Raw genomic sequence first — 54,423 nt, 5'->3', positions numbered from 1 at the left:
AACCCGCACCAGAAGGGGGCTTGGGCAGGATCAAGGTGAGTGCATGACCAACAAGGTGCACGAAAATGGGTGGAAACTCACCCACTCAAGTTGGGGGTTGGGCGGATTCCCACCCATTGGTGAGAGAAAAAGTGATGCCCGGTCCTGTCATGCCCGTGCAGACGGGCATTCAGAGCATGGTGCGCTTGGCTGGATAACGGCGACAGAGCTGAAGGTACGCTTGGACTCCCGCGAAGCCAGGAGTGACAAAAAGAATGGGTGGAACTCCACCCATTGAAGGGTTAACGGCCCTGGTGGCTGACCGGGGTGGCGCGCAGCAGGTTGTCGTGCACCGGGCAACGGGCGCACACCAGCTCGAGAAAGGCCTGCTTGGCGGCCTCGTCGAGATCGGCGTCGATGTCGGCCTGAATGTCGATGTGCTTGAAGCCCACCGGGTCTTCGCTCGGCTTGCCGGCCAGCCCTGCCGGATTGAGTTCACCGCTGACGTCCACGCGAATGCCGCGCAGTTCAAAACCCTGCTCCCGGGCGGTCATTTTGGCGATGGTGGACACACAGCCGGCCAAGGCAAACAGAAAGGTATCGAGGGGGTTGGGGCCGGTATCGCCGGCGGATGCCTGGTCGATGATCATTCGATGCTGGCCCACTTCGGCCCGTACCTGCCAGCCGCTGGTCATTTCGGAAGTAACCCGGTAAGTCTTGGTTGCCATAAATACCTCTAATTTAGTTTTTCCTTATATTAAGGCCGACGGCGTTAAAAGCAATAGGGCACTCACCCCTTGTAGTCGTTCTTATCGAGGCCGTGTTTTTTCATCTTGTCGTACAGGGTCTTGCGCGGCAGTTGCAGGCTCTCCTGGGTGTGCTTGATGGAGCCGCCATGGCGGGCCAGTTCGGTCTGGATCAGGGTTTTCTCGAACTGATCCACCCGGGCGGCCAGCCCCTGGCCGGTGGCGGGGTTGGCGAGATTGGTTTCATCTCCCAGATCAAAGGAGCAGGCTTCGCCCAGCAACACGTAACGCTCCGCCAGGTTGCGCAACTCGCGCACGTTGCCCGGCCAGCTGTGGCTCAGCAGTTGATGCAGCCGCTCGGCCGACAAGGGCGGTATCTCCCGCTCGTACTGGGCCGAGGCCAGCAGTGCAAAGTGCTGAAACAGCAGGGGAATATCTTCCGGGCGGGCGCGCAGGGGCGGAATGTCGATGCGTACCACGTTGAGCCGGTAATAGAGATCTTCCCGGAACTCGCCGGCGTCGGCCAGGGCGCGCAGATCCGCCTTGGTGGCGGCGACAATGCGAATGTCGAGTGGAATAAGCCGGTTGGAGCCGAGCCGCTCAATGGCGCGCTCTTCCAGTACCCGTAGTAGTTTTATCTGCAGGCTCATGGGCATGCTTTCAATTTCATCGAGAAACAGGGTGCCGCCATGGGCATGCTCAAACTTGCCGATGCGTTTTTCCTTGGCGTCGGTAAAGGCGCCCTTTTCGTGGCCGAACAGCTCGGATTCGATCAGGCTTTCGGGCATGCCGCCGCAGTTGATAGCCACAAAGTTTTGTTCACGGCGCGGGCTGTGCTCGTGAATGTAGCGGGCCAGCAGATCCTTGCCCGAACCGGTTTCCCCCATCAGCAAAATGTCCGCCGGGCTGGAGGCCACCGTCTGTACCAGCCGGCGCAGCTCCTGTACCGCCGGCGAGCTGCCGATAATGCGCGGGCCGGGGGCGCTCTGGGCCTGTAATTCCCGGCGCAGGCGGCGGTTGTCCAGGGTCAGGGCGCGTTTTTCCAGGGCACGGTGTACCACGTCGAGCAGCAGATCCGAGGAAAACGGCTTTTCGATAAAGTCATAGGCACCGCTACGAATGGCGCTGACCGCCATGGAAATATCACCAAAGCCGGTGATCAAAATGACCGGAATGTCGCGGTCGACCGCCTTGACCCGCTCCAGCAGTTCCAGCCCGGTGGTGCCCGGCATGTTGATGTCGGTGATCACGATACCGGTGAAGTCTTCATCGATCAGCGGCAGCGCCTTGTCGGCACTGTCCAGGGCGCAGACGTCGTAATCTTCCAGCTCCAGGGTCTGGCCGGCGGAGCGCCGAATGGCGGCATCGTCGTCGATCAGCAGAATATGGGGCGAGGTCATGCGGGCTCCTTGTGGGCTCGGTTCAATACCAGCGTGAAGATGGCGCCACCCCCGGGGTGGTTGGCGGCGCTCAGCTCGCCTCCCAGGCTTTCCGCAATACGGTGGGAAATGGACAGCCCCAGCCCCAGGCCGGTGGATTTGGTGGTGAAAAAGGGCTCAAAAATGTGTGCCAGCGCTCGCTCGCTGAGACCGGGGCCATGATCGCGCACGGCAAGGATGACGCGGGCATCGTCGGTGGTGATGTTAATGTCGATGCGCGGTGCCGGCTGGTTGGCCATGGCCTGCAGGGCGTTGCCAATCAGGTTGACCAGCACCTGCTCCAGCCGGCCCGCATCGCCGGCCACGACAATATCATCCCGGTCATCGGGCCAGTGCAGGGTAGCGTGGTGTTTTTCCAGCTCGGCTCCCATCAGCACCAGTACGCCCTGGCGCAACTGGGCCACCCGGGTTTGGGCGCCGCCGGCATCGCGCTGGCGGGCAAATTCCCGAAGCGGCTGCAAAATGGCGGCCATGCGCCCGGCCAGTCCGCCGATTTCTGCCAGGTTGCCGTCCACCGCCTCGGTACGCCCCCGCGCCAGCAGCTTGCGACCGTTGTCGGCGAACTGGCGAATGGCGGTCAGCGGCTGGTTCAGCTCGTGGTTGATGCCCGCCGAGAGCTGGCCCAGCACCGCCAGCTTGGCGGCCTGTACCAGCTGGTTCTGGGTCTGCTGGTGCTGCTCCACTTCCTGCTTGAGCCGCTGGTTGCTGTCGGTGAGCTGGCGTGTACGCTGCGCCACCCGACGCTCCAGGGCCTCGTGAGCCTGTTGCAGCTCATGCTCGTGGCGTTGTTTCATGCGGTGGCGGGCGCGTAAAAACAGCAGCAGCGCGGCCGAGGCCCAGAAGGCGCCCAGGCCGGTGATCAGAGTGCGGGCAATGCGAGCCTTGAGCGGGCTCAGATTGGCCAGCACCGCCACCCGCATGCCTGCTTCCGGCAGCAGTTCGCTCACCAGCAGGTAATGGCCGGCGGCCTCATTCCCGTCCAGGGTCAGCAGCTGGTTACCGTGTGTTGTGGTATCCCTGTGTTGCAAGGGCAGGGGCCTTACCTCGGCATTTTCGTAGCGGCGGCTGGCGGCAATGCGGGCCAGCAACTGGTCATCCGGCGTCAGGGCACCGGGGCGGGGCAGCAGGCGAAAGCGCCAGTCATGACGGGTGGAGATAAAAATGACCCCGTCTTCGTCCATCACCAGAATGTCCTGCAGGGCATCGTTCCAGCTGTCTTCTATGTCTTCCAGATCCACCTTGACCACGGTCACGCCGATAATCTGATCGGCCTCGCGCACCGGCGAAGAAAAGAAATAGCCCCGCACCCTTGAGGTGTTGCCCAGCGCAAAATAGCGGCCCTGGCCACCTTCCATGGCCTGCTGAAAATAGGGGCGGAAACTGTAGTCGTTGCCGATAAAGGGCAAAGGCTGATCCCAGTTGCTGGCGGCCAGGGTGAGGCCGTTGCTGTTAATCAGGTAGCTGTCGGTGGCGCCCATGATGGCGTTGACCCAGGACAGGTAGCGGTTGGCGGCGTCGGTCTTGCGTGGGTTGTGAGGGTCGGTGAGCAGGGCTTTCAGCTGTTGCTGGGCCGCCAGCAGCCGTGGCAGGTCCCGGTGCCGGGCCAGCTGATGGCGCAGGTTGATGATGTAGCGGCCCAGGCTGGCCTCGGCGTCCTGACGAATTTGCGCCAGTCCCTGCTCTCTGGCGTGCCAGAACAGGCCGGTGGTTACCAGCAGGGTGCCGAGCAGCAACAGCAAGGGCAGGGCAAGGCGGCGCAACGGCGTGAAAGTGACAAAGGAGTTCCGTCTCATGATGGGCGGCATTATGCGCCTTGCGGACTCGAATTGGCGTGATGTTTCCCGCACTCTTGAGTGTGAGTGGGGTTTGCAGCGACAATGGCGCCTTTTACGGAGCTTTCCATGGCCTTTCGCATTCGTTACCACTACCGCAAGCAGCAAAAGGAAATCGGCTACGCCAACGACAAGCACCACAGCATTTACGATGCCATTGCTGCCGCCGAGGGCCTGGATCTGGCGGAATTTCGTCGCATGGAAGATCAGCTGGCCAATATCAGCCGCAACGATCGCAAAACCATGAAGGAATTTCGGGAAGAATACTTCTGTAAGCTGGGCTTCAGCCAGATCACCATTTTCCGGGATGAATAAGCCGCTAGAATACGACGTGACTCAACTTGTTTATTATTCTTTTTAACCAAGCCCTGGCAGTGTAACAGGCTGCCCTTCCCCTTTTATTTTGGTGGCTTTGTTTGCGTTGGGTGGTTATTTCCTTTTTTCGTCGCTCCTGACTGTTTGAGTTTCATTTGAATTTATTGCTACCGTATTGATTCCGGAGGGTTTTTCCTTTTTATTGGTGCCTTTCGGAACCCGGTTTGACGATGCCGGGAATGCTAACAATGATAAGAAAAACTCTTTACGGGAGAGCGGTGCAATGAATGCCATATTCCTGATGTTGTGTGGGCTGGGTGCCATGGCGCTCGGCTATTTTGTTTATTCAAAATTCGTGGCCGAAAAAATCTTTCGGCTGGACCCCGGCTTTCGCACGCCGGCCCATGAATTTGAAGACGGGGTGGACTATGTGCCCACCAACAAGTTTGTGCTCTGGGGTCACCATTTTACGTCGGTAGCCGGGGCGGCGCCCATTGTGGGTCCGGCCATCGCGGTGATCTGGGGCTGGGTGCCCGCCTTTTTGTGGGTGGTGTTCGGCACCATCTTCTTTGCCGGCGTGCACGATGCGGGCGCTATCTGGGCCAGTAACCGCAACAAGGCCAAATCGGTGGGCGCGCTCACCGGGGATGTGGTTGGCAAGCGCGCCCGCAGCATTTTCATGATCGTTATTTTCCTGGTACTGCTGATGGTGAACGCCGTGTTTGCCGTGGTCATCGCCGGCCTGCTGACCAAGTTCCAGACTTCGGTGGTGCCGGTATGGGGCGCCATTGTGGTGGCGTTGATCATCGGTCAGCTGATTTACCGCAAAATGATTGGCCTGCTCACCGTTTCCGTGGTGGGCGTGGTGGCCCTCTATGCCCTGATCTGGGCCGGCCCTTCTGTGCCGCTGGCGCTGCCCGAGATGTTTATGGGCATGACCGACAAGGCCCAGTGGATCATTCTGCTGTTTGTTTATGCCGCCATCGCCTCGCTGCTGCCGGTATGGATGCTGCTGCAACCCCGGGACTACATCAACGGTCTGCAATTGTTTGTGGGCCTGGGCCTGCTCTATGGCGCCGTGCTGCTGTCGGCCCCGGAGGTGGTGGCGCCGGCGTTTAACGAGAATGTGCCCGAAGGCACGCCCTCGCTGGTGCCGCTGCTGTTTGTGACCATCGCCTGTGGTGCCATCTCCGGCTTTCATGGTCTGGTGTCGTCCGGTACCACTTCCAAGCAGCTCGACAAGGAAACCGACCTGCGTTTTGTGGGCTATTTCGGTGCCATTGGTGAGGGCTGTCTGGCGCTGGCCGCCATTATTGCCGCCACCGCCGGCTTTGCCACTTTGGCCGACTGGCAGGCCACTTACAGTGGCTTTGGTCAGGGCGGGGTGGCCGCCTTTGTGCAAGGCGGCGCCAACATTCTGAGCAACGGCCTGGGCTTTGATATCGAGCTGTCGCAAACCATCCTCACCGTGATGGCGGTGCTGTTTGCCGGCACCACCATGGACACCGGCCTGCGGTTGCAGCGCTACATCTTTCAGGAATGGGGCGTTATCTACAAAATCAACTGGATGCAGAAAGCGGCCCCGGCCACCCTGCTGGCGGTGGCTTCATGTTTGCTGCTGGCCTTTGGCTCCGGCGGTGACGGCTCCGGCGGTCTGCTGATCTGGCCGCTGTTTGGTACCACCAACCAGTTGCTGGCGGGTCTGACCCTGCTGGTGATCACCGTGATGCTGGCGCGTCTGGGCCGGCCTATGTTCGTGACCCTGATCCCGCTGTTGTTCCTGCTGGTGATGACGGTGCTGGCGCTGCTGATCCAGCTCAAGGGCTTTTACGATCAGGCCAACTGGTTCCTGTTTGCGCTGGATCTGGTGGTGCTGGCCGCGGCCATTCTGGTGGCGCTGGAGTGCGGCTCAACCCTGACCAAACTGCGCAGCGGCAAGGTCGAAGGGATCGAGGACAACTCGTGAAAATCAAGCGGGTGCTGGCCTGGATAAACCGGGCCAGCCAATATGCGGAAGAGGTGTACAACGCGCCCTACCGGGCGGCCATTGCCCGGGCCCGGCGCGAGGAAGACGACCTCTTTATGCTGCTGGTGTTCTCGGAAATGATGGGCGTGCCGAACCCGGCCTCCTATTACACCCTGGAACTGCAACCCCTGCTGCTGGAGCGGTTTCACGACTGGCACAAGCGCATGGGCATGGAGCACTCGCCGCTGGATCACTTCCGCTGCTGTTAATTTGGGGCAGATGATGTGGTTTGCCCGAAGCCGGCTGTAATGCCGGCTTTACTGTTTGGAGATATTGAATGTTACTGACCGACAAGCGCGTGTTGCTGGTGGGCGGCAAGGGCGGCGTGGGCAAGACCACTGTGTCATCGTCGCTGGCGCTGCTGGCGGCCCGCCGGGGCAAGCGCTGCCTGCTGGTGTCGACCGATCCCGCCCACAGCCTGGCCGACGCCTTTGGCCGTGAAATCGGCGATACCATTACCCGGCTGGCCCCCAACCTCGACGGCCTGGAGCTGGACCCGGATCACGAGGTGGAGCAACACCTGGCCCGGGTGCTGGAACAACTCAAGCGCTTTACCCGGCCCGAGATGTACGGCGAGGTGGAGCGGCAAATGCGCCTCACCCGCCAGTCGCCGGGGGCCCAGGAAGCGGCCCTGCTGGAGCGCATGGCCCGAGTGATGGAAGAGGGCCTGCAAACCCACGATCTGGTGATTTTCGACACCGCCCCCACCGGCCACACCCTGCGCCTGCTTAGCCTGCCCGAGGCCATAGCCGCCTGGACCCAAGGCATGCTCAAAAGCAACCAGCGTTCGGAAAAACTGGGTGAAGTGCTGGATCACCTGACCCCGGGCAAGGACGTGGACAGCCCCTTTGGCGACCCGCGAGCCCACGAAACCGCAGGCATGGACGAGCGCACCAAATCCATTACCGAAACCCTGCTGGCACGTCAGCGGCTGTTTCAGCGCACTCGCCGGCTGCTGACCGACGGTGAACAGACCGCGCTCTTGTTTGTGCTCACTCCTGAGAAGCTGCCGATACTGGAAACCGAGCGGGCGGTGGCGGCGCTGAAAGACGAAAAGCTGCCCCTGGCCGGGCTGGTGGTGAACCGCATTTTGCCCGATGAAGCCGACGGCGCCTTTCTGGCCCAACGTCGCGAACAGGAAAAAAACCACCTGGCCGAGATTGCACGGGTCTTTGCCGATTTGTCCCGTTATTCGCTGTATTTGCAGCCCACGGATATTCAGGGGCTGGACGGTCTGGGTGACATGGCCTCCCGGCTGGAGCGGGCCGGGCTGTAAGGGCTGGAATTCAATTTACAGCCGGATTTGGCATTGAGTAGAATTTGCCGAGGATTTTCTTTTTTGTGTAACGGAGCAACATGACAACGGCGAAGCAGGGCGACGACAATAACGATGTGGGCACCCGCCTGAAGGCGGTGCGCCTGATGCGCAATATTTCCCAGCGGGAGCTGGCCAAACGCACCGGCGTGACTCACTCCAGCCTGTCGCTGATCGAACAGGGCAAGGTCAGCCCGTCGGTGAGCTCGCTGAAGAAGATCCTCGACGGCATTCCCATGACGGTGGGAGAGTTTTTTACCCTGGATCTGGAAAACACCGATCAAATTTTTTTCAGCCCCGAGGAACTGCAGGACGTGGGCAGCGGCAATTTGTCGCTGAAACTGGTGGGTTACAACCGCAAGAACCGGGCCATGTCCTTTATTGTGGAGACCTATCCGCCCGGCGTGGACACCGGCCACGATATGATGGCCTACCACGGTGAAGAAGCCGGCGTGGTGATCGAAGGGGAAATCGAGATCACTATCGGCGCTCAGCACCGGCTGCTGAAGGAAGGCGACAGCTACTATTTTTCCACCACTCAGCCTCACCGCTTTCGCAACAACAGCGATCAACCCTGCCGTATCGTCAGCTGCTCCACCCCCGCCAAGCATTTCTGAAAAACCAAGGGCGCCTTTTGGCGCCCTTGGTGTGTGAATACCTTGCCGCATTGCGGCAAATTGCGGGCGAGCCGCCCGCGCTCCAGGGCTAATCAGCCCACCCCGAACTCTATCCAGGTGGTTTTCAGCTGGCTGTATTCGGCCAGGGAGTGCAGCGACTTGTCGCGGCCGTTGCCGGACTGCTTATAGCCGCCAAAGGGCACCGTCATGTCGCCGCCGGCGTAGTTGTTGACGAACACCTGGCCCGATTCCAGCCGCCGTGCCGTGGTCAGGGCGCGATCCAGGTTTTGAGTCCAGACCGCCGCCGCCAGACCGTATGGGGAGTCGTTGGCGATGGCCACCGCCTCGTCGGCGCTGTCAAAGCCGATCACCGCCAGCACCGGGCCGAACACCTCTTCCCGCGCCAGGGCCATGCCGTTGTCCACCTTGTCAAACACCGTGGGGGCAAAATACAGGCCGCCGTTCATGTTCACCGGCTCGCCGCCGGTGCGCAGGCGCGCGCCCTGTTTGTGTGCCGCGGCTACGTGGCCGGCAATGCCGTCGAGCTGGGTGGCATCGACGATGGCCCCCATGGCGGTGGCCGGATCCAATGGATTGCCGGGTTGCCAGGCGCTTGCAAAGTGCAGGATGCGCTCCACCAGCTCATCTTTAATGGAATTTTCCACCAGCAGCCGGGATCCGGCGATGCACACCTCGCCCTGGTTGTAGAAAATGGCCTGGGCCGCTTGCTCTGCCACGCGATCCAGATTGCCGGCGTCGGCAAACACGATATTTGCGCTCTTGCCGCCGCACTCCATAAAGGTGCGCTTCATGTTGGACTCGCCCGCATACTGGGTCAGCAGCTTGCCCACGCCGGTGGAGCCGGTAAAGGCCAGGGCATTGACGTCCATGTGCAGGGCCAGGGCCTTGCCTACGGTATGACCGTAGCCGGGCAGCACCTGCAACACGCCGGCAGGCAGGCCGGCCTCATCGGCCAGCGCCGCCAGCCGCAGCGCACTCAGCGGAGACTTCTCCGACGGCTTCAGGATTACGGTATTGCCGGCGGCCAGGGCCGGGGCAATTTTCCAGCAGGCCATCATCAGCGGAAAGTTCCAGGGCACGATGGCGGCCACCACGCCCAGGGGTTCCCGGATCACCAGTCCCAGGCTGCTGGCGGCGGTGGGGGCGATTTCGCCATATACCTTGTCGATGGCCTCGGCGTTCCAGCGCAGGCAGCGCACCGCCGCGGGCAGGTCCACTTCCAGGCTGTTGGAGATGGGCTTGCCCATATCCAGGGTTTCCAGCAGCGCCAGCTCCTCGGCGTGTTGCTCTACCAGACTGGCGAACTGCAGCAGAATGCGTTTGCGCTCCGCCGGGGCCAGGTCGGCCCAGTGGGGCAGGGCGGTGCGCGCGTGGGTCACCGCCAGGTCGGCGTCCTGCTCGTCACAGCTGGCCACCTCGGCCAGTTGGGCGCCGGTAGCCGGGTTAACACTGGCAAAGCGTTCGCCGGAAATGGCTTCGCAGTAGCGGCCGTTGATAAAGGCGCGGCCCTCGGGCCGCAGTCCTTCACTCAGGGCTTGCCAGTGGGCAAGGGTGTGTTGCGTCATGGTCGCCTCCTCAGTCCATGATGCCGAGCTGGCGGGCTGTGGTGTCCAGGCTTTCCCGGGCCAGGCGTACCAGCTCGTCAATTTCGGGCCTGGTGATCACCAGGGGCGGCGACACCACCATGGTTTCGCCCACGGAGCGCATGACGATGCCGGTGTTAAAGCAGTTGTCCCGACAGCGGCCGCCGATACCCGGCTCAAAACGGGCCAGGGTGGTTTTGTCGGCCACCAGCTCCAGCGCACCCAGCAGTCCCAGACTGCGGGCCTCGCCCACCAGCGGGTGATCCGCCAGGCTGGCCCAGCGTTCGGCAAAGTAGGGCGCGGCCACTTCGCGCACGTGCTCCAGCACCCCGTCTTCTTCCATCAGCTCCAGATTGCGCAGGGCCACGGCGGCGCAGGCCGGGTGACCGGAATAGGTAAAGCCGTGGTAGAACTCGCCGCCCTGCTCGATCAGGGTCTCGGCCACCCGATCACCCACCAGCACGCCGCCGATGGGCAGATAGCCGGAAGACAGCCCCTTGGCGATGGGCATGAGATCGGGCTTGATATTGAAATGCTGGCTGCCGAACCATTGGCCCAGCCGGCCAAAGCCGCAGATCACCTCGTCGGCAATCAGCAAAATGCCGTAGTGATCGCAGATGCGCTGAATTTCGGGCCAGTAGCTTTCGGGCGGAATGATCACGCCGCCGGCACCCTGCACCGGCTCGGCAATAAAGGCCGCCACCCTGTCCACACCCAGTTCCTTGATCTTCTGCTCCAGAGAACGCGCCGCCAGCAGACCGAATTCTTCCGGGCTCATTTCCCGGCCTTCGCCAAACCAGTAGGGCTGAGCGATGTGCTCCACGTCCGCCAGCATGGGGCCGCCCTGCTCGTGCATGGGGGCCATGCCGCCCAGGCTGGCGCCGGCCACGGTGGAGCCGTGGTAGCCGTTGCGCCGGCCGATGATCACGGTTTTTTCCGGCTGGCCCTTGAGCTGCCAGTAGCGGCGCACCATGCGCACGACCGTGTCGTTGGACTCGGAGCCGGAGCCGGTAAAGAACACATGGTTGATGTGCTCGGGGGCCAGCTCGGTGAGCTTTTTGGCCAGTTTGATCGCCGGTGGGTGGGCGGTCTTGAAGAAGTTGTTGTAGTAGGGCAGCTCGGTCATCTGGGCGGCGGCGGCGTCCACTAGCTCCTGGCGGCCATAGCCCAGGTTCACGCACCAGAGGCCGGCCATGGCATCGAGAATGCGGTTGCCTTGTGAATCAACAATATAGATGCCCTCGGCACTGGTGATGATGCGGCTGTTGCTGCCCAGATCCTTGGTATCGGTAAAGGGATGCAGGTGGTGCTGGCCGTCCTGCTGGCGCAATTCTTGAGTGTTGTACTGATGCATGATGGTGTCCTTTTCGTTCATCTGTTGCTTAGGTACAGACCATTGCCACGCCAACACGCAGCATAAATTGCCACCTTCACTTTTTGACTGCTGCGAACTTTCACTGGAAGTTCGGTCAGTCAATAAGCTCGGTGCTAGCGAGCAAGCTCGCCCCTGTATGCTCGGCGATGGCAACGGCCTGTACCCTCTTGTTCGAGCGAGTTTCTTCAGGCGTTGACGCGCTGGCGGTAGTTCGCGCAGGCGGCGCCAAAGGCGGTAAAGATGGCGGCGTAGAGCGGGTGTTCATCGGTGCGCCACTCCGGGTGCCACTGCACGCCCAGAGCAAAGGGCAGGGTGGGATCACTGATGGCTTCCACCAGGCCGTCCGGCGCCAGGGCCTCGGCCACCAGGCCCTCGCCGAGGCGGTCAATGCCCTGCTGGTGCAATGAGTTCACCTCAAAGTTCAGCTCACCGGTAAGCCGGTGCAGCAGGCCGTCCGGATTCAGACTGAGGGCGTGGGCCGGCTCGTAGTGGTTGTTGACGCCGACGGTATCCGGCTCGCGATGATCCATCAGGCCGGGCAGTTCCTGCAGCGGCTGGCGCAGGTTGCCGCCGTAGGCCACGTTCATTTCCTGCAGGCCGCGGCAAATCCCCAGCAGCGGCAGTTGCAGCCGGCGGGCGGCGCGGATCAAAGACAGCGCGGATCCGTCCCGATCCGGATCCAGCCGGCACTCGGTGTGATCCTGATCGGCGGCGTAATGGCGCGGATCCACATTGCTGTAGCTGCCGGTGAGGCAAAGGCCGTCGAGGCGTTCAAGGATCCCTTCGTTCAGGCCTTCGGCCAGGGCCGGCAGCAGCACCACTTCCACCTTCGCCGAATGGCGCAGGGCGTCCACGTACTTGTTCACCACCATGTGGCAATGGTGCCCTTCAATCTGTCGCTGACAGGCAGTCACGCCAATCAGGGGCTTGTGCATTATTCTTTCCATGCTTACACCTGCTCAAACCGGTTGGTTTATATATTCAACGGATCTCACCGTCGGGTTGATAGGGTCATGGAAGCATGCTAATGACGCAAAATCCAGCGTGAAAGCGTAATTAAACGGTATTTAGGTTTAAATAGTGTGACGAGGTTAACCCTTTTTTACAACCATTTAACCTTTTTGGTGGCCGGGTGATTGTCTTGAATTGTTCATTATCCTATAACAAATGGCATTCTGGATGGTTATTAAAACGCAACATGGAGGTCACCATGAGTGACAAGGGCATGCAAGAGGCCCGGGAATTTCTGGAACGAAACCCGGATATCAATTCCATCGATCTTATGATCGGCGACATCAACGGGGTGATCCGCGGCAAGCGTATTCCCCGGGACAGCCTGCTCAAGGCCTATGAGGAAGGGGTCTGTCTGCCGGCCTCGCTGTTTGCCCTCGACATTAACGGCAACACCATTGAGGAAACCGGGCTGGGGCTGGATCAGGGCGAAGGCGACCGGTTGTGCTTTCCGGTACCCGGCACCCTGAGCCGGGTGCCCTGGCAGGACAGACCCTGTGCCCAGCTGCTGATGAGCATGTATGAAAACGATCACAGCCCCTTTGTGTATGATCCCCGCCATGTGCTGCAGCGGGTGCTGGATCGTTTTTCCGATCTGGGCCTGACGCCGGTGGTGGCGGTGGAAACCGAGTTTTATGTGATCGATCGGGAACGGGATGATGAGCACCAGTTGCAGCCGCCGGTGTCGCCGGTGAGCGGCAAGCGGGATCGTCAGTGTCAGGTGTATTCGCTGTCGGATCTTGATGACTACTGCGATTTTCTCGAAAGCATTCAGCAGTCGGCCCTGACCCAGAACCTGCCGGTGGACACCGCCATTGCCGAGTGCGCCCCGGGCCAGTTCGAGATCAACCTCAAGCACAGACCCGACGCCATGCAGGCCTGCGACGAGGCGGTATTGCTCAAGCGGCTGATCAAGGGGGTGGCGGCGCGCCACAGCATGGAAGCCACCTTTATGGCCAAGCCCTACAACCAGGAGGCGGGCAGCGGCACTCATATTCACGTGAGCCTGGTGGACCGCGACGGCAACAACCTTTTCTGCGGTAACGATGAGCAGGCCCTGGGCAGCGAGCTGCTGCAACAGGCGGTGGCCGGGGTGCTGGCGCTGATGCCCGAGTCCATGGTGGTGTTTGCGCCCAATGCCAACAGCTACCGCCGTTTTCAGCCCGGTTACTATGTGCCCATGAGCCAGACCTGGGGTGCCGACAACCGCACCGTGGCGGTGCGTGTGCCCGGCGGTAACCCTGCCGCCCGCCGGCTGGAGCACCGTGTGGCCGGCGCCGATGCCAACCCCTATCTGCTGGTGGCCAGCATTCTGGCCGGCATTCACTATGGCCTGACTCACCAACCGAAGGCCCCCGAGCCGGTGACCGGCAACGCCTATGCCAGCCACCCGCCCAGTCTGCCCAACAGCTGGATCCAGGCCCTGGATCAGTGGCAACGCAACGAGATCCTGCCGGAATACCTGGGTCAGGAGTTCTGCCGGGTGTACCACGCCAACCGCTATGGCGAGCGGCAACTGTTTATGCGCCATGTCAGCTCGCAGGAGTATGACTGGTATCTGCGTTCGGTCTGACAGGAGAAAGTCCCATGGAAGGATGTCATATTCGCCGCTGGCTGATGCCGCTGCTTACCCTTGTTTTACTGCTGCCCGGGCTGACCCGGGCCGATGGTCCTGCTCTTGAAGCCCCGGCCCTGGTACTGAAGGGCATTCCCTTTGAGGTGACGGTGACCGGTGCCACCGACCAGCCCCTGTGGCTGGTGCAGGGGGAGCGTCGTCATGCCCTGACCCCGGTGGACGGCAATGCCAGCACTGAGCTGGTCACCGAGGCCGACAGCCTGGCGCTCAGCCTGCAGAACGAGGCCGGCACTGTGCTGGCCGAAGCGGCCAGTCCGGCCATTTCGGCCTGGCTGTCGGTGGTGCCGGCGCTGCTGGCGATCGTGCTGGCACTGGCGTTTCGTCAGGTGATACTGGCGCTGTTCGTGGCTATTTGCTGTGGCGGCTGGCTGGGTTATGGCCTGGCCGGCGACAAGCTGCTCAACAGCGTGCTCGACTCGGTGAACGTGCATGTACTGACGGCCGCCAGCGACTCCGAGCACATGTCGGTGGTGCTGTTCTGTCTGCTGATCGGCGGCATGGTGGGCATTATTTCCCGCAACGGCGGCACCGTCGGCATTGCCCGGCACATTACCCGCTTCGTGCGCGGCCGGCGCAGCGCCCAGACCACCACCGGTCTGCTGGGCACCGCGATTTTCTTTGATGACTACGCCAATGCCCTGATCGTGGGCAATACCATGCGCAACATTACCGACAGGCTGCGTATCTCCCGGGAAAAGCTGGCCTATCTGGTGGACTCCACCGCCGCACCCGTGTCGGCCATTTTGCTGGTAACCACCTGGATTGGCTTTCAGGTAGGCTTGATTGACGAGGCGCTCAGTCTGGTGGACGGCTTTGACGGCTCTGCCTACGGCGTGTTTATGGCGTCCATCAGTTACAGCTTCTACCCCATACTGGCACTGGTGTTCGTATTTATGATCAGCCTTTCCGGCCGGGATTTCGGCCCCATGCTCAAGGCCGAGCAGCGGGCGGTTCGCCGGCAGGCAGAGGCGGATGATGAACTGACCGACCGGGAAGCCATTGCCGAGGAAGCCAGCATCGACGCCAAACCGGGTATTCCCCACCGGGCTCTGAACGCCATTATTCCGATGACGGTACTGGTGTTCACTACCCTTGGGGGTATCTGGTATACCGGCATGAGCGAGCTGGGCTTTCCTGCCGAGGCCGGCCTGCGCGAGGTGTTCGGTAACAGCGACTCCTTTACCGCCATGATGTGGGGCTCCCTGCTCAGTACTCTGGTGGCGCTGGTGATGACCCGCCTGCAGGGCCTGCTGAGCATGGACGAGGCCGCTCATTACTGGTTTGAAGGCGTGAAGTCGATGCTGCTGCCCATCACCATTCTGATGATGGCCTGGTCGCTGTCGTCGGTGAACGAGACCCTGAACACCAGCGATTACCTGGTAAGCGTGCTCAGCGACAGCCTGCAGCCGGAGCTGATCCCGGTAAGCGTGTTTGTACTGTCGGCCTTTACCGCCTTTGCCACCGGCTCTTCCTGGGGCGTGATGGGTATCATGATGCCCCTGGTGGTGCCCCTGGCCTGGGCGGTGCTGCAGCACCACGGCCTGGCCGGCGATCCGGAGGCCATGCACCTGTTCTACGCCTCGGTAGCGGCGGTGCTGGCGGGGGCGGTATGGGGCGACCATTGTTCTCCCCTGGCCGAAACCACCCTGCTGGCGGCCATGACCTCGGGCTGCGGCCTGGTAGAGCATGTGCGTACTCAGTTGCCCTATGCGCTGTTTGTGGGCGTGATTGCCACCCTGTTCGGCATTGTGCCCGTGGCCTACGGCATGCCCTGGTGGCTGGGTATCATCATCTGTTCCCTGGCCATGGCCGCCGGCCTGCGGCTGCTGGGCAAGCGTGCCGACGCCGAGGAAAGTGAGCCGGTCACTGTTGAGCCTGTTGAGGCAGCCAAAACACCTTCCTGAAGATTTGGCAATGCGAAGCAGCAGAGTTGCGCTTTGGCCGACAGTTTGCACGGTCCGACAAGCGCTAAAAATACGTAACTGAGAACGCCGGGAGTGCGACATTTCGCCGCACTCCCGGCGTTTTTATTCGTGTTAACATGGCGTTTTGTTTGAGTTTTATTCAGCGCCATCATGACTCGATCTGCTTCTGCCACCCTGCCATTGCTCGATTTGGATCGCGTGCTTCGCTTCAGCCTGTACAGCCGCTGGGTGTTTGTGGCCGTGCTCGGCACCAGTACCCTGATTTTTTACTGGCTGAAACCGAGCCTGCCGCTGCTGCCACTGGCTGCGGTGGCGCTCGGCATGGCCGGGCTGAACCTGTGGCTGACCCGCGCCGGGCGCAGTGGCTGGCCGGCACAGCGATTGCTGGCGTTTGGCCTGCTGCTGGATGTGCTGGCGCTGGGGCTGGTGCTGGGCCTGACCGGCGGCGCCAGTAATCCGCTGGCGGTGCTGTTTCTGCTGCCATTGGTGATGGCGGCGCTGGTGTGTTCGCCCCGCTTTGCCTGGTGGCTGACCGCCCTTGCCACCGGCCTCTACCTGCTGCTGTTTTTCTGGCATATACCGCTGCCGGCGGGAGAGCACGCGGGTCATGGCAGCCACGAAGCCTTGTTCAACCTGCATCTCACCGGCATGTGGCTGACCTTTGCGCTGTCGGCGGGGCTGATCACCGCTTGTGTGTCGCGGCTGGTGCGCATTCTGGGCGAGCGGGAACGGCGCCTGAACCAGGCCTACCAGCGTCAGGACACCGATGAACGGCTGCTGGTGCTGGCGATGGAAGCGGCGAGCCTGACCCACCAGCTGTCCACGCCGCTCAATAATCTGTTTCTGCTGAACGAAGAGCTGCGCGAAACCCCCAATCTGCCCGAGGAGGTTCAGGAGGATCTGCAACTGGCCCACACTCAACTGAAGCAGTGCGCTGACATCCTGAGCCGGCTCAAGCACCAGAGTCAGGCGGAGCAGGAGCCGGTGCAGCTATACCGTACGCTGAGCGAGCGGCTGGCCCAGTGGCAGAACCTGCGCCCGGAGGTGCGGGTGGACTGGCAGCGGCCCGCTGATGCACAGGACCGGGAAGTGCGGCTCAGCCCGCTGTTCTGGCCGGCGCTGTTCAATATTCTCAATAATGCCGCCGACGCCGGAGAAGGGCGCATTGAGCTGCTCACCAGGCTGCACGACAACGGCGACTGGGAGCTGGGCGTGCATAATCGCAGCGGCGTGCTGAGCGAGGCCCAGCTGCGCCGGGCCGGACTGGATCAGTTCGACTCGGGCAAACCCGCCGGGCTGGGACTGGGAGTCTGGTTGTCTCACGCTACCCTGTCGCGCCTGAACGGCCGGCTGGAGCTCGGCAACCATGCCGAGGGTGGGGTCTATGCCCGCATTCTGCTGCCGCTGGAGCCAACGCCATGATGACCGATTTTCTGCTGGTGGATGATAACGAGACCTTTGCCCGCCTGCTGTGCCGGGGCTTCAAGCGCCGGGGCCTGAACCTGGAATGGGCGCAAACCGGCGACGCGGCGCTGGCGCTGCCGGCCCGCTATCAGGGCATTCTGCTGGATCTGAACCTGGACGGAGAAAGCGGCCTGCAACTGCTGCCCGAGCTGGTGGCGGCCCAGCCTCAGGCGCGCATTGTGGTGCTGACCGGCTACGCCAGTATCAGTACCGCCATTGCCGCCATCAAGCTAGGGGCGCTGCAGTACCTGCCCAAACCGGCGGAGATCGACGCCATTCTCGCCGCCTTTGAGGAAGAAGACGCCGAGCAGACCGCGGGCCTGAACATCGAGGAAGAGTCGCCCTCACTCAGGCGCCATCAGTGGGAATACGTGCAGTTTGTGCAGCAGCAGCATGAGGGCAATATCTCGGCCACGGCTCGGGCCCTGGGCATGCATCGACGTACCCTGCAGCGCATGCTGCAAAAGCATGCGGTCAGTCGTTGAGGGCTGCGACAATGTGCCGCATGGTGCCGCGATGTGATTTTTTCTACCATGAACGGGACTCATCTTTCACTACCCGTGCAAAGGATTCCGGCGGCGCTTATCGGCGCCGCACTTTTTATTTTTAGGAGTGAAAACATGAACAAAATGCGCAGTGCCATTGCTTCCCTGTTGCTGCTGAGCGCCACCGGCGCGGTGGCCCACGAATATGAACAGGGCAGTCTGCAGATAGCTCATCCCTGGAGCCGACCGGCCCCGCCCATGGCGGCCAACGGCAGCGCCTACCTGGTGATCAATAATCACGGTCATGTCGATGATGTGCTGCTTAGCGCCGAGAGCCCGGTGGCCGAGCGGGTGGAGATCCACACCCATATGATGGATGGCGACATGATGAAAATGCGCCAGCTTGAGCAACTGCCGGTGCCGGCGGGTGAGGCGGTGACTCTGGCGCCGGGCGGCCATCACCTGATGCTGTTCGGCTTGAAGCAGGCTCCCAGGGAAGGTGAGCGTTTTCCCCTGACTCTGCATTTTGAGCAGGCGGGCGAGGTTGCCGTGGAAGTGTCGGTGGATGCGGACCATGCCAGGCCGGAGGAAAAGGCGTCCGACGACGGCCATCATCACTGACCGTTAAAAGGGGCCGGAAGGCCCCTTATTTTATTGTTTAAATGCCGTTATATCCGAGAAAGCGGAGATCCAGTGCATATTGCACCGAGTCCCCGCTCTCACCGAATGACGACAGAAAAACGCTTATCATCACTCCATCAATTCCCGGTGTATTACCTTGATGCAGCAGTCTTCCACATATTCCAGCTCGGCCTCGTCGGCGGCGTCGGCCGCGGTCTGGCTGGTGATGCCTTCCTGCAGCCACAGGCACAGCGCTTCGTGTTCAATGGCATCAAGGGCGATATCGGCGGCAAACTCGCCCCGGCGAAACACGTTCACCAGCTGTACCGGCTGATCCAGATCCTCCAGCCCGGCCACGCAGGTTTCCCCCAGGATGATGGCGCCGGCCAGCTGAGGATTAACCGGAAAGACCCGGTAGCCCTGTTGCTGCAGGTACTCCATCACCTGATAGCTGGCCCGCTCGGAGCGGTTTGAAGCGCCCACCAGGGCAATGTTGCGTGTGTCGGAAAGAATACGTTTCAGGCGTTGCTGCTCGGGCGCGTCCATGATGTCTTCCTGCTGACTGAAAAACTCCGTTATACCAGCTTGCCGGCCCGGTAATCCATGATCGCCCGCTCGATTTCCGCTTGTGTGTTCATCACAAAAGGGCCGTACTGCACTACCGGCTCATTGATCGGTCGTCCGGCCAGCAATAACAGCCGGCCGCACTTGTCGCCGGCGGCGAGGGCCAGGGTGTCGCCATCGCCGAGCAGGGCGCTTTGGCCATTTGGCTGGGTCTGCCCATTCACCTTGATATTGCCTTCAAAGGCATACAGCATGGCGTGCAGCTCCGCGGCCAAGGGCAGGGTCAGTTCAGCATTGGCTGCCAATTGAATATCAGCGATTAATGGCCGGGTATGATCGCTGCCGATAGGGCCTTGCCATTGCCGGCCGGCCAGGCTCAGTTCTCCTGCCAGCAGCACCAGCTCGCCGCCGCCGTCCAGGGAAATATGTGGCAGCTCGGCGGCGGCAATGTCCCGGTAACGGGCCGGCTGCATCTTGAGTGTCGCCGGCAGATTGAGCCAGATCTGAAAGCCCTGCATGCGGCCGGCTTCCTGCTGGGGCATTTCCGAGTGGATCACGCCCCGGCCGGCGGTCATCCATTGCACATCACCGGGGCGCAGGTGGCCTTCATTGCCCATATGATCCCGGTGCAGCATGTGGCCGTCGAGCATGTAGGTGATGGTTTCAAAGCCCCGGTGCGGATGGTCGGGAAAGCCGGCGATATAGTCAGCGGCCTCATCCGAGGCGAAGTGATCCATCATCAGAAAGGGATCCATGCGCTGCTCCTGGCGCTGCCCAAGCACCCGGCGCAGGCGCACGCCGGCACCGTCCCGGGTGTCCAGGGCCGGGTAAGTGGTCAAGATGGATCGCGCTGTCATGATGTCGCTCCCTGTTGAAACCGTTCGGCCCGGTCGTGGGCCTGCCACCAGTCCTGCCGGGGGCCGGTGGAAATAATGCCGTGGGGGTTGATGGTGGTGTGGCTGCGAAAATAGTGATGGCGAATGTGCGCCATGTCGAGGGTATCGGCCACCCCGGGCTGCTGGTAAAGATCCCGTAAAAAACCATACAGGTTGGGATAATCACTGATACGGCCGCGATCACACTTGAAATGAGTATGATACACCGCATCAAAGCGGGCCAGGGTAGTCCACAGCCGAATGTCGGCTTCGGTCAGCCGGTTACCCAGCAGCCAGCGCTGGCGGCCGAGGCGCAGCTCCAGATCGCCGAGGGTGGCAAACAGGGGATCAACGGCTTCGTCATAGGCGTCCTGGCTGGTGGCAAAGCCGGCCTTGTACACGCCGTTATTCACATTGTGGTAGATGGTAAGGTTGAGCTCGTCTATTTGATCCCTGAGCGTCACGGGGTAGTAATCGCCGGCGTTGGCACCCGCATTATCAAAGGCGTTGTTGAACATGCGCACTATGTCCGCCGACTCGTTGCTGACGATGGTCTGGCGCTGTTTGTCCCACAGCAGGGGGACAGTGACCCTGCCCGTGTAGTTCGGATCGGCCCGTGTGTAGAGCTGGTGCAGGTAGTCGTGTCCGTACAATTGATCGCCGGTGGTGCCGTTGAAGTCGGTGGCAAAGGTCCAGCCGTGATCTTTCATCAGCGGGTGTACCACCGACACCGACACCGCGTTTTCCAGGCCTTTCAGCCGGCGCAATATCAGGGTGCGGTGGGCCCAGGGGCAGGCGAGGGACACATAAAGATGATAGCGGCCCGGCTCTGCGGCAAAGTTACCTGCGCCGGTGGGGCCGGGGCTGCCGTCTGCCGTGATCCAGTGGCGGTAGCGGCTCTCGCTGCGCTCAAACCGGCCCTCGTTCTTGTCGGTGTCGTACCAGACGTCGTGCCAGACGCCCTCGATCAGCTTGCCCATGGCCTGCTCCCATCATGAATGAACCTGATGTCAGTATGGAAGCCGTGGCCATCGCCATAAAGCGGGAATATTCGAGCCAGCCATTCAAAAAATATGAAGGTGCGTGTTCTTTCTATTTCAAGAAAAACGAGCACCTTTGGGCAAGGTGCTCGTTGATATCATCAGTAAAACTGACGCAGCCACTGGTCTAGCTGGCCGGCGGGCAGGGCGCCGGACTGGCGGGCGATTTCCTTTCCGTCTTTGAATACGATCAGGGTAGGGATGGAGCGAATGCCAAAGCGGGCTGCCGCCTGCTGGTGAGCCTCGGTATTGAGCTTGGCCAGACGCAGCCGGCCGGCGTGCTCGCCGGCGGCGGCCTCAAACACCGGCGCCATCATCTTGCAGGGGCCACACCAGGGCGCCCAGAAGTCGAGCACCAGCGGCAGGCTCTCGTTGGCCAGCAGCCGGTCAAGCATGGGGCCGTCCAGCTCCTGGGCTGTGGCGGGCGTCAGCGCCGCCTTGCATTTGCCACATTTGGGGCCCTGCTGAAGTCGCTCGGAAGGCACCCGGTTGCGGGCCTGACAGGCCGGGCACACAAGGTAGTGTTCGCTCATTACTTCATCCAGTCGGCCAGTTCGTAGGTCAGCGTGTGTTGCTCGCCTTTCAGCTCCAGTTGCTGGTTATCGTGGCTGACCACGGCGCCCTTGGTGAGGGTGTTGAGCACGGCGGTTTCCACTGTTTGTGCTTCCGGCGCACAGGCCATCTGGGTAACCCCAAGAGGTTCGGCTTTGAGCACGCCCTGCTCCAGGGTGGCACTGCCAAAAAAGTTGTTGCAGCCGGCCCGGCCATTAATGGAAAAGTGTTCGCCGATTTCCAGTTCGGATTTAATGTCGGCATTTACGGCCACACCGTCGATGGCGGTCAGGTTCCAGTGATGATGCTGCAGATCCGATTCAACCACCTTCAGGCCACCGCTGCAGGCGGTCAGCAACAGGGCGGTGGTGGCTGCAAGGGCGAGTTTCATAAGTGCTCCTTAATTGATTTTGTTATCGCAGGGCTGATCGTCGGCCAGACGTTGCAGGTTGTCGAGGGTGACCTGGGCAATGGCAGACAGTGCTTCATTTGTTAAAAATGCCTGGTGGCCAGTGAGAATGACGTTAGGGTAGGCGGAAAGCAAGTGAAAGGTCTCATCCTGAATGATCTGACAGGATTTGTCTTCAAAGAAAAGATGCTCTTCCTCCTCATAGACGTCCAGCCCCAGATGACCGATCTTACCGCTGTTGATGGCTTCAATGGCATCCCTTGCATTGAGCAAACCGCCCCGGCTGGTGTTGATGATCATGACGCCGTTCTTCATTTGCGCAAAGCTGTGGCGGTTGAGCAGATGATGGTTGTCCGGGGTCAGCGGGCAGTGCAGGCTGATCACGTCCGACTCGGCAAACAACTGGTCAAGCTCCACGTAGCGGGCGCCCAGTGCCAGCACCTGTTCGTCCCGAAACGGATCGTGCACCAGCAACTGCATGCCCAGCCCCTTGAGAATACGCAGGGTGGCCAGGCCGATTTTTCCGGCGCCGATAATGCCGGCGGTTTTACCGTACATGTTAAAGCCGACCATGCCGTTAAGGGAAAAGTTGGCGTCCCGGGTGCGCTGGTAGGCCTTGTGAATATGGCGGTTGAGGGTCAGCATCAGGCCGACCGTGTGCTCGGCCACCGCTTCGGGAGAGTAGGCGGGCACCCGCACCACATCAATGCCGGCCTTGCGGGCGGCCTGCAGGTCGACATTGTTGTAACCGGCGCAGCGCAGGGCGATGCACTTCACGCCGCCTGCGGCCAGAATGTTGATCACCTCCGCATCCAGCTTGTCGTTCACGAACACGCACACGGCATCAAAGCCTCGGCCCAGTAGCGCAGTGTCGGGGTTCAGCCCGGCATCGAACCAGGTGATATCAAAACCGTGGTGGCGGTTTTGCTCGGTAAAGTGTTGCTGCATGTAGGGACGGGTACTGAAAAAGGCGATGTTCATGAAAAGGGCGGCTCCGTTTGCCGGTGGGGATGTAAGGATTATTGGGCTTGGCCGGTGGCTTTTTCAAGCTGTGGGGCGGAGGAGTTTGTCCGAATGAGACTGACTTGAGTCGGACCGGCACGCGGCTTGCTCAACTATGATAAATAGTGTTTTTATGTGAAGGTATTTAAATCACGGATGTAGTCACGGATGTCATCACGGATGTCATCAAATCAAAGGAGTCGTCCATGCAAGTTATCCTTCTTACCGGACAGGCAAAACCGCTGGCGCCGGGCATCGACAGCGCCATCGACAAACAGCCCGTCAGCGAGATGCTGTTCTGCAGCCACACCGGGCTGGAAGGGGATGTTCAGGTCGCCAGCCATTTCCACGGTGGACCGGAGCGGGCGCTGCATTACTACCCGGCGGAGCATTATCCGGTATGGCGCCAGTGGTTTGATGGCATGGGGCTGACGGATAACAGCGAGCAGCTGGTGCCCGGTGCCTTTGGCGAAAACCTGTCCGGCACCGGGTTGACGGAAGCAGACGCCTGCATAGGCGATGTGTTCCGGCTGGGAGAGGCACTGGTGCAGATAAGCCAGCCCCGTTCACCTTGCCACAAGCTCAATGCCCGCTTTGGCCACGACTTTTTCTCGGTGCTGGTGCAGGCCAATGGCCGCACCGGCTGGTTGCTGCGGGTGCTGGAAGAAGGCAGGGTAACGCCAACCGCCTTACTTGAGCTGGTGGAGCGGCCCTGTGCAGGCATGCCGGTCAAGCGGGCCGGCGATATCATGTTCAACCGCGGCTATGATGCCGATGGCTTGCGTGAGCTGGCTGCCACCGAACAATTATCCGCCAGTTGGCGCAAAAAAGCGGCGGATTATTCGGCTGCCGGCCGGGTGAATGACTGGACCATGCGATTATTGGGTCCAAAAGCGGATTAATGATGAAAAAGGGCTTGCAAGGGGGCCGGTGTTTCTGTAAATTCTCGCCCCGTTAACGGCATGTAGCGCAGCCTGGTAGCGCACTTCGTTCGGGACGAAGGGGTCGGAGGTTCGAATCCTCTCATGCCGACCAGATTCTCGAAAAAGCCTCGCAGCAATGCGAGGCTTTTTTGTTTGTGCATAAAAAACAAAGAGGCCGTGCGGCCTCTTTTTGATTACTCGCTGACGGTGACAGTCTGGCCGTTAAAGTGAACTTCCTGCCCCGCCACTATCTTGCAGCGCTTGCGCACTTCCACCTGGCCGTTCACGGTCACGGCACCCTCGTCGATTACCGCCTTGGCCATGGCGCCCGAGTCGCACCAGCCCAGCACCTTCAGCAGGTTGCACAGGGGAATGAAGTCGTTGCCTTCCAGGCTGAATGTTTCGTTCATGAATGCTCTCTTGGGTGGTGATTTAATTTGCTTAAAAACATAAAAATAGTTTTAAGTTTTACACTTTTGCTTAAGGTGCAGTCTTGTTGATTGTTTCTTTGCTGTTTTTCGAAATCTTGGGCATTATGAATGATTCAGCCCCGGCCGCGTTTCATGCATTCACTTCACAAGACTCACCTGGAAGGTAGTCCTGTTCAGGGAGACTGTGTCATTCTTGAATGTGTGCGGCGGCGCGCTCGCGGCCCTGTTTACAGTATCAGTTACGTTATCAAGAGGTGATTATGTCCGGATTGCTGCCCAATATCGACCCCGATGGTCTGCTGGAATACTCCGTGGTTTACACCGACCGCGCGCTTAACCACATGTCCGCGCGCTTTCAGCAGGTCATGAAGGACATTTCCGCCAGCCTGAAAGAGCTTTATCACGCACACTCTGCTGTGATCGTGCCCGGCAGCGGCACCTTTGGCATGGAAGCCGTGGCCCGCCAGTTCGCTACCGACAAGCACTGCCTGGTGGTACGCAACGGCTGGTTCAGTTATCGCTGGAGCCAGATTTTTGAAGCCGGCAAGATTCCGGCCTCCGAAACCGTGCTCAAGGCCCGCACCATTGAAGACGGTCCTCAGGCCGCCATGGCGCCGGCCCCCATCGAGGAAGTAGTGGCCGCCATTCGCGAACAAAAGCCCGATCTGGTGTTTGCCGCTCACGTGGAAACCGCCGCTGGCATGATACTGCCCGACGACTACATTCGTGCCATGGCCGACGCCGTGCACGAAGTGGGCGGTCTGCTGGTGATCGACTGCATCGCTTCCGGCACCATCTGGGTGGACATGGAAGCCTGCGGGGTCGACATTCTGCTGAGCGCCCCGCAAAAAGGCTGGAGCAGCTCACCCTGCTGCGGCCTGGTGATGCTGAGCAAACTGGCCCGCGAGCGTATCGACAGCACCCAGAGCTCCAGTTTTGCCATTGATCTGAAAAAGTGGCTGCAGATCATGGAAACCTATGAGCAGGGTGGTCACGCCTACCACGCCACCATGCCCACCGATGCCCTCACCGCGTTCCGCGACACCATTGTCGAGAGCCGTGAAATGGGCTTTGAGGTGATGAAAGCACGTCAGCAAGAGCTGGGCGATCGGGTGCGGGCCGCGCTGGCGGCCAGGGGCATCAAAAGCGTGGCCGCCGACGGCTTTGCCGCGCCGGGCGTGGTGGTGTGCCATACCGACGACGCCGGCATCAAGAGCGGCAGCAAGTTCGCCGCCGAGGGCCTGCAGATCGCCGCTGGCGTGCCCCTGGCCTGCGACGAGCCCGCCGACTTCCAGACCTTCCGCCTGGGCCTGTTCGGCCTCGACAAGCTGAAGAACGTGGACCGCACTGTGGCCACCTTTGAAGCCGCCCTGGACAAGGTGCTGAAAGGCTGAGTCCGCACGGACATGACAGCCAGCCAGGCCGCCCCAAGGGGCGGCTTTTTTTGTGCGCCGTTACCTGACGCAACCACTGGCGCTCAGGTGAAGCTTTTTTGAATGTCTGTTCTAGACAAGTTGACATTCCGGTCGGGATGAAAAAATTAATCCCTTAAATAACAATCTCTTACCATATTCTCTCCCGCTGCAACAAGTTTGTCGCCGACACTTCGCTGACTTAATTCCTCAATAAAACTGTCATCTATCCTCCGCAACATGGCTCGCGAATCCAACGTGAGGCTGCTGGCAATGAACAACAAGATCATTGAGGTCAGGCGTCTGAGCAAGACCTTTGACAACAAGAAAGCGCTGAAAGAGATCAACCTGGACATTGCTCACTCGGGCATTACCGCGCTGCTGGGCCCCTCCGGTTCGGGCAAGTCCACGCTGCTGCGGCACCTGAGCGGGCTGGTGTTTTCCGACAAGCGGGAAGGCACCGAAGTCCGGGTCATGGGCGAGCTGGTGCAGGCCCGGGGCAAGGCGGCCCCGCGCGTGCGTTGCTGCCGGGCGCAGGCCGGTTACATCTTCCAGCAGTTCAATCTGGTTAATCGTCTGAGTGTGCTGACCAATGTGCTGATTGGCGCCCTCGGCAGCACCGCCCGCTGGCGCACCCTGACCGGTCGTTTTACCCAGGCTCAGCGTGAGCAGGCGATGCAGGCACTGGAGCGGGTGGGCATGGCGGCCTTTGCCGGGCAGCGAGTGTCCACCCTCTCCGGCGGCCAGCAACAGCGGGTGGCCATTGCCCGTTCGCTGATGCAGCAGGCGAGCATCATCTTCGCTGACGAACCCATTGCCTCGCTCGATCCCGAATCGGCACGCACCGTCATGGAGCTACTCAGAGACATCAATGAGCGGGAAGGCATTCCGGTAGTGGTGACCCTGCATCAGGTTGATTATGCGCTGAAATATTGTCAGCAGCTGGTTGCCCTGCGGGAAGGGGAAGTCTTTTATCAGGGCGCCTCCTGCGCCATTTCGGAGCAGGAACTGGCGGCGCTTTACACCAGATCGCGCCCGGCGGCCAAAGCATCAGCAACACCCGGTGTCGGCCCCTTACCGGCCAACCCTTCCTTTCTACCTGGTTCCATTCAAGGACAACTGTCATGAAGCATGCACTGAAAAAACTCGTGGGTGGCGTGGCGCTGCTGAGCACCGTGCTCTCGGCGCCTGTGCTGGCGGATGAAGCGCCACTGTCGACCATCAACTTCGGCATTATTTCCACCGAGTCCCAGCAGAACCTCAAGCAGAGCTGGGAACCCTTCCTGGCCGACATGGAAAAGCAGCTGGGGGTGGAAGTCGAGGCCTTCTTCGCGCCCGACTACGCCGGCATCATTCAGGGCATGCGCTTCGACAAGGTCGATATCGCCTGGCTGGGCAACAAGTCGGCGATGGAAGCCGTGGACCGCGCCGGCGGTGAAATCTTCGCCCAGACCGTGCGCGCCGATGGCCAGCCCGGTTACTGGAGCCTGCTGATTGCACATCAGGACAGCCCGCTCACCTCTGTGAAGGACGTGCTGGCACAGCGTGATGAACTGGTGTTCGGCAACGGCGATCCCAACTCGACCTCCGGCTTTCTGGTGCCCTCCTATTATGTGTTTGCCCAGAACGATGTTTCTCCCCAGGAGTTCAGGCAGACCCTGAACTCCAGCCACGAGGTCAATGTGTTCGCCGTGCTCAACAAGCAGGTGGATGTGGCCACCAACAATACCGAAAGCCTGGCGCGATTTGCCGAGCGCGAGCCGGAGAAAGCCAAGAATATCAAGGTGTTGTGGAAGTCGCCGCTGATCCCTGCCGATCCCATCGTCTGGCGCGAGAACCTGCCGGAAACCACCAAGCAGGTGGTATACGACTTCTTTATGGATTACGGCCGTGACGGTGACCCCCGGCAACGGGAGATCCTGGCGTCGATGGAGTGGGCTTCGTTCAGCCCGTCCAGCAACCTGCAGTTGCTGCCCATTCGTCAGCTGCAACTGTTCAAGGAGCTGAAAGAGCTGGAAAACAACCAGGCCGGCGGCGACGACATCGCTCAGGTGAAAATGCAGCTGGCGGCGCTGAACCGTCAGATGTCTGCCCTCTCGGCCATGACCAACTAAGTACCGGTGAAAGGCCGGCATGGCCGGCCTTTCACGGTCATCGGAGACTGTGACAATGAATACTGATGTCGTGACACCGCCGGGCCCGGGCCTGCGTTTGTGGCAACTGCTCAAGTGGATAGTGCTGGCCCTGGTGCTGGCCTGGGCCTGGCAGGGAGCCGAGATGGATCCCGCGGCACTGGTGCGGGATGCCGGCAACATGGCCGAGCTGGGCGCCGGTTTTTTTCCGCCGGACTTTACGCACTGGCAGCTGTACCTGAAAGAGACCTTGGTCACCCTGCAGGTGGCACTGTGGGGCACCCTGCTGGCCATAGTGCTGTCGATTCCGTTTGGCTTGCTGTGCGCCGAAAACCTGTTTCCCCAGTGGGTGTGTCAACCGGTGCGGCGACTGATGGATGCGGCCCGGGCCATCAATGAAATGGTGTTCGCCATGCTGTTTGTCGTGGCGGTGGGGCTGGGGCCTTTCGCCGGGGTGCTGGCACTGTTCGTCCATACCACCGGGGTCCTGTCCAAGCTGTTTTCCGAGGCGGTGGAAGCCATTGAGCCGGGCCCCATCGAAGGGGTGCGCGCCACCGGCGCCAGCAAGCTGGAAGAGATTCTCTACGGAGTATTGCCTCAGGTGATGCCGTTGTGGATTTCCTATTCGCTCTATCGGTTTGAATCCAATGTCCGCTCCGCCACCGTGGTTGGCATGGTAGGGGCCGGCGGCATTGGCGTGCTGCTGTGGGAAGCGATTCGCAGTTTCCAGTTTGAACAGACGGCGGCCATTATGCTGGTGGTGATTGTCACCGTAAGTCTGCTTGATGTCGCCTCCCAGTTTATTCGCAAGAAATACATCTGATTTATTTGAATGGACTTGTCTAGACAACAATAAATTAATGGTTGGGGGGAATGGCGGTGTAAAAGTTTCCTCAATGGTGTCCTGGTTAACTGGCGGAGCAGCAGCATGCGTATATATCTGAAAATCAGCAGGCAGTTGGAATCGGACATCAGGCAGTATTTCAGGCCGGGAGATTATCTGCCGCCGGAAATGCAACTGGCCGAGCGCTTTCAGGTTAATCGCCATACGGTGCGGCGCGCCATCGACGAGCTGGTCGCCAACGGCCTGGTGCAGCGCCATCAGGGCAAGGGCAACATGGTATTGCGCCAGCCCCACCTTTACCGGCTGCATGACGGGGCGCACTTTACCGGCAACCTGCTGGAACAGGGGTCGCTGCCCAGTTGCCAGGTGGTCGGCTCCCGGCTGATGGCGGTGACCGGCAAGCTGGCCGTGGAATTAAATATCGAACCCGAGCAAAAGATTGTTCATATACAAACGCTGAGAACAACGGAAGGGATCCCGCGTTGCGTGATCAACCATTATCTGAGTGACCCGGAATGGTGGCCGGTATTAAAGCATTTTCGTCAGGGGTCATTGCACGAGTTTTTAAGAAAAACACTTGAACTGGAATTGAAAAGGGAATCCACCAGGCTGAGTGCCCGGGCGCCCTCAAATGAAGAGTGTCGCCTTTTGCAAATAAACAAGTCGGTTCCGGTTATGCGTATTAAAACCAGGAATCAGCTCAAGGGGTCGAATCAGATTGCGGAATTTTCCGTGAGTTCATCCCGTTCCGATTTAATTGAATATGTCGTGGAGCACTGAATGAATACACCACAACGCAAACAATGGATGTCGGTATTGGCCCGGGCATCCGGGGCCGAGCTGGAGGCCCACTGGCAGGCGCTGGCACTGGCCCCCGAATATCAGCTGATACGGGCACCGGAAGTCGGCCTGGCTCAGGTCCGGGCGCGGATGGGCGCCACCGGCAGCCTGTTCAACCTGGGCGACACCACCATCACCCGGGCAGTGATCCGGCTGGAAAGCGGTGAACTCGGTTACAGCTATGTGCGCGGCCGCAACAAACGCCATGCGGAGCTGGCGGCGGTGATCGATGCGCTGATGCAGACCCGGGAAGCTTATGAGCTGCTGCAGGTGGGGCTTATCGCGCCGCTGGCGGCACTCAGGGCTGAGCAGGAAGAGCGGCGTCGCCGGGAAGTGGCGTCCAGCAAGGTGGACTTTTTTACCATGGTGCGGGGAGAAGACTGATGACAGCGATTACCACGGCATTTGCGGATGCCATCCACGACAGCCAGGCCTGTTTTCGTCGCCTGCTCACCGCCATGTCGGAGCCGGGCACCCGGGTGACGCTGGACCGAGCCGGTGCCTTTGGCGGACTGAGCGCCGGCGGCGCCCAGGTGCTGCTGACCCTGGCAGACAACGGCACCCGAATCTGGCTGTCGGCCAGCCTGAAAGAGGACGAGGCGGTACTGGATAACCTGCGTTTTCATGTGGCGGCACCGCTGACCGAGCAGGCCGCAACGGCCGACTTCGCGGTGCTGTCGCAGCGCGATTCGGACGCCGCTGAGGCGCTGCTGCAGGCCTTGCCAAAGGGCACAGAGGAATACCCGGATCGGGGTGCGACCCTGGTGATCGAAACCGACGCCTTTGACGACGGCATGCCGGTAACCCTGTCGGGGCCGGGCATTGCCGGGGTGCGCAGCGTCCGCCTGGGCAGCCTGCCGTCGGCGCTGATGCGCTGGCTGAGTGAGCGGGATTTGTCCTCGCCCCTGGGCATCGATCTGATGTTGGTCTGTGACCGTGACCTGATCGCAATTCCGCGTTCTACCCGAGTGGAGGTATAAGCCATGTATGTAGCAGTCAAGGGCGGCGAAAAAGCCATTGCCGCCGCACACCAGTTGCAGGCCCGGAAACGTCGCGGCGACACCAGCCTGCCGGAGCTCAGTGTGGCGCAGGTGGAGCAGCAGCTGGCCGGTGCCGTGGACCGGGTGATGACCGAAGGCGGCATCTACGACAAGGAGCTGGCGGCACTGGCGGTGAAGCAGGCCGGCGGCGATCTGGTGGAGGCTATTTTCCTGCTGCGGGCCTACCGCACCACCTTGCCGCGGCTGGCGGTGACCGAGCCGGTCGACACCGCCGGCATGCGTATCGAACGCCGTATTTCGGCCACCTACAAGGATCTGCCCGGTGGCCAGGTGCTGGGCCCCACTTATGACTATACCCACCGCTTGCTGGACTTTGCCCTGCTGGCCGAGGGCGAGCATACCGGCCCGGAACCGGTGGTGAGCGAGGCGCAAGCCTGCCCTCAGGTTGCGGGCATTCTGGAAAAACTGGAGCTGATGGTGGCGGAAACCGACAGCGGTGACGAGCCCGCGGATGTCACCATGACGCCGGTGACCTACCCCTGCGATCGCTCGGCCCGGCTGCAGCAGCTGGTGCGTGGTGACGAGGGCTTTTTGCTGGCACTGGGGTATTCCACCCAGCGCGGTTATGGCCGCAACCATCCCTTTGCCGGCGAAATTCGCTCCGGCGAGGTGACCCTGGAGCTGGTGCCCGAGGAGCTGGGCTTTGCCATCGAGATCGGTGATATCGAGCTGACCGAATGCCAGATGATCAACGGCTTTACCGGCGGCAAGCAGCAAAAACCGGCCTTTACCCGCGGTTATGGTCTGACCTTTGGTTTCGGCGAACGCAAGGCGATGTCGATGGCGCTGGTGGACAGGGCCTTGCAGGCCCCTGACTACGACGAGCAGGTAGCCGGTCCGGCCCAGGACGAGGAGTTCGTGCTGGCCCATGCGGACAACGTGGAGGCCTCCGGCTTTGTGTCCCACCTGAAACTGCCTCATTACGTGGACTTTCAGGCCGAACTGGAACTGCTGCGCCGCATGCGCGGGGAATATGACCAACAGCATGGCGCGAACGCCAGCAAGCAAGGGGAGCAGGCATGATGAACAGCCACAGCAACCACAGCGCCGGCGGCGCCGAGCACCAGGGCTACAACTATGCCTACCTGGATGAACAGACCAAACGCATGATTCGGCGGGCGCTGCTCAAGGCGGTGGCCATTCCTGGCTATCAGGTGCCCTTTGGCGGCCGGGAAATGCCCATGCCCTATGGCTGGGGCACCGGCGGCGTGCAGCTGACGGCGGCGGTGATCGGCCGGGACGACACCCTCAAGGTGATCGATCAGGGCGCCGACGACACCACCAACGCCGTGTCCATCCGTGCCTTCTTTCAGAAGGTGGCCGATGTGGCTACCACCGAAGTCACCACCAACGCCAGCCTGATCCAGACCCGCCACCGGATTCCGGAAACGGCATTGCAGCCGGGGCAGATCCTGGTGTATCAGGTACCGATTCCGGAGCCGCTGCGTTTTATCGAGCCGCGGGAAACCGAGACCCGCAAGATGCACGCGCTGGAGGAGTACGGCATCATGCACGTCAAACTCTACGAAGACATCGCCCGCTACGGTCACATCGCCACCGCCTATGCCTATCCGGTGCGGGTCAATGACCGTTACATCATGGATCCCTCGCCGATCCCCAAGTTCGACAACCCCAAGATGGACATGATGCCGGCCCTGCAGCTGTTTGGTGCCGGGCGGGAAAAACGCATCTACGCCATTCCGCCTTATACCCGGGTGACCAGCCTGGACTTTGAAGACCATCCGTTTGAAGTGCAGCAGTGGGACGAGCCCTGCGATATCTGCGGTGCCACCGAAAGCTTCCTTGACGAAGTGGTGACCGACGATCAGGGCAGCCGGGTGTTTATCTGCTCGGATACCGATTACTGCCGTCAGCAACTGGAGCAACAGGCATGAACCAAGACACCTTATCCATGGCGGGAGAAACTCGCATGACAGCGCAAGAGACCACCGTTCAGCTGCCGGAGCAGGCGCTGCTGTCGGTCCGTAATCTGACCAAACTGTATGCGCCGGGCAAGGGCTTTGCCGATGTCTCCTTTGAGCTCTATGCCGGCGAAGTGCTGGGCATCGTCGGGGAATCCGGCTCCGGTAAAAGTACCCTGTTGCGGGCCATTTCCGGCCGGCTGGCGCCGGACGAGGGGGAGGTGCTGTACCTGCGCGGCAGCGCCGGCAGCCAGCTGGAACAGGTGGTCAGCCTGTATCAAATGGCCGAAAGCCAGCGTCGCCAGTTGCTGCGCACCGACTGGGGCGTGGTGCACCAGCACCCCCTCGACGGCCTGCGCCCGCGGGTGTCGGCCGGCGGTAATATCGGCGAGCGGTTGATGGCGGTGGGCCAGCGTCATTACGGCAACATTCGTGAACAGGCGCTGCAATGGCTGCAGGATGTGGAGATTCCCGCGGATCGCATTGACGACATGCCAGTGACCTTTTCCGGCGGTATGCAGCAGCGGCTGCAGATCGCCCGCAATCTGGTGACTCATCCCAAACTGATTTTCATGGACGAGCCGACCGGCGGCCTGGATGTGTCGGTGCAGGCCCGGCTGCTGGACCTGCTGCGCCGGCTGGTGTCCGAGCTGGGGCTGGCGGTCATTATCGTGACCCACGATCTGGCGGTGGCCCGGCTGTTGTCCCACCGGCTGATGGTAATGAAACAGAGCCGGGTGGTGGAAACCGGGCTGACCGACCAGGTGCTGGACGATCCCCAGCACCCCTATACCCAGTTACTCGTGTCTTCCGTATTGCAAAGCTAGGAGCCGCCATGACCTTCGCACTGAAAGTTTCCGATGTTCACAAGACCTTTGTTCTGCACAACCAGAGCGGCATTCGTCTGCCGGTGCTGTCCGGCGCTTCTCTCAGCGTGGCGGCGGGAGAATGTGTGGTGCTGCACGGCCGCTCCGGCAGCGGCAAGTCGACCCTGCTGCGCACCCTGTACGGCAACTACCTCACCGACTGCGGTCATATCGAGGTGCGCCATCAGGGCCAGTGGCTGGACATGACCCAGGCCAGTCCCCGCACCCTGGTGAACGTGCGCCGGCAGACCATTGGCTGGGTCAGTCAGTTTTTGCGGGTGATCCCCCGCATCAGCGCTCTGGAGGTGGTGATGCAGCCGATGATTGAGCAGGGTGGGGACCGGGCCGAGGCCAGGCAGAGGGCCGAACACCTGCTGACCCGGCTCAATGTGCCGGAGCATCTGTGGCAACTGGCACCGGCTACCTTTTCCGGCGGCGAGCAGCAGCGGGTGAACATCGCCCGGGGCTTTGTCGCCGACTACCCGGTGCTGTTGCTCGATGAGCCGACCGCCTCGCTTGACGCCGCCAACCGGGCGGTGGTGGTGGAGCTGATCCACGAAGCCAAGGCCCGGGGCGCCGCCATCGTCGGCATTTTTCACGATGAGGACGTGCGTGAGCAGGTTGCCGATCGTTTGTATGACATTCAGTCCCGTGCCGATGCCCGGCCGGTAATGCAGTAAGGGGAGCGTGAGCATGATTATTACCAATGTGAAACTGGTGCTGGAAAACGAGGTGGTCAACGGCTCGGTGGAGGTGCATGACGGTGTGATCCGCGCCCTGGCCGATAGCTCCAGCCAGCAGCCCGGCGCCATTGACGGCGAGGGCGGCTGGTTGCTGCCCGGCCTGGTGGAGCTGCATACCGACAACCTGGACAAGCATTTTACGCCCCGGCCCAAGGTGAACTGGCCGGCACTGCCGGCCATGCGGGCCCACGATGCTCAGGTGGTGGCGGCCGGCATCACCACTGTGCTGGATGCGGTGGCCATCGGCGACGAGCGTGACGGTGGCACTCGCCGGGACAACCTGGATCGCATGATCCACACGGTGGCAGACAGTGAGCGCCGCGGCCTTAACCGGGCCCAGCACCTGCTGCATCTGCGCTGCGAGCTGCCCCACGAAACCACGGTGCCGCTGTTTGAGCACTATGTCGGCATGCCGGAAGTGCAGCTGGTGTCGCTGATGGATCACTCTCCCGGTCAGCGCCAGTTCGTCAACCCGGAGAAATACCGGGAGTATTATCAGGGCAAGTACCGGCTCAGCGACCGGCAGATGGATGAATACGAGCAGCACCAGCTGGCGCTGTCGGCGCGCTGGTCGTTGCCCAACCGGACGGAAATTGCCCGCCAGTGCCGGGAGCGGGGGATTTCCCTGGCCAGCCACGATGACGCCACCCTGGCCCATGTGCAGGAATCCCACCGGCTGGGCATGGTGCTCGCCGAGTTTCCGACCACGGTCGAGGCGGCCCGGGAATCCCACCAGCAGGGCCTGATGGTGATGATGGGCGCGCCCAATGTGGTACGCGGTGGCTCTCACTCCGGCAATGTGGCCGCCCATGAGCTGGCCGCCCTGGGTGTGCTGGATGTGCTGTCGTCGGACTATTACCCGGGCAGCCTGCTTGATGCGGTCTTTCACCTGGCTGCGGATGAGCGCAACGAGCTGCGGCTGGCCGACGCCGTGCGCCTGGCCACGCGCAACCCGGCGATCAGCCTGGGTCTGGAGGATCGCGGCGTGCTGGCCGAAGGCAAACGGGCCGACCTGGTGCTGGCCCGGCAGCATGACGACCAGGTGTATCCGGCCCGGGTCTGGTGCCGGGGCGAACTGGCGTATTAACAGGGAGGCAGCACCATGATCCGCCAGTCCGGCAGACTGTTTTATGTGATGGGGCCTTCCGGCGCCGGCAAGGACAGCTTTATGCAGCTGGTGCGTCGCCGGCTCGGTACCGAGTTGCTGGTGGCCCATCGCTACATTACCCGGGCCGCCTTTGCTGGCGGCGAAAACCATGTCGAGCTGTCCCTGCCCGAGTTTCATGTGCGTCGCGAGCTGGGCCTGTTTGCCCTCGACTGGCAGGCAAACGGGCATTGCTATGCCCTGGGCTGTGAGCTGGAGCGCTGGCTGGCCTCGGGGCTCGATGTCATGGTCAACGGCTCCCGGGCCTGCCTGCCTCGAGCTCAGGCCCGCTTTGGCGAGCCGCTGGTGCCGGTGATGGTGACCGTTGACGCCGATACTCTTGGCCAGCGGTTGCGGGCCCGGGGGCGGGAAAGCGAGGACGAGATTCGGCTGCGGTTGGCTCGGGCCCAGGCCCACAGCCAGGGGCTGCCGGCTTCGGTCTGGCAACTGGACAACTCCGGCTCGCTGCAGCAGACCCTGCAGCAGTTCGAGCGTTACCGGCAGGGAGACAAAGCATGCGTCTGACCCTGCTGGGCACGGGGGCGGCCGGTGGTATTCCCCTGTATGGCTGTGATTGTCGTGACTGCCGGCAAGCTCTTGCCAACCTGGCGCAGGAACGGGCGCCCTGCTCGGCCCTGCTGGAGTGGGGGGAACACCGGCTGTTGCTGGACGCCGGCCTGATGGATCTGCACCGGCGTTTTGCCCCCGGCGTGCTGGATGGCATTTTGCTGACCCATTTTCATGTGGATCACGTGCAGGGGCTGTTTCACCTGCGTTGGGGGCCGGCGGCACCGGTGCCGGTGTGGTGCCCTGATGACCCGGCGGGTTGCGCCGATCTGCTGAAGCACCCCGGTTGCCTGGACTTTCGGCCGGAAATGGCCCATGGCCGGGCCTGGCAACGGCATGGTCTGCACATTACGCCACTGGACATGGTGCATTCCCGGCCGACCCTGGGCTACCTGTTTGAACACGGCGGTCGCCGGCTGGCCTATCTCACCGATACTCAAGGGCTGCCGGCACACAGTCTGGCGCTGTTGCAGGCAGGGCCGGCGCTGGATGTGCTGGTGGTGGACTGCAGTTTTCCGCCCGGTGCCGAAGGCCGTAACCACAACGGGCTGGAGCAGGTCATGGCCATGTGTACGCAGTTGCAGCCGGCCAGAACGGTGCTGACCCACATTGGCCATGAGTTTCACCGTTGGCTGCGGACGCATTCACTGCCAGGGGGAATAGAGGCCGGGCACGACAATATGGTTATCATCACCGAGTAACAGCGGCACCCGGCTCAGGCGGTAAAAAGGCCACCCTTGCGGTGGCCTTGTCGATCAGGCAGGTTGCGGGCGGGAATCGGTCACCCTGGCATTCACTGCCGGGGGTGCGCCTTCCTGCAGCTTGAAGTGGGCTATCTGCCGGGCCAGTTCATGGGAGGACTGGTACACCCGCTGGCTGCTGTCGGAGATCAGATCTGCCACCTGCAGGGCTTCCTGGGCACCCTCGTTGATGTTGATCAGGTTGCGGTTGATCTCTTCGGCTACCGCCGACTGCTCCTCCGAGGCGGTGGCGATCTGGGCGTTCATGTCGTTGATGCTCTGCACCTCGTTGAGGATTTGCTCCAGATCCCGGCCGGCGGCGCGCACCACGTCCATGCTGATGGCTGCCTGCTCCTGGCTGTTGGTCATGTGCTCCGCTACGGTGCCGGCGTGGCTTTGCAGCTGCTGGATCATGCGCTGGATTTCGCCGGTCGACTCCTGGGTGCGCATCGCCAGGGAGCGCACTTCATCGGCCACCACCGCAAAGCCCCGGCCCGACTCGCCGGCCCGGGCTGCCTCGATGGCGGCGTTGAGCGCCAGCAGGTTGGTCTGCTCCGAGATATTGCGAATCACCTCTACCACGGAGTCGATCTGCCGGGTCTGGCTTTCCAGTTCCTGCATGGCCTGACCCGCTTCGCCCACCGAGTCGGCCAGCTGCTGCATGCTGTCGATACTGCGGTTCACGTCGTCGTGGCCCATGTTGGCTTCCTGATTGGCCTTTTCCGCCGCCGCCGAGGCGTCGTTGGCGTGGCGGGCCACTTCGTGCACGGTGGCGTTCATCTCGTTCATGGCGGTGGCCACCTGATCCACCTCGTTGAACTGGCTCTGCATACTGGCGCGGGTCTGTTTGCTTTTCACACTCAGGCCCTCGGCTTCGCCGTCGAGCAGGGTGGCGGCTTCGCGCACCTGGGCCAGCAGGCCACAGAGCTGCTCGCCCATGGCATCCACCCCCCGGGACAGCTGGCCGATTTCATCGCTGCGGGTGGCCCCGGTGCGGGCGCCGAGATCGCCCTGGCCAAAGCGGGCGATCACTTCCTGTACCCGGGTCACCGAAAAGGTCAGGGAACGGGTGATGGTGACGATCAGCGCCAGTGCCAGCAGGGTGACCAGTACCAGCAGCCCCAGGGATTTGCCCGCCTGCTGCCAGAACAGGTCATTAACGTCGCTGAGGTAAACGCCGCTGCCAATCACCCAGCCCCAGGGCGCAAAGCCCTGTACGTAAGACACCTTTTGCTGGGGGCGGTCGAACTGGGGACCGATATAGCTGTAATCCACGAAGCCGGCACCGCTGTTGTTGACCGTGGTGACCATGGCCTGCCAGTGGTGTTTGCCGTCGGCGTCGGTGACCCGGGTCATGTCGTTGCCTTCATTGCCCGGCTTCATCGGGTGCATCACCAGCCGGTGCTGCATGTCGTTGATCCACATGTAGCCACCGTCGCCGTAGCGCAGGGCGCGCACCGCCTCCAGCGCCAGTTCACGACTCTGGCTGTCGCCCAGCTGCTGGCGCTGCTCATAAAAGTGATTGATCAGGGAAACCGTGGTTTCCACCTGTTCGCGCACCTTTTCCTTGCGGGCACTGAGCAGCTCCTGGTGCAGACCGTTCATGGCCGAGGCCTGTACCAGCAGCAGGCCAATAAACAGGGTGGCGACCATCAGCATCAGCTTGTTGCGCAGACTGAGGTTATTGAAAAATTGCATATCCATCCTCGAGCGGGTTGAGGGTGGCTTTAAAGCCTCTGGCAAAGCGCTTGCCAGACCGCAGGCTGAAGCATCCCATGCTTGTTGGTATTTGAGTCATTGGCGACCGACGGGGCCGCCGAAGCAGCATAGCAGTACTGTCGGTACAAAAGGTAGTCTTGTGAGTCCTTTTGGTTTGACCTGCATCAAGCCGGGGGCAAACAGGGTCTGGTGCCGGGGGGGAGGCGGGCGGTAAGATGCTGCCCCTATATAACGGGAGACTCGCCATGCCGGGAGCCAACATTATTAAAAAGAACATCACGCTGCTGGCTAATCTGAATTGTGATCATGTGCTGCAGCTGGAGGCGCCGCTTGAAGCCGGTCACCGGCTGTATTACCGGGACGGCGGCCGCCGGCTCGGCGGCGGTGCGGCCAATACCGGTACCGGCCTGTGCTGGGCCGGGCACCGGGTGGCGCTGGCCACGCGGGTGGGCCGGGACGACACCGGCGACTGGCTGTTGCAGCAGGCCGCCGGCCTTGGCTTCAATCTGGATTATGTGGAGCGCGTTGACGGCGCCACCGGCGAGTTGCTGGTGCTGGTGGACAGCCGGGGGGAGCGCACCATACTGCGTCAGGCCCGCACACCGGCGTTGCCGGCCAACCTTCCCAAGGGGCCGGTGGACTGCCTCTATGTCAACACCGAGGGCGCCGAGGTGGCCGCCTACATGGAGGCCATGAAGAGCCACAGTCTGGTGGTCAGTCAGTATCCTCAAGGTGGTCGCTGGGCCCGGCCCTGCCGGGTCATGATCGCCTCCGCCGCCGACATGGGGGAGGTTGATGATCCCTGGCAACAGGCAAAAGAGCTGGCCGGCAACGGCCTGGAATGGTTGGTATTGACCCACGGCGAGCGCGGTGCCGAGGCGATCTCCGCCGGCCGGCGCATTTGCGTGCCGGCGCCGGTGGTGCAGGTGGTGGACGCCACCGGCGCCGGAGACGCCTTTGCCGGTGGTCTTGTTCACGCCCTGGTGACAGGGGCTTCCATGGCCGATGCCCTGGCCGAAGCCGGCCAGTGGGCCGCCTGTACCCTGGCGTCGGCGTCTTCCATTCCGTCGGTGCGGCTGCAACGCTATCTGGCGGGCGAGCTGAATTCCCCCACCGACACTGTTAAGCTCGTGGCAGATGAAGTGCGTGGAGACGATCATTCGTGAATGACAATGTACTGACTTCCGCCCTGGTGCTGTGCTGGCGCTGGTCGGTGTTTCTGATGTTTCCCCTGCTGGTGTTCGGCTATGTGGAAATACTGGGCGTGCCTCTCGCCGAGTTCGACAACGGCGTCAATCATCACAAATGGCTGCTGGTGGCTTTTTACCTGCTTTACGTACTGCTGTGGTGGCGGCTTAACCGCCGGGTACTGGCGCTGATCACACGGCGGAGATGAGCATGACGGACTGGTTGCCTCACTACTGGCCTCTGGGTCTGGCCGCCCTGTCCGGCCTGGCCGGCTGGGGCCTGACCCGGCTCGCCATGGGCGTACGCCTGCAACTCGCGGCCCAGCAGGGCGCGCACTGGCAGCAGGCGCTGGAAGAACGCAATGCCGAGCTGCAGGACACTCGCCAGCGGTTGGAACAGCAACAGCAGCTGGTGCTGAAAATGAATGGCCGGCTCAAGGAATACGAAACCCTGCTGCGCCAGGAGCGGCAGTGGGCGGCGGAAAAGCAGGCTCAGTTCGAGGCCAGTGAAATCCGCCTGCAGCAGCAGTTCGAAAACCTGGCCCAGCGTATCTTTGAGCAGAAAACCCATAATCTGCGCGAGCTGAATCAGACCAGCCTGGATGCCCTGCTGGGCCCGTTGCGCGAACAGCTGGAAGGCTTTCGCCGCAATATGCAGGAAACCTACGCCGACGAAAGCCGCCAGCGTCACAGCCTGAAGTTTGAAATCGAGCGGCTGGCCGAGCTGCACCGGCAGATGAGCGCCGACACCAACGCTCTGACCCGGGCCCTGAAGGGGGACAGCAAGCAGCAGGGCAACTGGGGCGAAGTGGTGCTCTCAAGAGTGCTGTCCGAGTCGGGCCTGCGTGAAGGCCACGAGTACAGCACTCAGCAAAGCCTGAGCAACGCCGAGGGCAAGCGTTACCAGCCGGACGTGATTGTGCACCTGCCTCAGGACAAGGACATCATCATCGACGCCAAGGTCTCGCTCACCGCCTACGAGCGTTACTTTAACGGTGACACTCAGGCCGAGCGCGAGCAGGCGCTGCGCGAGCACGTAACCTCGGTGCGGGGTCATATTCGCGAGCTGGGGCGCAAGGATTACCACCAGTTGCAGGGCGTACGTACCCTGGACTATGTACTGATGTTCGTGGCGGTGGAGCCGGCCTTTCTGGTGGCGGTTGAAGCCGAGCCCGGGCTGGTGAAATACGCCCTCGACCACAATATTCTGCTGGTGAGCCCCACCAACCTGCTGGTGGCGCTGCGCACCATTGAAAATCTGTGGCGGGTGGAACGGCAAAATCAGAACGCCCGGCGCATTGCCGAGTCGGCGGGCAAAATCTATGAAAAGCTGCGGCTGTTTACCGAAGACATGGAGGCGGTGGGAGCATCATTGCGCCGTGCCGACGACAGCTACCAGCGGGCCATGAAGCGGCTCAGTCAGGGGCGGGGCAACCTGGTGCGCCAGGCCGAGGCTTTTCGCGAGCTGGGAGTGGAGGTGGCCAAGCCGCTGCCCGAGCATTTGCGGGAACGGGCTCTGGAGCAGGCGCTGGCGGATGCCGAGGCCCCGACAAAGCTCAATGGCGCCAGAAGCCCGGAATAAACAGCACCGCCACCGTCAAAATTTCCAGCCGGCCCATCAGCATGCCCAGCGCCAGCAGCCACTTGGCGGCATCGGGCAGGGTGGCGAAATTGCCGCTGGGGCCGATAAGCTCGCCAATGCCCGGCCCCACGTTGGCCACCGCGGTGACCGCCGCGGTAATGGCCACCTGGGGCGACAGCGACATCAGACTCAGCGCCAATGCCAGCAACACCATGGTGGCGAAATAGCCAAAAATAAAGGTGATCAGCGAACGCACGATATCGTCGGTCACGGTCCGGCCATTGTAACGCTGCGGCAGCACCGCCTGGGGATGCATCAGCTGGTACAGCTGGCGGCGGAACAGCGCCATGCCCACCTGCAGCCGAAAGATCTTGAAACCGCCGGCGGTGGAGCCGGAGCAGGCGCCGCACAGCATCAGCAGGGCGAACAGCACCAGCGGAAAGGCGCCCCAGGTGCCGAAGTCTTCCAGCCCGAAGCCGGTCGTGGTGATCACCGACACCAGGTTGAACAGGCTGATGCGTATGGCATCCACCAGCGGATAGCGGCCCGTGGCCCATAAATACAGGCTTAATATCAGCCCGGTGGCCAGCACCAGCCAGAAAAACCCCCGTACCTGGGCATCCCGGAACAGCTCCAGGTTGCGATGGCGCAGGCTATAGACCATCAGCAGAAAGGGCAGGCCGCCGATGAACATGAACAGGGTGCCAATCCAGTGAGCCGCCGGGGTAAAGTGGTTCATGGAGCCGTCGGAAGTGGAATAGCCCCCGGTGCTCAGGGTGGTCATGGCGTGGTTCACCGCCTCAAAGGCGTTCATGTCCGACAGGGCGTAATAGCCTAGGCTGCACAGGGCCGTGAGCAGCCCGTAAAGCAACAGAATGCGCTTGGCCATGGTGGCGGCCCGGGGGGCGCTTTTGTCGGACCAGTCTGACGACTCGGTCTGGAACAGCTTCATGCCGCCCACGTTGAGGTAGGGCAGCACGGCCACCGCCGCCACGATAAAGCCGACCCCGCCCAGCCACTGCAATATGGAGCGCCACAGCAGAATGTCGGCGGGCATGGTGTCGAGCCCCGAGAGCACGGTGGAGCCGGTGGTGGTGACCCCCGACATGGTCTCGAAAAAGGCGTCGGTAAAGCTGATGTGGCTGATGAACACAAAGGGCAGGGCACCAAACACGCACACCGTGGTCCACACCAGGGTGGTGAGCAGGAACATCTCCTTGACCCTGAGCCGGATCTGCGCGCGCCGGCCCCAGGCCAGCAACCACAGCGCCGCGCCATGGGTGAGCAGGGTGGCCTGCAGAAACTCTTCAAAGCCCCGGCTGCGGCCAGTGAACGCCAGCAGGGTGGGCAGCCACATAAACAGCGCCAGCTTGGACAACGCCATGCCGAGAATAAAGGCGATGGGGCGCAGGTTGAACATGGCGGCCTCGTTTATAAAAAGAAGGGACTGGGCTGAAACAGCCGCTCCACCTCGGGAATAAACTTCTTGTCGACCAGAAACATTACCACGTGATCATTTTGCTCGATCACGGTTTTATCGTGGGCGATCAGCACTTCTTCGCCGCGCACGATGGCGCCGATGGTGGTGCCCGGCGGCAGCTTGAGCTCACCGACCTTGCGGCCCACCACTCGAGAGGTGGTGCTGTCGCCGTGGGCGATGGCCTCAATGGCTTCGGCCGCGCCCCGGCGCAGGGAATAGACGTTGACGATATCGGCCCGGCGCACATGGGTCAGCAGCGCCGAAATGGTGGCCTGCTGGGGCGAGATGGCCACGTCTATGGTGCCGCCCTGCACCAGATCGACATAGGCACCGCGCTGAATGAGCACCATTACCTTGCGCGCGCCCATCTTCTTGGCGAGCATGGCCGACATGATGTTGGCCTCGTCCTGGTTGGTGACCGCGATAAACACGTCCACCTGATCGATGTGCTCCTCAATCAGCAACTCTTGATCCGAGGCATCGCCACAGAACACCATGGTGTGCTCCAGCAACTCCGAGAGTTGCTCGGCCCGCTTGGGGTTATGCTCAATCAGCTTGACCGAGTAGCGCCGCTCCAGCCGGCTGGCCAGGCCGGCGCCGATATTGCCGCCGCCCACGATCATGATGCGCTTGTAGTCGTTTTCGAGTCGCTGCAGCTCCGACATCACGGCGCGAATATGGCCGCTCGCGGCCACAAAAAACACCTCGTCGTCCGCCTCGATAATGGTGGTCCCTTGAGGGCGAATGGGCCTGTCCTGGCGAAAGATGGCCGCCACCCGGGTGTCGATGCTGGGCATGTGATCCCGCAGGGTGGACAGGGCGTTGCCCACCAGGGGGCCGCCGTAATAGGCCTTGATCGCCACCAGGCCGACCTTGCCCTCGGCAAAGTCCACCACCTGCAGGGCACCCGGATACTGCACCAGCCGGTAGATGTATTCGGTGACCAGCTGCTCGGGGGCGATCAGGTTGTCTACCGGAATGGCCTCGTTCAGAAACAACCGTTCCCGCTCGGCCAGGAATTCCGGCGAGCGGATTCGGGCCACCTTGTTGGGGGTGTTGAACAGGGAGTAGGCCACCTGGCAGGCGATCATGTTGGTTTCGTCGCTGTTGGTCACCGCCACCAGCATGTCGGCGTCCTGGGCGCCGGCCTCGCGCAGCACCGCCGGATAGGCGCCGTGGCCGGTGACCACGCGCAGATCGTATTTGTCCTGCAGTTCGCGCAGGCGCTCGGTGTTGGTGTCGACTATGGTGATGTCGTTGTTTTCACCGACCAGGTTTTCCGCCAGGGTGCCGCCTACCTGGCCGGCTCCCAGAATGATGATTTTCATGCCTGTTTCGCTATGCTGGCGTAATAGAAACCGTCCCGCTCATCAATACCCGGCAGCAGCTGCCAGCCCGGCTGCACCGGCGTGTCGCCGGCATGCAGGGGCTGGTGCACGGCATCGGGTGTGCGGGCCAGAAAGGCCTTGATCTGCTCCCGGTTTTCGTCGGGCAAAATGGAGCAGGTGGCGTACAGCAGCATACCGCCGGGTTTCAGTTGTTGCCACAGGGCATCAAGAATTTGCGACTGCAGGGCGGCCAGCTGGGCAATGTCTTCGGGCCGGCGCAGCCACTTGATGTCGGGATGACGACGGATCACCCCGGTAGCGGAGCAGGGAGCGTCGAGCAGAATGCGATCGAACTGCGGGCCCTGCCACCAGTCCCGGGGTTGGGCGGCGTCACCCTGCAGCACGGTGGCCTCAAGGCCGATGCGCTCCAGGTTCTGGTGTACCCGTTCAAGCCGGTCGGGGTCCATGTCGATGGCCACCAGCTGGCTCAGCGCCGGCTGACGCTCAAGAAGATGGGCGGTCTTGCCGCCGGGGGCGGCGCAGGCATCGAGCACCAGCTCATTGGGTTGCGGGTCCAGCAGCCGGGCCGCCATCTGGGCGGCGGCATCCTGCACCGAACAGTGGCCCTGGTCAAAGCCGGGCAGGGTGGTAACGTCCGCCGGACGCGCCAGCCGCAGCGCCTGGACAGCCAGTGGATCTGCACTTGCCTCAATGCCCTGCTCCGCCAGCAGCGCCGCGTATTGTTCACGGCTGTGGTGGGTTTCGTTCACCCGAATCCACATGGGCGGATGCCGGTTGTTGGCGGCCATGATGGCCTCCCACTGATCGGGGTAGGCCCGTTGCAGCCGTTTCATCAGCCAGTTGGGGTGGGCCAGGCGCAGCTGGGGCAGGGCGTCGGCCTTTTCTTCCAGCTCCTGCTGCTGGCGCTGCACATTGCGCAGCACGCCGTTCACCAGGCCCTTGAAGGGCTCGGCCTTGAGCCGCTTGCAGGCGGCCACGGTTTCGGCCAGGGCGGCGTGGGGCGGAATGCGGGTATAAAGCAGCTGATACAGACCCACCAGCAGCAGGGCATGCACCGGCTGGTATTTGCCCTTGAGCGGCTTGTCGAGCAACTGCTTGGCCATGGCGTCGAGCCGGCTGTACCAGCGCAAGGTGCCAAAGCACAACTCCTGCAGCAGGGCGCGATCCTTGGCGGCCACCTCCTGCTGGTAGCGGGGCAGCAGGGCGGACAGGGACTGGCCCTGGTTGATCACCCGGTGAACAATATTGGCCGCGGCGGCGCGAGTTTTCATGGCGTTCTCTTAATGTGAGCGGTGATCAGGGCAGTTGGCTGCCGGGGGTGAACCAGTCCTTGCGGGCGTTGAGCAGATCCTGGCAGCTCATGGCCTTTTTGCCCGGGGGCTGCAGGCTGAGCAGGCGCAGCACGCCGTTGCCGGTGGCCACGTCGATGCCGGCCTTGGCGGCGGCGATGATAGTGCCCGGGGCGGCAGTGGTGGTTTCACCCAGCACCTCGGTCTGCCACAGCTTGATGTTGTGCTCCGCGACCATGAAGTAACTCACCGGCCAGGGATTGAAGGCGCGTACGCAGCGCTCCAGCTGGTCGGCGGGCAGGGTCCAGTCGATGCGGGCCTCTTCCTTGCTGAGCTTCTCGGCATAGTTGGCCTCGGCGTCGTTCTGAGGCTCGGCCACGGCGCTGCCGTCGGCGAGCTGGTCAAGGGTATGCAGCAGCGCCTGAGGGCCCAGCCCGGCCAGTTTTTCATAGAGGCTGGCGGAGGTGTCGCCGGCCTCTATGGGCAGGCTGGCCTTGTGCAGCATGGCGCCGGTGTCCAGGCCCTTGTCCATTTGCATTATGGTCACGCCGGTGTCGGCATCGCCGGCCCAGATGGCGCGCTGAATGGGGGCGGCTCCCCGCCAGCGGGGCAACAGGGAGCCGTGCACGTTAATGCAGCCCAGACGCGGGGTATCAAGTACCGCCTGAGGCAAAATCAGGCCATAGGCCACCACCACCATGAGGTCGGCACCCAGGGCGGCCAGCTCGTCCTGGGCCTCTTCATTGCGCAGGCTCTGGGGCTGGTACACCGGCAGGCCGGCCTGCTCGGCGGTTACTTTCACCGGGCTGGGGGTGAGCTTTTTACCGCGACCGGCGGGGCGGTCGGGCTGAGTGTAAACGGCAATGACATTGTGGCCGGCATCCAGCAGCGCCTGCAGATGGCGGGCGGCGAAGTCGGGGGTGCCGGCAAAAACGAGGTTGAGTTTGCTCAAGAGGGGTCCTTAGTGACGAATCAGCGTTGTTCCTGGCGGGCCATTTTTTCCATTTTCTGGCGAATGCGCTGGCGTTTGAGCGGCGACAGGTAGTCGACAAACAGCTTGCCCATCAGGTGATCCATCTCGTGCTGAATGCAGATGGCCAGCAGATCGTCGGCTTCCAGCTCAAAGGTCTCGCCGTGGCGGTCCTGGGCGCGGATCTTGACCCACTCGGCGCGGGGCACCAGGGCGCGGGCGCCGGGCACCGACAGGCAGCCTTCCTCAATGCCGGTGCTGCCGCGTTCTTCCAGAATTTCCGGATTGATCAGCACCAGCGGGTGCTGGCGATCTTCGGACACGTCAATCACGATTAAACGCTGATGAATGTCGACCTGAGTGGCGGCCAGACCGATGCCTTCTTCGGCATACATGGTCTCAAACATATCATCTACAATGGTCTGTAATTCCGGATTGAAGGTCTCAACCGGCTTGGCCACGGTACGCAGGCGTTCATCGGGAAAGCGCAATACTTCTAATACTTTTGCCATAACAACGGTGTTTTCCTGTATTCGGTTCTGTCAGTATTTTAGCCATTTGCAACTCAAAGATCAGCAATAGTTGGCCGCCAGCAGCATGGCGGCAGGTTGCGACCCCATCAACCGAAAGCAGATTCCATCAAGGCGAGCAGGGATGATAAAACCGAGAGCACTGATTTTGGCCGGCATGCTTTTGCTGTCCGGCACCGTTCAGGCCCAGGCACTGGCGCTGAAAGACAATCACCCCACCAGCTACACGGTGCGCAAGGGCGATACCCTTTGGGACATTTCCGCCCAGTTCCTCAAGTCCCCCTGGCGCTGGCCCCGACTGTGGCGGGCCAACCCTCAGGTGGCCAACCCGCATCTTATCTATCCCGGTGACCGGCTTACCCTTGTCTGGGTAAACGGTGAGCCCCGGCTGGTGCGTCAGGGCGAGGAACAAGCGGGGGTGGTGAAGCTCTCGCCACGGGTACGAGCCGAAGCGGCGGTGGCCACAGTGCCACTGGCCGCGATCATGAACTATACCCGGGGCCACCGGTTGCTTGCTTCCGCCGAGCTGGACGCGGCACCTGTGCTGCTGGGCGACCGGCATGGCCGGGACCTGTTGCGCAAGGGCGAGCTGGCCTATGTGGAGGGGCGATTGGTACCCGGCCAGTTATATGGCGTGTACCGGGACATGGGGGAGCTGACCGATGAGCGTACTCACGCATCCTACGGCCGTCGGGCGGTACTGACTGGAGCGGTGAGTGCGCGAGCCCAACCGGAGCCAAGTCTTGCCAGCGTGCACATCAGCAGCCTGAGCCGGGAGATGCGGCCGGGGGATGTGCTGCTGCCACTGGCGTCCGAGCGGGCGCTGGCGGCGTTTTACCAGCCGGCCCCGGGACCGGGCCTGAACGACGGCCGGGTGCTGGCCATGGGACACCAGGGTGCGGTGGCGGCCCGCCATGATGTGGTGTTGCTGAACAGGGGCCATGATGACGGCCTGCACGCGGGCCATCTTTACGGTGTGTACCGCCCCGCTTCACCGCTGGCTGAAGAGGGGATCACCCTGCCGTCGTTGCCGGTGGCCCGAGTGATGGTGTTTCAGACCTATGATCACGCCAGCGCGGCCCTGGTGCTCGACAGCCGGGAGCCGGTACAGTCTCATTACCAGTTGGGCGAGCCGGAGTATGACGAGCACGGCCTCTGACGCTCATCCTCTGTTGCCCTGGCTGGCCTTGCAGCAGGCGCCGGGGCTGGGCCCGGTGCGCGGCTGGAAACTGCGGCAGCGGCTGGGGCCCGACTGGCAGCAGGCCGTTCGCCTGGGTGAAGCCAGCATTGATGAGGAATTACGAACATCACTGCTTGCGCCTCAGCACGACCTGTTGGCGCGTCTGCTGGAGTGGCTTCATGCCGGCCCCGAGCGCCATATACTGACGCGCGCCGATAACGCCTACCCGGCGCTGCTTAACCGCCTGCCCGGCGCGCCCCTGTTGTTGTTCGTGGAAGGCCGTCTTGAGGTGCTGAACCTGCCCCAGCTGGCTGTGGTGGGCAGCCGGCATCCGTCCTACGTGGGCAAGGAAAACACGCGCACCTTGTTACCGCCGCTGGTGCAGGCGGGGCTGGCCATTACCTCGGGGCTGGCCATGGGCATTGATGGTCTGGCCCATCAGGCCACGCTGGACGCGGGCGGTATTACCCTGGCGGTGTTCGGCTCCGGGCTGGCTCAGTGCCATCCCAAGCGTCATGCTCGCCTGGCCCGGCACATTATCGAGGCCGGCGGCGCATTGCTGTCGGAATGTTATCCCTGGGAAAAACCCCAGGCGTTTCAGTTTCCCCGCCGTAACCGTATTATCAGCGGTCTCAGTCTGGGCGTGCTGGTGATGGAGGCCGCCAAACGCAGCGGCTCGCTGATTACCGCCCGTTTTGCCCTGGAGCAGAACCGGGAGGTGTTTGCCGTGCCCGGCGCCCGGCAGAATCTTCAGGCGACCGGCTGTAATCACCTCATTCGGCAAGGGGCCAAGCTGGTGTGTGAGCCGAACGACGTGCTGGAAGAGCTGGCCGGGTTCTCTGCGGCGGCGCTCAAAATTCACGATACCGCCACGGAGCAATCATTGCCTTATCCGGACTTGTTGGATACCGTAGGTTTAGAGGCAACAGCGCTGGATGTTATCGCGGATCGTTGCCGGCAGCCGGTGCATGAGGTGTTAACCCGGTTGGTCGAGCTGGAACTGGCCGGTTGGGTGGAATCCGTGCCCGGAGGTTATGTCAGAGCGAGGAGGAGCTGATCATGTTCGAAGTACTGATGTACTTGTTCGAGACCTACATTCATACGGATGTAGACACCATGGTGGATCAGGATGAACTCGCTGAAGAACTGACCGAAGCGGGCTTCAACAAGGAAGAGATCCTCAAGGCGCTGGCCTGGCTGGAGCGTCTGGCCGAGCTGCAGGAAGCGGATGAACCCCCTGCCTGGGCGCGTTCTGCTCCTGATTCATTTCGTATTTACACCCCCGAAGAGCTGTACAAGCTCGACACCGAGGGCCGTGGCTTTCTGCTGTTTCTTGAGCAGATCAAGGTGCTTAACGCCGATACTCGAGAGATCGTTATCGAACGGGTGATGGAGCTGGACTCGCCGGTGATCGAACTCGACGATCTCAAGTGGGTAGTGCTGATGGTGCTGTTCAATGTACCTGGCAGCGAGTCGGCCTATCACCAGCTGGAAGAGCTGTTGTTTGAGCAGCCCGACGGAGCGGTTCACTGAACCCGGCCGCGCTGGTAGAATTCGAATCATTGAATTCGGAGGCGCGGCATGTCGAAAATCGATTCCAGTCTGTTCAGTGGCAAGCCAACGGCCCGGCCCGATGAGGCCTGCCCGGAATGTGGCCAGCCCCTGCAACTGCGCCATGGCAAGCATGGCGCCTTTCTTGGCTGTTCCGCCTATCCCGACTGTGACTACCTGCGCCCGCTGAAAGTTATCGAACACGATGAAGACGTTGAAAAGCCGCTGGAAGGCAGTGTCTGCCCGCTGTGCGACCATACCCTGGCCATTCGCAAGGGGCGCTACGGGCTCTTTATCGGCTGCTCTCACTACCCGGCCTGCCACTATGTGGCCGACATCAACGATCAGGGCAACAGTGATCCGGCCTGCCCGGTATGCGAAAAGGGCCACCTGGTGGCCCGTACCTCCCGCTACGGCAAACGCTTTTATGCCTGCGATGCCTATCCTGGCTGTCGCTATATCATCAATGACAAGCCGATGGCCCAGCGCTGTCCCGAGTGCGGGTTTGGTATTCTGGCCGAGCGCAAGGGGCACCTGTATTGCCCGAAAAAGGGCTGCGGTTACCAGCAGTAAGCGGCTTTTATTCAAGAAGGACATTAAGTTTCAATGACTCAGCAAGCGCTTTTTACCGCCGTCGGCCACCTCGAGCGGGGTGGAGTGATTGGCTACGCCACCGAGGCGGTGTTTGGCATTGGGTGCGATCCCGACAACGGTGAGGCGGTGCAACGGGTACTGACCATCAAGGAGCGCCCCGTCGACAAGGGACTGGTGCTGATCGCCGCCGATGTCAGCCAGCTGTTGTCCTATCTGGATCTGACCCGGCTGCCGGAAGGGCGGCTGGAGGTGATCCTGGAAAGCTGGCCGGGGCCTTATACCTGGATTATTCCGGCTCACCCTGCGGTGCCCGAGTGGCTGAAAGGCCGCTTTGACTCGCTGGCGGTGCGGGTAACCGATCATCCCCAGGCCCACGATCTCTGTCTGGCCTTTGGCAAGCCGCTGGTGTCTACCAGCGCCAACAAAAGCGGTGAGGAGCCGGCGCGCAGTGCCGATGAGCTGAGCGAGCGGCTTGGCAACGAGCTCGATTACATACTGCCCGGCGACACCGGCGGGCGGGCCAACCCCTCGCTTATTCGCGATGGCATTACCGGCGCCGTGCTGCGCCCGGCCTGATTGCATATCAACAAGGAATCATGATGAGTACCAAACCGGATACCACGGCCGTCAAGGCGTTTTTACTGGAGCTGCAGGATCATATCTGCCGGCAGCTGGAGCAGGCCGATGGCACCGGCCGTTTTAAAGAAGACAGCTGGACCCGGGAAGAGGGTGGTGGCGGTCGCAGCCGGGTACTGTGTGATGGTGCCGTGATCGAGCAGGGTGGCGTGAACTTCTCTCATGTGCATGGCGATGCCATGCCCGCCTCGGCCACGGCGCACCGCCCGGAGCTGGCCGGCCGCTCCTTTGAGGCCATGGGCGTGTCACTGGTGATCCACCCGCGCAACCCTCACGTGCCTACCAGCCACGCCAACGTGCGTTTCTTTATTGCCGAGAAGGACGGGGCCGATCCGGTATGGTGGTTTGGTGGCGGTTTTGATCTGACGCCCTTTTACCCGGTAGAAGAAGATTGCCGACACTGGCATCGAGTATCAAAAGACTTGTGCGAGCCCTTTGGCGAGGACGTTTACCCCAAATACAAGGAATGGTGCGACCGGTACTTTTACCTCAAGCACAGAGACGAAACCCGGGGCGTGGGTGGCCTGTTCTTTGACGACCTCAACGACTGGCCTTTTGAGCAGTGCTTTGCCTTTATGCAGGCGGTAGGACAGGGTTACCTGGATGCCTATCTGCCGATCATCGAGCGGCGCAAGGACACCCCCTACGGTGAAACCGAACGCCAGTTCCAGCTATACCGCCGCGGGCGCTATGTGGAATTCAATCTGGTGTATGACAGGGGAACCCTGTTTGGGCTGCAGACCGGCGGCCGCACCGAATCCATTCTGATGTCGATGCCGCCCCTGGCGCGCTGGGAGTACAACTGGCAGCCTGAAGCCGGTACCAATGAGGCCCGGCTGCAGGAATTCCTGGTGCCCAGAGACTGGGTTTAACCTTCGGCGCCGGCGTCGGCGCCAAATAATTCGATCACCTTGTCGATCAATGCCTGGCGCTCGCTGCCGGGCAAAAAGGCGGCATAGACTTCCCGGCTGAGGGTGGGAGTATCGGTCACCAGGAACAGCCGTTCCTGATCCTGGTATTGCCGGATCATGGAACTTGGCAGAAACGCGCTGCCACCGTGGTGCAGCAGGTATTCCAGAGCGATGCGCACCGAGCCGGTGTGCAGCAGCGGCGGGGTAGCGGCGTTAAACAGCTTGGCGTGTTGGGTATTGAAGGCGGTGCCCCAGTCGATGCGAATATAGTCCTGGGCCATGGCCCGGGTGGCATCGAGTTCCGGGTAGGTCGACACCAGTTGCAGCTCCATGGTGTGGGTGGCGATGTGGCGTACGCCTTCGATGCGGGCCGGATCCGTGAGAAAGGCCAGATCCAGGGTACGACTCAGCAATGCCCGGGTCATTTGCTCGGGAGTGCGAATGTCGGCCCGCAGCGACAGCGCCGGCAGTTCGCAGTAGAGCCGGTGCAGGCCCTCCTGCAAATAGGCGTCCCACAGGTTGGCGGTACCGGCCACCGCCAGCTGCTGGGTCTGCCGTTCACTCAGCGCCACCTCGTGCTGGGCCCGAGCCCAGGCCAGCAGCATGGATTCGGCATGAGGGATCAGCGCCTCGCCCGATGACGTCAACTGAATGTTGTTGCGCAGCCGGGTGAACAGGGTGACGCCCAGCTGGCTTTCAAGCTGGCGAATGCGAAAGCTGACCGCTGATGGGGTCAGGTAAAGGTGCTCTGCCGCCTTGCCAAAGTGACGGGTGCGGGACACTTCCAGAAAGGTTTTTAAAAGTTCGGTATCCAAGGCCAACCACAATTATTTTGTTCATTAGCGCAAAATCTATTCGTTTTGGCGGCTAATGCAATCAAAAAAATGCCATTCATGGCAATATAATTCCAATCCCTTTGAACATCTCGGTCAGCCACCGACAGCAGGCGGCCCTCCGACGAGCAGCGAGAACCATCATGGACAGATACGTCGTTATCGGTAACCCCATTGCCCACAGCCAGTCTCCCTTTATTCATCAGGCTTTTGCCGAACAAACCGGGCAAACCATGGACTATGAACGCCTGCTGCTGTCGCTGGATAATTTCGAAGGGGGGCTGGGCAACTTTGTGCAGGCTGGCGGCCGTGGCTGCAATATCACGGTGCCGTTCAAGACCGACGCTCTGGCGGTGGCCGATGAACTGAGCGAGCGGGCTACCCTGGCGGAAGCGGTCAATACCCTTAAGGTGCTGAAGGACGGTCGTCTGTTTGCCGACAACACTGACGGGGCCGGCCTGGTGATGGATTTGAAGCGGCTGGGTGTGCCCCTGGCCGGCCAGCGCATTTTGTTGCTGGGGGCGGGCGGGGCGGCCCGGGGTGTGATGGGCCCGCTGCTGGCCGAACAACCGGCGACCCTGGTGGTGGCCAACCGCACCGAGGCCCGTGCCGCGGCGCTGGCAAGCCGTTTTGCGGCGTTGGGGCCGGTGACTCATCAACCGCTCGATGACCTGCAAGGCGCCTTTGATCTCATTATCAACAGTACCTCTGCCAGCCTGCAGGGAGAGCGGCTGACCTTGCCCGCCAGCCTTTGTCATTCCGGCACTCACGTCTACGATATGATGTATGGACGGGAAGATACTCCCTTTTTGTGCTGGGCGGCAGAGCAGGGGGTCAGCAAACGTTACGATGGCCTGGGCATGCTGGTGGGGCAGGCGGCGGAGAGTTTTTACCTCTGGCGTGGTGTTCGCCCCGACATGGAGCCGGTGTTGCAGGCGCTCAGGGCCAGGCTGGAGCAGGCGCAATGAATCAGGACATCATCGTCGGAGACGAAATTTACTGGCAACCCGATGAACAACGGGTTGCCTTCAGCACGCACTGGCAGGGGCGACAGGTGCCCTGCTTTATCACTCTGCACCGGCTGGAGCATCTTTCCGGTCAGCAACTGGCTGATGAAGCCAATGTGATCCTTGCCTTTGAGCAGGTGCGGTTTGATATTGAAGAGCTGGTGTGCGAGCGCATCGAAGAAGAAGCCTTTGCCCCGGACGGCAGCATCAGCCTCTGACCCTGGTGAGGGGAACTAGGTGAGGTGTGAGGAGAAATGATACCTCACACCTCATGCTTCAGTCTTGCTGCAGATATTCATCCTTAAGGCGTACGTAGTTGTCGGCCGATTCGGGCAGAAATGCCTTTTCTTCATCCGTCAGTGGGCGGGCCTGACGCACCGGCGAGCCGACGTACAGAAATCCCTCTTCCAGTCGTTTGCCCGGTGGCACCAGAGTACCTGCGCCGATAATCACATCATCCTCTACCACGGCACCATCCAGAATAATGGCGCCCATCCCCACCAGCACCCGGTTACCTATGGTGCAGGCGTGCAGCATGGCCTTGTGACCAATGGTGACATCATCGCCGATCAGCAGCGGCAGACCATCGGGGCGTGACGCACTTTTACGGGTGACATGCAGCACGGTGCCGTCCTGAATATTGGTACGGGCGCCAATGCGAATGTGGTTCACATCACCACGGGCGGCAACCAGGGGCCAGATGCTGCTGTCTTCTCCCAGGTGAATGTCGCCGTACAGTACGGCGGAGTCTTCCACAAACACGCGGGCATCCAGGGTGGGGTAAATATTCTTGTAGGCATTTAATGAACTCATGATGCAGTCTCATCTCTAACTGATAATGGGGGGCTAAACCGGGCCTTTATGTTACTTGAACGACTGCCAAAGCACATGCTTTGTGAATAACTCTGTGGTTAACATGTGCTTTTGCTGGGTTAATGAACATTCAGTCCTGAAGGTCATGTTTTTGTCAAAAAAGCCCTTGCGCAAAAATCGCGGCTCCCTATAATGCGCATCCACTGACACGAGGCAACACGCCAACGGTCACAAGGGTTGAAAGCGAACCAAACAAAGTTCAAATCAACGCTTGACGAACACCAAGGATTGCGTAGAATACGCAGCCCTGACCAGCGAAAGCGGTCAACGCTCTT

General features: G+C 61.5%; 57 protein-coding genes and 1 tRNA gene. 37 read left to right on the top strand and 21 right to left on the bottom strand.

Features of this window, described 5'->3' with window-relative positions:
* Positions 1-281 precede the first annotated feature (281 nt).
* The 3 genes from Q9290_RS15140 to Q9290_RS15130 form a co-directional block, all read right to left on the bottom strand.
* Positions 282-707, bottom strand: a complete 426-nt coding sequence (locus Q9290_RS15140) for an OsmC family protein (protein ID WP_306080485.1) — start codon at positions 705-707, stop codon at positions 282-284.
* Between the two features lie 62 nt (positions 708-769).
* Positions 770-2,125 (bottom strand): sigma-54-dependent transcriptional regulator, encoded by a 1,356-nt coding sequence (locus Q9290_RS15135; RefSeq protein ID WP_306080484.1) that lies wholly within the window; start codon positions 2,123-2,125, stop codon positions 770-772.
* The gene (locus tag Q9290_RS15130) at positions 2,122-3,957 is read right to left on the bottom strand and encodes a sensor histidine kinase (RefSeq protein WP_306080483.1); all 1,836 of its coding nucleotides are present in this window, start codon (positions 3,955-3,957) and stop codon (positions 2,122-2,124) included. The genes Q9290_RS15135 and Q9290_RS15130 overlap by 4 nt, the downstream gene beginning before the upstream one ends.
* A 108-nt stretch (positions 3,958-4,065) precedes the next feature.
* Between Q9290_RS15130 and Q9290_RS15125 the strand changes: the two genes are divergently transcribed.
* The 5 genes from Q9290_RS15125 (at position 4,066) to Q9290_RS15105 (ending at position 8,269) form a co-directional block, all read left to right on the top strand.
* Positions 4,066-4,311, top strand: a complete 246-nt coding sequence (locus Q9290_RS15125) for a DUF2960 domain-containing protein (RefSeq protein ID WP_306080482.1) — start codon at positions 4,066-4,068, stop codon at positions 4,309-4,311.
* Between the two features lie 283 nt (positions 4,312-4,594).
* Entirely contained in the window at positions 4,595-6,277 is a 1,683-nt protein-coding gene (locus tag Q9290_RS15120) for a carbon starvation CstA family protein (RefSeq protein ID WP_306080481.1), read from the top strand.
* Positions 6,274-6,546 (top strand): cory-CC-star protein, encoded by a 273-nt coding sequence (locus Q9290_RS15115; protein WP_165662031.1) that lies wholly within the window; start codon positions 6,274-6,276, stop codon positions 6,544-6,546. Before Q9290_RS15120 ends, Q9290_RS15115 begins: the two co-directional genes overlap by 4 nt.
* 68 nt (positions 6,547-6,614) lie before the next feature.
* Positions 6,615-7,613, top strand: a complete 999-nt coding sequence (locus Q9290_RS15110; RefSeq protein WP_306080480.1) for an ArsA family ATPase — start codon at positions 6,615-6,617, stop codon at positions 7,611-7,613.
* Positions 7,614-7,693: 80 nt separating this feature from the next.
* A complete protein-coding gene (locus Q9290_RS15105; RefSeq protein ID WP_306080479.1) occupies positions 7,694-8,269 on the top strand; it encodes a cupin domain-containing protein in 576 nt (191 codons plus the stop codon).
* A 92-nt stretch (positions 8,270-8,361) separates the two neighbouring features.
* On the opposite strand, the gene Q9290_RS15100 is transcribed toward Q9290_RS15105, so the two are convergent.
* From Q9290_RS15100 to Q9290_RS15090, 3 genes are all read right to left on the bottom strand, one after another.
* Positions 8,362-9,855 (bottom strand): aldehyde dehydrogenase, encoded by a 1,494-nt coding sequence (locus tag Q9290_RS15100; protein WP_306080478.1) that lies wholly within the window; start codon positions 9,853-9,855, stop codon positions 8,362-8,364.
* A gap of 10 nt (positions 9,856-9,865) precedes the next feature.
* Complete coding sequence (locus Q9290_RS15095) at positions 9,866-11,227, bottom strand: aspartate aminotransferase family protein (protein ID WP_306080477.1); 1,362 nt, start codon at positions 11,225-11,227, stop codon at positions 9,866-9,868.
* A gap of 206 nt (positions 11,228-11,433) precedes the next feature.
* Positions 11,434-12,195 (bottom strand): gamma-glutamyl-gamma-aminobutyrate hydrolase family protein, encoded by a 762-nt coding sequence (locus Q9290_RS15090; RefSeq protein ID WP_306080476.1) that lies wholly within the window; start codon positions 12,193-12,195, stop codon positions 11,434-11,436.
* Positions 12,196-12,458: 263 nt separating this feature from the next.
* Between Q9290_RS15090 and Q9290_RS15085 the strand changes: the two genes are divergently transcribed.
* From Q9290_RS15085 to Q9290_RS15065, 5 genes are all read left to right on the top strand, one after another.
* Positions 12,459-13,832, top strand: coding sequence for a glutamine synthetase family protein (locus Q9290_RS15085; protein ID WP_306080475.1), 1,374 nt, complete (start codon positions 12,459-12,461; stop codon positions 13,830-13,832).
* Positions 13,833-13,846: 14 nt separating this feature from the next.
* Positions 13,847-15,799 carry a Na+/H+ antiporter NhaC family protein gene (locus Q9290_RS15080; protein ID WP_306080474.1) on the top strand — a complete coding sequence of 651 codons (1,953 nt, stop codon included), beginning with the start codon at positions 13,847-13,849 and terminating at the stop codon, positions 15,797-15,799.
* A 171-nt stretch (positions 15,800-15,970) separates the two neighbouring features.
* A complete protein-coding gene (locus tag Q9290_RS15075; protein ID WP_306080473.1) occupies positions 15,971-17,242 on the top strand; it encodes a sensor histidine kinase in 1,272 nt (423 codons plus the stop codon).
* Positions 17,239-17,769 (top strand): response regulator transcription factor, encoded by a 531-nt coding sequence (locus Q9290_RS15070; RefSeq protein ID WP_306080472.1) that lies wholly within the window; start codon positions 17,239-17,241, stop codon positions 17,767-17,769. The genes Q9290_RS15075 and Q9290_RS15070 overlap by 4 nt, the downstream gene beginning before the upstream one ends.
* A 135-nt stretch (positions 17,770-17,904) precedes the next feature.
* On the top strand, positions 17,905-18,390 hold the full coding sequence (locus Q9290_RS15065) for a copper chaperone PCu(A)C (protein ID WP_306080471.1): 486 nt from the start codon (positions 17,905-17,907) through the stop codon (positions 18,388-18,390).
* Positions 18,391-18,519: 129 nt separating this feature from the next.
* Here Q9290_RS15065 and Q9290_RS15060 read toward each other — a convergent pair whose 3' ends face one another.
* From Q9290_RS15060 to Q9290_RS15035, 6 genes are all read right to left on the bottom strand, one after another.
* A complete protein-coding gene (locus Q9290_RS15060; RefSeq protein ID WP_306080470.1) occupies positions 18,520-18,936 on the bottom strand; it encodes a CoA-binding protein in 417 nt (138 codons plus the stop codon).
* A gap of 29 nt (positions 18,937-18,965) precedes the next feature.
* A complete protein-coding gene (locus tag Q9290_RS15055; RefSeq protein ID WP_306080469.1) occupies positions 18,966-19,811 on the bottom strand; it encodes a pirin family protein in 846 nt (281 codons plus the stop codon).
* Positions 19,808-20,809, bottom strand: coding sequence for a glutathione S-transferase family protein (locus tag Q9290_RS15050; protein WP_306080468.1), 1,002 nt, complete (start codon positions 20,807-20,809; stop codon positions 19,808-19,810). Before Q9290_RS15050 ends, Q9290_RS15055 begins: the two co-directional genes overlap by 4 nt.
* A gap of 161 nt (positions 20,810-20,970) precedes the next feature.
* Positions 20,971-21,402, bottom strand: a complete 432-nt coding sequence (trxC, locus tag Q9290_RS15045; RefSeq protein ID WP_306080467.1) for a thioredoxin TrxC — start codon at positions 21,400-21,402, stop codon at positions 20,971-20,973.
* The gene (locus tag Q9290_RS15040; protein WP_306080466.1) at positions 21,402-21,812 is read right to left on the bottom strand and encodes an META domain-containing protein; all 411 of its coding nucleotides are present in this window, start codon (positions 21,810-21,812) and stop codon (positions 21,402-21,404) included. Before Q9290_RS15040 ends, trxC begins: the two co-directional genes overlap by 1 nt.
* A 9-nt stretch (positions 21,813-21,821) precedes the next feature.
* Positions 21,822-22,811, bottom strand: a complete 990-nt coding sequence (locus Q9290_RS15035; protein ID WP_306080465.1) for a 2-hydroxyacid dehydrogenase — start codon at positions 22,809-22,811, stop codon at positions 21,822-21,824.
* Positions 22,812-23,038: 227 nt separating this feature from the next.
* On the opposite strand from Q9290_RS15035, the gene Q9290_RS15030 reads away from it, so the two are divergent.
* Together Q9290_RS15030 and Q9290_RS15025 are read left to right on the top strand one after the other, a co-directional pair.
* Positions 23,039-23,734: an MOSC domain-containing protein gene (locus tag Q9290_RS15030; protein ID WP_306080464.1), complete on the top strand. Its 696-nt coding sequence runs from the start codon at positions 23,039-23,041 to the stop codon at positions 23,732-23,734.
* A gap of 56 nt (positions 23,735-23,790) precedes the next feature.
* Positions 23,791-23,867, top strand: a tRNA-Pro gene (locus tag Q9290_RS15025).
* Positions 23,868-23,949: 82 nt separating this feature from the next.
* Here the strand turns inward: Q9290_RS15025 and ybcJ are convergent.
* The gene (gene ybcJ / locus Q9290_RS15020) at positions 23,950-24,165 is read right to left on the bottom strand and encodes a ribosome-associated protein YbcJ (protein ID WP_306080463.1); all 216 of its coding nucleotides are present in this window, start codon (positions 24,163-24,165) and stop codon (positions 23,950-23,952) included.
* Positions 24,166-24,446: 281 nt separating this feature from the next.
* Between ybcJ and Q9290_RS15015 the strand changes: the two genes are divergently transcribed.
* From Q9290_RS15015 to phnP, 14 genes are all read left to right on the top strand, one after another.
* On the top strand, positions 24,447-25,580 hold the full coding sequence (locus Q9290_RS15015; protein ID WP_306080462.1) for an aminotransferase class V-fold PLP-dependent enzyme: 1,134 nt from the start codon (positions 24,447-24,449) through the stop codon (positions 25,578-25,580).
* Positions 25,581-25,871: 291 nt separating this feature from the next.
* Entirely contained in the window at positions 25,872-26,726 is an 855-nt protein-coding gene (gene phnC, locus Q9290_RS15010) for a phosphonate ABC transporter ATP-binding protein (RefSeq protein WP_306080461.1), read from the top strand.
* Entirely contained in the window at positions 26,723-27,712 is a 990-nt protein-coding gene (gene phnD, locus Q9290_RS15005) for a phosphonate ABC transporter substrate-binding protein (RefSeq protein WP_306080460.1), read from the top strand. The genes phnC and phnD overlap by 4 nt, the downstream gene beginning before the upstream one ends.
* Before the next feature lie 55 nt (positions 27,713-27,767).
* Positions 27,768-28,553 carry a phosphonate ABC transporter, permease protein PhnE gene (gene phnE, locus Q9290_RS15000; RefSeq protein ID WP_306080459.1) on the top strand — a complete coding sequence of 262 codons (786 nt, stop codon included), beginning with the start codon at positions 27,768-27,770 and terminating at the stop codon, positions 28,551-28,553.
* Positions 28,554-28,658: 105 nt separating this feature from the next.
* Positions 28,659-29,354, top strand: coding sequence for a phosphonate metabolism transcriptional regulator PhnF (phnF, locus tag Q9290_RS14995; RefSeq protein WP_306080458.1), 696 nt, complete (start codon positions 28,659-28,661; stop codon positions 29,352-29,354).
* Positions 29,355-29,798 carry a phosphonate C-P lyase system protein PhnG gene (gene phnG, locus Q9290_RS14990; RefSeq protein ID WP_306080457.1) on the top strand — a complete coding sequence of 148 codons (444 nt, stop codon included), beginning with the start codon at positions 29,355-29,357 and terminating at the stop codon, positions 29,796-29,798.
* Complete coding sequence (gene phnH, locus Q9290_RS14985) at positions 29,798-30,394, top strand: phosphonate C-P lyase system protein PhnH (RefSeq protein ID WP_306080456.1); 597 nt, start codon at positions 29,798-29,800, stop codon at positions 30,392-30,394. The genes phnG and phnH overlap by 1 nt, the downstream gene beginning before the upstream one ends.
* Positions 30,395-30,397: 3 nt before the next feature.
* Positions 30,398-31,498, top strand: coding sequence for a carbon-phosphorus lyase complex subunit (locus Q9290_RS14980; protein ID WP_306080455.1), 1,101 nt, complete (start codon positions 30,398-30,400; stop codon positions 31,496-31,498).
* The gene (locus Q9290_RS14975) at positions 31,495-32,370 is read left to right on the top strand and encodes an alpha-D-ribose 1-methylphosphonate 5-phosphate C-P-lyase PhnJ (protein ID WP_306080454.1); all 876 of its coding nucleotides are present in this window, start codon (positions 31,495-31,497) and stop codon (positions 32,368-32,370) included. The genes Q9290_RS14980 and Q9290_RS14975 overlap by 4 nt, the downstream gene beginning before the upstream one ends.
* 35 nt (positions 32,371-32,405) lie before the next feature.
* The gene (gene phnK / locus Q9290_RS14970; protein ID WP_306080453.1) at positions 32,406-33,224 is read left to right on the top strand and encodes a phosphonate C-P lyase system protein PhnK; all 819 of its coding nucleotides are present in this window, start codon (positions 32,406-32,408) and stop codon (positions 33,222-33,224) included.
* An 8-nt stretch (positions 33,225-33,232) separates the two neighbouring features.
* On the top strand, positions 33,233-33,943 hold the full coding sequence (gene phnL / locus Q9290_RS14965; RefSeq protein ID WP_306080452.1) for a phosphonate C-P lyase system protein PhnL: 711 nt from the start codon (positions 33,233-33,235) through the stop codon (positions 33,941-33,943).
* Positions 33,944-33,956: 13 nt separating this feature from the next.
* Positions 33,957-35,093, top strand: a complete 1,137-nt coding sequence (gene phnM / locus Q9290_RS14960; protein WP_306080451.1) for an alpha-D-ribose 1-methylphosphonate 5-triphosphate diphosphatase — start codon at positions 33,957-33,959, stop codon at positions 35,091-35,093.
* Positions 35,094-35,108: 15 nt separating this feature from the next.
* On the top strand, positions 35,109-35,675 hold the full coding sequence (gene phnN / locus Q9290_RS14955; protein ID WP_306080450.1) for a ribose 1,5-bisphosphokinase: 567 nt from the start codon (positions 35,109-35,111) through the stop codon (positions 35,673-35,675).
* Entirely contained in the window at positions 35,666-36,418 is a 753-nt protein-coding gene (phnP, locus tag Q9290_RS14950) for a phosphonate metabolism protein PhnP (RefSeq protein ID WP_306080449.1), read from the top strand. Before phnN ends, phnP begins: the two co-directional genes overlap by 10 nt.
* Before the next feature lie 54 nt (positions 36,419-36,472).
* Here phnP and Q9290_RS14945 read toward each other — a convergent pair whose 3' ends face one another.
* Positions 36,473-38,155 (bottom strand): methyl-accepting chemotaxis protein, encoded by a 1,683-nt coding sequence (locus tag Q9290_RS14945; RefSeq protein WP_306080448.1) that lies wholly within the window; start codon positions 38,153-38,155, stop codon positions 36,473-36,475.
* 266 nt (positions 38,156-38,421) lie between these two features.
* On the opposite strand from Q9290_RS14945, the gene Q9290_RS14940 reads away from it, so the two are divergent.
* From Q9290_RS14940 to rmuC, 3 genes are read left to right on the top strand one after another with little or no spacing between them, the layout of a single operon-like run.
* Positions 38,422-39,342 (top strand): PfkB family carbohydrate kinase, encoded by a 921-nt coding sequence (locus tag Q9290_RS14940; protein ID WP_306080447.1) that lies wholly within the window; start codon positions 38,422-38,424, stop codon positions 39,340-39,342.
* Positions 39,339-39,572 (top strand): hypothetical protein, encoded by a 234-nt coding sequence (locus Q9290_RS14935; protein WP_306080505.1) that lies wholly within the window; start codon positions 39,339-39,341, stop codon positions 39,570-39,572. The genes Q9290_RS14940 and Q9290_RS14935 overlap by 4 nt, the downstream gene beginning before the upstream one ends.
* Before the next feature lie 2 nt (positions 39,573-39,574).
* Complete coding sequence (gene rmuC / locus Q9290_RS14930) at positions 39,575-40,945, top strand: DNA recombination protein RmuC (protein WP_306080446.1); 1,371 nt, start codon at positions 39,575-39,577, stop codon at positions 40,943-40,945.
* Here rmuC and Q9290_RS14925 read toward each other — a convergent pair.
* The 5 genes from Q9290_RS14925 to def are packed head-to-tail and all read right to left on the bottom strand — an operon-like array spanning position 40,920 to position 46,545.
* On the bottom strand, positions 40,920-42,365 hold the full coding sequence (locus tag Q9290_RS14925; protein WP_306080445.1) for a TrkH family potassium uptake protein: 1,446 nt from the start codon (positions 42,363-42,365) through the stop codon (positions 40,920-40,922). The genes rmuC and Q9290_RS14925 overlap by 26 nt on opposite strands.
* An 11-nt stretch (positions 42,366-42,376) precedes the next feature.
* Positions 42,377-43,753 (bottom strand): Trk system potassium transporter TrkA, encoded by a 1,377-nt coding sequence (gene trkA / locus Q9290_RS14920; RefSeq protein ID WP_306080444.1) that lies wholly within the window; start codon positions 43,751-43,753, stop codon positions 42,377-42,379.
* Positions 43,750-45,045, bottom strand: coding sequence for a 16S rRNA (cytosine(967)-C(5))-methyltransferase RsmB (rsmB, locus tag Q9290_RS14915; RefSeq protein ID WP_306080443.1), 1,296 nt, complete (start codon positions 45,043-45,045; stop codon positions 43,750-43,752). Before rsmB ends, trkA begins: the two co-directional genes overlap by 4 nt.
* A 25-nt stretch (positions 45,046-45,070) precedes the next feature.
* Positions 45,071-46,015 (bottom strand): methionyl-tRNA formyltransferase, encoded by a 945-nt coding sequence (gene fmt, locus Q9290_RS14910; RefSeq protein ID WP_306080442.1) that lies wholly within the window; start codon positions 46,013-46,015, stop codon positions 45,071-45,073.
* Positions 46,016-46,035: 20 nt separating this feature from the next.
* Complete coding sequence (gene def, locus Q9290_RS14905; protein WP_306080441.1) at positions 46,036-46,545, bottom strand: peptide deformylase; 510 nt, start codon at positions 46,543-46,545, stop codon at positions 46,036-46,038.
* A gap of 142 nt (positions 46,546-46,687) precedes the next feature.
* Between def and Q9290_RS14900 the strand changes: the two genes are divergently transcribed.
* From Q9290_RS14900 to hemF, 6 genes are read left to right on the top strand one after another with little or no spacing between them, the layout of a single operon-like run.
* Positions 46,688-47,722 (top strand): LysM peptidoglycan-binding domain-containing protein, encoded by a 1,035-nt coding sequence (locus Q9290_RS14900; protein WP_306080440.1) that lies wholly within the window; start codon positions 46,688-46,690, stop codon positions 47,720-47,722.
* Positions 47,703-48,800 carry a DNA-processing protein DprA gene (dprA, locus tag Q9290_RS14895; protein WP_306080439.1) on the top strand — a complete coding sequence of 366 codons (1,098 nt, stop codon included), beginning with the start codon at positions 47,703-47,705 and terminating at the stop codon, positions 48,798-48,800. The genes Q9290_RS14900 and dprA overlap by 20 nt, the downstream gene beginning before the upstream one ends.
* A gap of 2 nt (positions 48,801-48,802) precedes the next feature.
* Positions 48,803-49,276, top strand: a complete 474-nt coding sequence (locus Q9290_RS14890) for a DUF494 family protein (protein WP_306080438.1) — start codon at positions 48,803-48,805, stop codon at positions 49,274-49,276.
* A 48-nt stretch (positions 49,277-49,324) separates the two neighbouring features.
* On the top strand, positions 49,325-49,867 hold the full coding sequence (locus Q9290_RS14885) for a DNA topoisomerase family protein (protein ID WP_306080437.1): 543 nt from the start codon (positions 49,325-49,327) through the stop codon (positions 49,865-49,867).
* Positions 49,868-49,900: 33 nt separating this feature from the next.
* Positions 49,901-50,464: an L-threonylcarbamoyladenylate synthase type 1 TsaC gene (tsaC, locus tag Q9290_RS14880; RefSeq protein ID WP_306080436.1), complete on the top strand. Its 564-nt coding sequence runs from the start codon at positions 49,901-49,903 to the stop codon at positions 50,462-50,464.
* A 23-nt stretch (positions 50,465-50,487) separates the two neighbouring features.
* On the top strand, positions 50,488-51,396 hold the full coding sequence (gene hemF / locus Q9290_RS14875) for an oxygen-dependent coproporphyrinogen oxidase (protein WP_306080435.1): 909 nt from the start codon (positions 50,488-50,490) through the stop codon (positions 51,394-51,396).
* On the opposite strand, the gene hdfR is transcribed toward hemF, so the two are convergent.
* A complete protein-coding gene (gene hdfR, locus Q9290_RS14870; RefSeq protein ID WP_306080434.1) occupies positions 51,393-52,250 on the bottom strand; it encodes an HTH-type transcriptional regulator HdfR in 858 nt (285 codons plus the stop codon). The two genes, hemF and hdfR, sit on opposite strands and share 4 nt — an antisense overlap.
* A gap of 161 nt (positions 52,251-52,411) precedes the next feature.
* Here hdfR and aroE point away from each other — a divergent pair, with 161 nt between their 5' ends.
* Positions 52,412-53,236, top strand: coding sequence for a shikimate dehydrogenase (aroE, locus tag Q9290_RS14865; protein WP_306080433.1), 825 nt, complete (start codon positions 52,412-52,414; stop codon positions 53,234-53,236).
* Positions 53,233-53,493: a DUF1488 family protein gene (locus Q9290_RS14860; RefSeq protein WP_306080432.1), complete on the top strand. Its 261-nt coding sequence runs from the start codon at positions 53,233-53,235 to the stop codon at positions 53,491-53,493. Before aroE ends, Q9290_RS14860 begins: the two co-directional genes overlap by 4 nt.
* A 58-nt stretch (positions 53,494-53,551) precedes the next feature.
* Here the strand turns inward: Q9290_RS14860 and Q9290_RS14855 are convergent, their stop codons facing one another.
* Complete coding sequence (locus Q9290_RS14855) at positions 53,552-54,088, bottom strand: gamma carbonic anhydrase family protein (protein WP_306080431.1); 537 nt, start codon at positions 54,086-54,088, stop codon at positions 53,552-53,554.
* Between the last annotated feature and the right edge of the window lie 335 nt (positions 54,089-54,423).

The organism is Oceanimonas aquatica, assembly GCF_030732065.1.
Classification (GTDB): Bacteria; Pseudomonadota; Gammaproteobacteria; order Enterobacterales; family Aeromonadaceae; genus Oceanimonas.
This window is presented reverse-complemented; position numbering and strand designations above follow the sequence as displayed.

Excerpts from the sequence above, each read along its gene's own strand:
- Q9290_RS15125 (WP_306080482.1), top strand. The coding sequence starts at position 4,066 with ATGGCCTTTCGCATTCGTTACCACTACCGCAAGCAGCAAAAGGAAATC.
- Q9290_RS14940 (WP_306080447.1), top strand. The coding sequence starts at position 38,422 with ATGCCGGGAGCCAACATTATTAAAAAGAACATCACGCTGCTGGCTAAT.
- Q9290_RS15015 (WP_306080462.1), top strand. The coding sequence starts at position 24,447 with ATGTCCGGATTGCTGCCCAATATCGACCCCGATGGTCTGCTGGAATAC.
- Q9290_RS14900 (WP_306080440.1), top strand. The coding sequence starts at position 46,688 with ATGATAAAACCGAGAGCACTGATTTTGGCCGGCATGCTTTTGCTGTCC.
- Q9290_RS14860 (WP_306080432.1), top strand. The coding sequence starts at position 53,233 with ATGAATCAGGACATCATCGTCGGAGACGAAATTTACTGGCAACCCGAT.
- dprA (WP_306080439.1), top strand. The coding sequence starts at position 47,703 with ATGACGAGCACGGCCTCTGACGCTCATCCTCTGTTGCCCTGGCTGGCC.
- phnD (WP_306080460.1), top strand. The coding sequence starts at position 26,723 with ATGAAGCATGCACTGAAAAAACTCGTGGGTGGCGTGGCGCTGCTGAGC.
- phnP (WP_306080449.1), top strand. The coding sequence starts at position 35,666 with ATGCGTCTGACCCTGCTGGGCACGGGGGCGGCCGGTGGTATTCCCCTG.
- Q9290_RS14925 (WP_306080445.1), bottom strand. The coding sequence starts at position 42,365 with ATGTTCAACCTGCGCCCCATCGCCTTTATTCTCGGCATGGCGTTGTCC.
- phnC (WP_306080461.1), top strand. The coding sequence starts at position 25,872 with ATGAACAACAAGATCATTGAGGTCAGGCGTCTGAGCAAGACCTTTGAC.
- tsaC (WP_306080436.1), top strand. The coding sequence starts at position 49,901 with ATGACTCAGCAAGCGCTTTTTACCGCCGTCGGCCACCTCGAGCGGGGT.
- Q9290_RS15080 (WP_306080474.1), top strand. The coding sequence starts at position 13,847 with ATGGAAGGATGTCATATTCGCCGCTGGCTGATGCCGCTGCTTACCCTT.
- phnE (WP_306080459.1), top strand. The coding sequence starts at position 27,768 with ATGAATACTGATGTCGTGACACCGCCGGGCCCGGGCCTGCGTTTGTGG.
- Q9290_RS15070 (WP_306080472.1), top strand. The coding sequence starts at position 17,239 with ATGATGACCGATTTTCTGCTGGTGGATGATAACGAGACCTTTGCCCGC.
- phnM (WP_306080451.1), top strand. The coding sequence starts at position 33,957 with ATGATTATTACCAATGTGAAACTGGTGCTGGAAAACGAGGTGGTCAAC.
- Q9290_RS14885 (WP_306080437.1), top strand. The coding sequence starts at position 49,325 with ATGTCGAAAATCGATTCCAGTCTGTTCAGTGGCAAGCCAACGGCCCGG.
- Q9290_RS15100 (WP_306080478.1), bottom strand. The coding sequence starts at position 9,855 with ATGACGCAACACACCCTTGCCCACTGGCAAGCCCTGAGTGAAGGACTG.
- Q9290_RS15130 (WP_306080483.1), bottom strand. The coding sequence starts at position 3,957 with ATGAGACGGAACTCCTTTGTCACTTTCACGCCGTTGCGCCGCCTTGCC.
- Q9290_RS15095 (WP_306080477.1), bottom strand. The coding sequence starts at position 11,227 with ATGCATCAGTACAACACTCAAGAATTGCGCCAGCAGGACGGCCAGCAC.
- Q9290_RS15030 (WP_306080464.1), top strand. The coding sequence starts at position 23,039 with ATGCAAGTTATCCTTCTTACCGGACAGGCAAAACCGCTGGCGCCGGGC.
- Q9290_RS15050 (WP_306080468.1), bottom strand. The coding sequence starts at position 20,809 with ATGGGCAAGCTGATCGAGGGCGTCTGGCACGACGTCTGGTACGACACC.
- Q9290_RS15040 (WP_306080466.1), bottom strand. The coding sequence starts at position 21,812 with ATGAAACTCGCCCTTGCAGCCACCACCGCCCTGTTGCTGACCGCCTGC.
- phnN (WP_306080450.1), top strand. The coding sequence starts at position 35,109 with ATGATCCGCCAGTCCGGCAGACTGTTTTATGTGATGGGGCCTTCCGGC.
- rsmB (WP_306080443.1), bottom strand. The coding sequence starts at position 45,045 with ATGAAAACTCGCGCCGCCGCGGCCAATATTGTTCACCGGGTGATCAAC.
- hemF (WP_306080435.1), top strand. The coding sequence starts at position 50,488 with ATGAGTACCAAACCGGATACCACGGCCGTCAAGGCGTTTTTACTGGAG.
- phnH (WP_306080456.1), top strand. The coding sequence starts at position 29,798 with ATGACAGCGATTACCACGGCATTTGCGGATGCCATCCACGACAGCCAG.
- Q9290_RS15085 (WP_306080475.1), top strand. The coding sequence starts at position 12,459 with ATGAGTGACAAGGGCATGCAAGAGGCCCGGGAATTTCTGGAACGAAAC.
- Q9290_RS14890 (WP_306080438.1), top strand. The coding sequence starts at position 48,803 with ATGTTCGAAGTACTGATGTACTTGTTCGAGACCTACATTCATACGGAT.
- Q9290_RS15065 (WP_306080471.1), top strand. The coding sequence starts at position 17,905 with ATGAACAAAATGCGCAGTGCCATTGCTTCCCTGTTGCTGCTGAGCGCC.
- phnG (WP_306080457.1), top strand. The coding sequence starts at position 29,355 with ATGAATACACCACAACGCAAACAATGGATGTCGGTATTGGCCCGGGCA.
- phnK (WP_306080453.1), top strand. The coding sequence starts at position 32,406 with ATGACAGCGCAAGAGACCACCGTTCAGCTGCCGGAGCAGGCGCTGCTG.
- Q9290_RS15090 (WP_306080476.1), bottom strand. The coding sequence starts at position 12,195 with ATGGAAAGAATAATGCACAAGCCCCTGATTGGCGTGACTGCCTGTCAG.
- ybcJ (WP_306080463.1), bottom strand. The coding sequence starts at position 24,165 with ATGAACGAAACATTCAGCCTGGAAGGCAACGACTTCATTCCCCTGTGC.
- trxC (WP_306080467.1), bottom strand. The coding sequence starts at position 21,402 with ATGAGCGAACACTACCTTGTGTGCCCGGCCTGTCAGGCCCGCAACCGG.
- aroE (WP_306080433.1), top strand. The coding sequence starts at position 52,412 with ATGGACAGATACGTCGTTATCGGTAACCCCATTGCCCACAGCCAGTCT.
- trkA (WP_306080444.1), bottom strand. The coding sequence starts at position 43,753 with ATGAAAATCATCATTCTGGGAGCCGGCCAGGTAGGCGGCACCCTGGCG.
- Q9290_RS15135 (WP_306080484.1), bottom strand. The coding sequence starts at position 2,125 with ATGACCTCGCCCCATATTCTGCTGATCGACGACGATGCCGCCATTCGG.
- Q9290_RS15110 (WP_306080480.1), top strand. The coding sequence starts at position 6,615 with ATGTTACTGACCGACAAGCGCGTGTTGCTGGTGGGCGGCAAGGGCGGC.
- Q9290_RS14855 (WP_306080431.1), bottom strand. The coding sequence starts at position 54,088 with ATGAGTTCATTAAATGCCTACAAGAATATTTACCCCACCCTGGATGCC.
- rmuC (WP_306080446.1), top strand. The coding sequence starts at position 39,575 with ATGACGGACTGGTTGCCTCACTACTGGCCTCTGGGTCTGGCCGCCCTG.
- phnF (WP_306080458.1), top strand. The coding sequence starts at position 28,659 with ATGCGTATATATCTGAAAATCAGCAGGCAGTTGGAATCGGACATCAGG.
- Q9290_RS15075 (WP_306080473.1), top strand. The coding sequence starts at position 15,971 with ATGACTCGATCTGCTTCTGCCACCCTGCCATTGCTCGATTTGGATCGC.
- Q9290_RS15140 (WP_306080485.1), bottom strand. The coding sequence starts at position 707 with ATGGCAACCAAGACTTACCGGGTTACTTCCGAAATGACCAGCGGCTGG.
- Q9290_RS15035 (WP_306080465.1), bottom strand. The coding sequence starts at position 22,811 with ATGAACATCGCCTTTTTCAGTACCCGTCCCTACATGCAGCAACACTTT.
- def (WP_306080441.1), bottom strand. The coding sequence starts at position 46,545 with ATGGCAAAAGTATTAGAAGTATTGCGCTTTCCCGATGAACGCCTGCGT.
- Q9290_RS15055 (WP_306080469.1), bottom strand. The coding sequence starts at position 19,811 with ATGACAGCGCGATCCATCTTGACCACTTACCCGGCCCTGGACACCCGG.
- Q9290_RS14945 (WP_306080448.1), bottom strand. The coding sequence starts at position 38,155 with ATGCAATTTTTCAATAACCTCAGTCTGCGCAACAAGCTGATGCTGATG.
- Q9290_RS15060 (WP_306080470.1), bottom strand. The coding sequence starts at position 18,936 with ATGGACGCGCCCGAGCAGCAACGCCTGAAACGTATTCTTTCCGACACA.
- Q9290_RS15105 (WP_306080479.1), top strand. The coding sequence starts at position 7,694 with ATGACAACGGCGAAGCAGGGCGACGACAATAACGATGTGGGCACCCGC.
- Q9290_RS14975 (WP_306080454.1), top strand. The coding sequence starts at position 31,495 with ATGATGAACAGCCACAGCAACCACAGCGCCGGCGGCGCCGAGCACCAG.
- Q9290_RS15120 (WP_306080481.1), top strand. The coding sequence starts at position 4,595 with ATGAATGCCATATTCCTGATGTTGTGTGGGCTGGGTGCCATGGCGCTC.
- Q9290_RS14980 (WP_306080455.1), top strand. The coding sequence starts at position 30,398 with ATGTATGTAGCAGTCAAGGGCGGCGAAAAAGCCATTGCCGCCGCACAC.
- phnL (WP_306080452.1), top strand. The coding sequence starts at position 33,233 with ATGACCTTCGCACTGAAAGTTTCCGATGTTCACAAGACCTTTGTTCTG.